Genomic DNA, 54,725 nt, shown 5'->3' on the forward strand with positions numbered 1-54,725 from the left:
CACGCGCCGTCTTTCCACTGAACGTAAACGTTTCCGGCCCGCGATTCCAAACCGCCTCATAATTTCCCATGTTGTTCAGGGCTCTGACCCAAAGGTCATGCACGGGCTTATCGAAAGTGATCGTCAACCATGCGCCATCCCAATCGGCGCCGACAATTTTAGGAGGCGTATGTGCGAGGTCGTCATCTATTTCGCCGACCTTGACCACTTCCTTAGTGATCGCGCTGAGCTTCTGGCGCGAAATCTCAGCTGATTGCGATCGCTGAAGTAAATCCTTCACCGCATCAATGGACGCGGGCCGCTCGCTGGGATTCTGACGCAACATTTGCGCCACGACCGCATCTAGGTATCCAAAGTCAGGATGTGACCGAGCGATCAAATCAAATTCTGTTCCGTGCGGAATTTGCTTTGTGAACATCTCATTCAACATCAATCCTAGCGCGTAGACATCGGCAGCTTTAGTGATGACCCGTCCCGCCAAACGCTGCTCAGGCGCAGCATACTGAAAATTAGCGAGTCGTTGCGTTGGACCTGTTTGAGCGGCCGTTACCAGCAAGCTCTCCGTAAAACTCGCAATCCCGAAATCAGCGACGGCTAGAACACCGCCAGTCGGATCGCTAAGCACGTTTTCCGGCTTGAGATCACGGTGGACGACTCCTTGCAGATGCGCGGCTTCAACGCCGTCCAATACCTTCCCGAAGACAGATAGGACAGATCCAGGAGAAATGCCTGTCGTCATCAAGGTGCGAAGGTTCGAAGCGAACCGTGACATAACGTAGAATGGACCTGAGATACTTCCCTCGTCCGCGAGCCCATAATCGAATACGGTAACGATGTTTGGATGCCGATTGCGAGAAAGAAAGGCGATCTCGTTCTTAAACCTCGCCCGTTTGTCTCTGGACGTGTTGGTAAGAACCTTGACAGCTACAGCTGCGCCTTCGGCGCTTTTACCACCGTAAACCCGCCCCGCGCCTCCTTCGCCCAAAATTTCATCCAGAGTATAAACCGCGAAAGCTGTCTCCAGCGCTACTGGCGATTTCAACTTAGCCACCACTCTGGCCCCCATTGACGTTGCGAAGTGATCACAGCGATTCGCTCGGTTTTACCCATGCCGCCTTTTGGCACGACTCCGGCGCCGCCCGGAAAGCTACAATCCCAGGTCGAATGTATACTTGCTGCGCCGTCGCGAATCTACTTACTGAAGCTAGGGGGAAGACATGGCCATCCGCAAGCGCGGCAATCGGCTGGAAAGATGGGAAATCGCTTTGATTAAGGCGATGCTCATTAAAGCCGGATCGAACGATCAAGACATACTGGCATACTTCACGCGCCCAACGCGTTCGATCAACCACCGCGCCATCGGCGAGATCAGAACTGAGAAGAAGCACAAGCTGGTAAAGGCAGCGAGCGAAGCCGAGCTAGAGGAGTTCATAGCAACATGGCCAGACATCGATCCGCAAACGGGATTGAGTCTGAGAGGCGACGAGTTGTTGATCAAGGCCCGCGAAGCAATGGTTGCTGCCGTCCATATCTTCAACGGCGCTGGGCTTACTTTTCGCGCAGAACTCTTCATCGTAACCAGCATCATCGCATGGACTTATCTTTTGCATGCGTGGTTTCGCCGGGAGAGGATTGACTACCGCTACGTCGAAGCGGACGGCACAGTAAAGAAGACAAAGCAGGGAGAGGATTGCTATTGGGAATTGGGGAAGTGTCTGCGCCACGCGCGGTGTCCCGTGCCTAAAGGAGCGATCACTAATCTTGAGTTTCTATTGTCGCTTCGTCACGAGATCGAGCATCGGTCTACCAATCGCATAGACGATGCTGTCAGCGCGAAGCTTCAAGCCTGCTGCATTAACTTCAACGACTCCATGAAATCGCTATTCGGAGCTCAATTTGGATTAGAGCGACGACTACCTATAGCGCTTCAGTTTGTCACCTTTAGCGCGGACCAGCGCTCTATCCTCAAGAAGGCGAGCGATCTACCGCAGCATGTAGCGACCATGATGGATGCGTTTCATGAGACCCTAACGGAAGAAGAACAGGCCGACCCGCAATTTGCATACCGTGTTGCCTTCATCCCGAAGACCGGCAATCGCGCATCAAACGCTGATCTGGCAGTCGAATTCGTTAAACCGGACTCCGTCGAAGGCCGCGAGATTAACAGCGTGCTCCTGAAAGAGGTGGATAAGCGCCGCTTTACCGCATCGCAAATCGTCAAAATGATGCGTGACGAAGGTTTTCAAAAGTTTGGACAGCACGCCCATACAGTCCTTTGGCAGGAGTTAGACGCCAAAAGTCCCGCGAAAGGATTTGGGAGAACTGATCTTCCCCCGAAAAAGTGGACGGGTTTAAGCGGCTTTTAGCTCCATCTCGATCGGGGCGATATACCCGATGGCGGAATGGAGCCGGGTTCGGTTGTAGAAGCCCTCGATGAAGGTGAAGATATCGCGCTGGGCCTCGGCGCGAGTCTTGTAGTTGCGATGATGAACGAGCTCGGTCTTCAGGGTATGGAAGAAGCTCTCCATCGGGGCATTGTCGTAGCAATCGGCCTTGCGGCTCATCGATGCGGTGATGCCGGCGGCCGTGAGAGTGTTGCGATAGGCGTGTGAGGCATACTGCACGCCGCGATCGGAGTGGTGGATCAATCCGGCCTGCGGGCGTTGCTGCTGGATGGCCATCGTCAGCGCCGCGGAAGCGAGTTCGACCTGCATATGATCCCGCATGGCCCAGCCGACGATCTTTCGGCTGAAGAGATCCATGACGGCCGCCAGGTACAGCCACCCCTCCGCGGTCGGGATATAGGTGATATCGGCGAGCCAGACCCGGTTCGGGGCTGGGGCCGTGAAGTCGCGCGCGATCAGGTTCGGTGCGATCGGCAGGTCGTGACGGCTGTCGGTGGTGCGCACACGGCGCGGCGGTGCCATGATGGCGCGGATACCGTGCCGACGCATCATCCGCTCGATCCGGCCGCGGCTGGCGCCACGGCCCTGCCTCCGCAGGACGGTATGGACGCGGGGACTGCCGTAGCGCCCGCTGCTGTCTTGATGGACTTGCCGGATTGCAGCCAGGAGCGTGGCATTGGATTTTGTTCGCTCACTCACCGGGCGATCACGCCAGGCGTAATAGCCGGCTGGCGAGACCTCGAGCACGGCACACATCAACCGCACCGGATAGGTGTCGCGGTGGTCCTCGATGAAACGGAAGCTCATGTCCGGGTTCCGGCAAAGATCGCGATCGACTTTTTTAAAATGTCGCGCTCCATACGCAGCCGTTCGTTCTCCTGGCGCAACCGGGCGATCTCCGAGGCCTGGTCCGCCGACATCGGCGTCGCCTGCGTGGTGGGGCGCCACGCCGCCGATGTCGGCCCCTGCCGGAACTTGTCCACCCAGCGCCGCAGCACCGAGTCGCGCAGACCGAGTTCCTTGGCCACCGACGTGACCGAGCGACGGCTCGACGCCACCAGCTCGACCGCTTGGCGCTTGTACTCTTCGGTAAATGACCGACGTTGACGTTCCATTCGACACCTCCGGGCTCAACGAGCCTACTACAGGTGTCCACTCATTCGGAGGAGGTTCAAACCGGCGACTACCCCAACACATGGGTTTGGTATGATTCCTGGCTCACCCGCGTTAGAGCTCATTGTCAGGAGCATAAGGACCGCTACGTGTAATATCTTTGCACTCCTAATCTCCTTGGCCGTTCGGGGCGAACGTGCTGGGCCCCTCTACGGACAAGCGATTTGAGATTTACGATTTTGACAATCTCGACCACCTCAAGAAATCGGTGCTCGCCTTCCTGCCTTCTTTATCCGCATAGCGTGCCCGCCCCCGATCGTGGCCGGTTCTGATTTCATTCACGATGAGCAAGAAACGCCATAGGCCGCCTCAGGCTCGCCCTCGCATCGTCGACAGAATACTGGCGATGTCCGTTGATCGGTACCTTGATGGAATCTGGATCGGAAGCTGGCGCGGTCGGCCAGAAGACTTGACGCGCGTGGAAGGCGCGTTGCGGCCCGGATTCCGCTTGAAAAATGCGCCGTCCAATAATAGTTATTGGCCCGAAGGACAGGAGAGGTGAGAGATCCGCATGGCAGTGAGCGCAGATTTGGGAGACGTGCTGGAAAGCTTCGTGACCAGGCTCGTGGCATCCGGCCGCTACCATTCCAAGAGCGAGGTGCTGCGCGAAGGCGTGCGGCTCATTCAGGAACGCGAAGCAAGGTTGGCTGCGCTGGACGCCTCGATCGCGCGTGGCCTTGCTGATGCTGATGCCGGCCGGGTGAAGCCAAGCTCCGAAGTGTTTGACCGCCTGGAAGCGAAATTGGCGGCCAAGACGGATCATACGTGATCGTCGTCGTCACGGCCGAGGCCGAGGCGGATCTGGGGCAAATCGCTGCGTATGTCGCGGAGCAAAGCCCGCGGAGCGCGCTCACTCTGGTCCGCGAGTTGCGCGAGAGATGCGAGGCATTGCTGGACGCCCCGCGTAGCTACCCGCTGGTGCCGCGCTACGAGCATCTCGGCATTCGCCGGCGCCCGTTCGGCCGGTTTCTGATTTTCTACCGCGTCGATGAGGATGCGATTGAAGTCATCCATATCCTTCACGGCGCCCGAGACTACGAGTCCCTGCTATTCCCTGAGGAATAATCCGGCAAGACCGCTTCTTGATCCCGGCCGAGCATATGTGGGCATGGGCAAAGTGGTGCCCAGGAAAGGACTCGAACCTTCACGGCCGTGAAGCCACTGGCACCTGAAGCCAGCGCGTCTACCAATTCCGCCACCTGGGCCCGGGCGGGTTAGTACGGATCGGTTGCGCGCTTGTCAAATCGCTTCGGCGCCGCCCAAATACGCTGTACAGCGCCGGCATGATGGCGTATCGCGAATCCGCTAAAACCCCTCGCGATCTCTCGAATTTGACCCTGGGAAATGGACGCTATGGCATCGAATCTGGACACGCTGGTCACGGTTTTCGGAGGATCGGGCTTTCTGGGGCGAAGCGTGGTCCGGGCGCTGGCCAAGCGCGATTACCGGATCCGGGTCGCGGTGCGGCGGCCGGAGCTGGCCGGGCATCTGCAGCCGCTCGGCAGGGTCGGCCAGATCCATGCCGTCCAGGCCAATCTGCGCTACCCGGCGTCGGTCGAGGCCGCCATGCGCGATTCCCATGTCGCCATCAATCTGGTCGGCATCCTGACCGAGGGCGGCGCCCAGACCTTCGACGCGGTGCAGGGCTCGGGCGCCAGTGCGGTCGCCAGGGCGGCAGGCGCGGCTGGTGCGCGCATGGTGCATGTCTCGGCGATCGGCGCCGACGAGAATTCGCCGTCGGGTTACGGCCGATCCAAGGCCGCAGGCGAAAAGGCGGTGCTGTCGGCCGTCCCCTCGGCTACCATCCTGCGGCCGTCGATCATGTTTGGCCCTGAGGATCAGTTCACCAACCGATTCGCCGCGCTGGCAACGATCTCGCCGGTGCTGCCGCTGATCGGCGGCGGCCTGACCAGGCTGCAGCCGGTCTATGTCGGCGACGTCGCCACCGCTATCGCGGATGCCGTCGACGGCAAGACCAAAGCTGGCGCGACCTACGAGCTCGGCGGCCCGGAAGTGCTGACCATGCGCGAAATCATCGAATTCATCCTGGCGACCATCGAGCGCAAGCGCATGCTGGTGTCGCTGCCGTTCGGCCTCGCCAAATTGCAGGCGCTATTCCTGCAATTCGCCCCGGGGGCGCTGAAGCTGACGCCGGATCAGGTGGAGCTGCTGCGCTCGGACAATGTGGTGTCGGACGCAGCGAAGGCCGCCGGCCTGACGCTGGAGGGCCTCGGGATCACAGCCGATTCGCTCGAAGCGATCGCGCCACAATACCTCTGGCGCTTCCGCAGGACCGGACAGTTCGCGCACCGGGGCGCGTGATTTCGGTCACTCGCGTCGTCCCCGCGAACGCGGGGACCCATACGCCGTGCCATCTCGTTTCGACAACGGTGGCAGAGACCTTCTGCTTCAATTAACGCCGGTGGTTATGGGTCCCTGCGTTCGCAGGGACGACGATAACTGCGAGTGCATTTACCTTCCCATCGCCAGCGCCATCAGCCCGAGCGTGCCGACGATGACGCGCCACCAGGCAAACAGCGTGAAGCCGTGGCGGGTGACGTAGGTGAGGAATGTCTTGACCACGATCATCGCGGTGATGAACGACACCACGAAGCCGATCGCGACGATCCCGGCGTGATCCATCGTCATCTCGCCGCGGCTCTTGTAGAGGTCGTAGACGAAGGCGCCGACCATGGTCGGGATCGCGAGGAAGAAGGAAAACTCCGCCGCCGCGCGCTTGTCGGCCCCGAGCAGCATCGCGCCGACGATGGTGGCGCCGGAGCGCGACACGCCGGGAATCATCGCCATACATTGCGCGATCCCGATCCAGAGATACATCGGCAGCGGAAACGTGGTGGCGTCATGTTGGTGCGGCTCGAATTCCAGTTGATCGATCCACAACAGGATCGCACCGCCGACGATCAGCGAGAAACACACCACCCACGGATTGAACAGGAAGGCCTTGATGTAACTGCCGGCCGCAGCCCCGATCACGGCTGCGGGCAGGAACGCCACCAGCACCCCGATCACGAATCGCCGAGCATAGGGGTCCGTGAACATGCCGAGCGCGATCCGCCACAATTTGAAAAAATAGAGCGCGACGATCGCCAGAATCGCGCCAAGCTGAATCAGGATCGCGAAACTCTTCCAGAACGGGCCTTCGCCGAGATCGAAGAACCGTTCCGCCAGCAGGAGATGTCCCGTCGAGGACACCGGAATGAATTCGGTGACGCCCTCGACGATGCCGAGAATGATCGCCCTCACTGCATCAGACATCATGCTATGGGTCCGTTATGATCGAAATGAGCCGAAAAGCCGGGTTCTTCTCGCTTATTCGCCCCCGTGCTGCAATCGCAAAAAACGCCAAAACACGGGTTGCCTCATTCCTGTGCTTAGGTAGTTTGACGATGCCGCCGCGGTTGATGGTTTCTTAAGCGCCGCGAAATTATCAAGGCCACTATGTTCACGCTGTTTCATCATCCGTTCTGTCCGCAGTCGCGCTTCGTTCGCCTGGCGCTGGGCGAATACGGCCTCGATCTGCGGCTAATCGAAGAGCGCACCTGGGAGCGCCGCGAGGCGTTTCTCGCCCTCAACCCGGCGGGAACCACGCCGGTCTTGATCGCCGAGGGCCGGCCCGCGATTCCCGGCGCCGGAATCATCGCCGAATATCTCGACGAGACTCACGGCGCCGGCATGGGCGAACGCCGGCTGATGCCGACGTCGATCGGCGAACGGATCGAAGTGCGCCGGCTGATGGCCTGGTTCAACGACAAGTTTTTCGAGGAGGCCTCCAATCCGCTGGTCACCGAGCGCATCTACAAGCGCTTCATGGACGAGCAGGACGGCGGCGGCGCGCCGGCCGCGGATGTGATCCGCGCGGCGAAGGCGAATGTACGCTATCATCTGGCCTATATCGGCTGGCTGGCGAAGACGCGGAACTACCTCGCCGGCGACCGCTTGACCTACGCGGACCTCGCCGCCGCGGCGCATCTTTCGGCGATCGATTATCTGGGCGACGTGCCATGGGTCGAGGACGACGCGGCAAAGGCGTGGTACGCGCGGGTGAAATCCAGGCCCTCGTTTCGCCCGCTGTTGAGCGAATGGCTGGCCGGCGTGCCGGCGTCACGAACCTATGTGGACCTCGACTTCTGAACACGCGCCAGAAGCTCTCTCCTTCCGACCTGAGCATTGCCCTCGCCGATGAGGCGCGCGCGCTCGGATTCGATTGCGCCGGCATCGCCGGTCCGGATGCGATCGCGCAAGCCGCGAAGCATTTCCGCGATTTCCTCGACGCCGGCGCGCATGGCGACATGGACTGGCTCGCCGCCCACCCCGAACGCCGCGCCGATCCGCGCGGGCTGTGGGCGGAGGTGCGCTCGGTGATCATGCTCGGCGTCAATTACGGGCCCGAGCAAAATCCGCTGGCGATCCTGGAACAGCGCACGCGCGGCGCGATCTCGGTCTATGCGCAGGGCGACGATTATCATGACCTGATCAAGAAACGGCTGAAGGCGCTGGCGCGATGGCTGGTTGCGACCGAGGCCTGTGAGGTCAAGGTATTCGTCGATACCGCCGCCGTGATGGAAAAGCCGCTGGCGCAGGCGGCCGGACTGGGCTGGCAGGGCAAGCACACCAACCTCGTCTCGCGCGAATTCGGCTCCTGGCTGTTCCTCGGCGCGATCTTCACCACGCTGGAGCTGCCGCGCGACGATGCCGACACCGACCATTGCGGCTCATGCCGGGCCTGTCTCGATGTCTGCCCGACGTCGGCGTTTCCCGCGCCCTACAAGCTCGATGCGCGGCGCTGCATCTCCTACCTCACCATCGAGAATAAGGACCCGATTCCACACGAATTCCGCAAAGCCATCGGCAACCGCATCTATGGCTGCGACGATTGCCTCGCCGTCTGCCCCTGGAACAAGTTCGCGCAATCCGGGCGCGAGGCCAAACTCGCCGCGCGCGAGGCGCTGCGCGCACCCGCGCTCGCCGATCTGGTGCGGCTCGACGATGCGGCGTTTCGGGCGCTATTCACGAAATCCCCGGTCAAGCGCATCGGCCGCGACCGCTTCATCCGCAATGTGCTGATCGCGATCGGCAATTCAAACGATGCGTCTCTGGCTGATGCGGCGCAAAGGCTGCTCGTCGATGCAAGCCCGCTGGTTCGGGGTGCTGCGGTATGGGCGCTGTCGCAGTTGAAGACCCGGCAGGAGTTCGATGCGCTGGCGGCGAGGGCGTTGAACGCCGAAGCGGATGAGTCCGTGCGCGAGGAGTGGCAGCGCGCCTAGAAATGTTCAGCCGCCGTGCCCCGCGAAAGCGGGGCATCCAGTATTCCAGAGCCGTCCGAAATAGATCGATATGTCACGGCGTACTGGATCGCCCGCTTTCGCGGGCGATGACACCGGGAGCAAATTCCTTCATGGTCCCGCGCCATGACAAACCAGCCCTTCTTTACCAGAGACCGCGACGCCTTCATTCCGACCCAGGCGGCCAATGGCCCATGGGATCCCAACTCGATGCACGGCCGCGTCGTAATCGGCCTGCTCGGCTTGGTGATCGAACAGCGCCACGGCTCCAACGATTTCGTGCCGGCGCGGCTGACGGTCGACATGTTCCGGCTGCCGAACATCCAGACCCCGGTCGAGGTCACGACCAGGGTGATCCGCGACGGCTTGCGCATCAGGGTGGTCGAAGCCGAGTTCATCTCCGGCGGCACCAGCATGGCGCGCGCCTCCTGCCAATTGCTGCGGCGAACCGAAAACGCGCCGGGCAATGTCTGGTCGCCGCCGAACTGGGACGCGCCGCCGCCTGCGGAGATTCCCGCGCCGATCGATCCGCGGCTCGGCATGAATGGCAAATGGACCACCCGGCCGATCGCAGGCCGCATGGGCTCGCTCGGGCCGCGCCGGCTGTGGATGAGCGAGGTGCGCGAACTCGTCGAGGGCGTGCCGATGACGCCGTTCGTTCATGTCGCCACGGGTGCCGATTTCGCCAGCCCCTTTGCCAATGCCGGCGATGAGGGCCTCGGCTACATCAACAGCGACGTCACGATCTACCTGCACCGGCTGCCGGTGACGCGATGGATCGGCTTCGAGGTGGTAAACCACCACGCCACCGACGGCGTCGCGATCGGCGAGTGCTGGCTGTACGACGAGCAGGGCCGGATCGGAACCTCGACGGTCGCCGCGCTGGCGCAGAAGAAGCCGATCGCGAAGCCGCCGCCGCGGTAATTGCCTTCGTCATTCCGGGATGGTCCGAAGGACCAGACCCGGAATCTCGAGATTCCGGGTTCGCGCTTCGCGCGCCCCGGAATGACGGCTTGCTACCCCAGATGCCGCGCCATCTCCGGCCGCGCCTTCAGCGCCGCGCCCTGCCTGGCGAATATCCGGGCGATCCGTTCCGGCGCGAAGTTGAGGTCGACGAAGGCCGGCGCGGTGTTGGCGACCTCGTGGTACTCCGCGATCTTGCCGTCGCGCAGCGTCATGATCGCCACGCCTTCGAACATCACGCGCGCGCCGTTGGCCTCCGGCAGCGTCGAGCGGTAGCTGAAGGTGTAGCGCGCATAGAGCGCGCGACCGTCACTGACCGGCGCATGCATGTCCCAGCGGAAATCGGTCGCGGTGCGGTAGAACCAGTCGTCGATCATTTCGGCGATTTTGGCGCGGCCTTTGAACGCGCCGTAAAACACATCGTGATAGACGCCGTCTTCGGTGAACAACTCCGCGAATGCCTTGCCGTTGCGCTGTTCGACGGCGTCGCAGAACGATTTGAGCATCGCTGACGTGTTCATGGCGTTTCTCCCTGGAGAAGCAGCCTACCCGATCTCCGCCACCGCCGCGAGCATCCGCGCGATGTCCTGCGGCCGCGACAGCCGGTGATCGCCGTCCTGGATCATCGTCAGCACCACGTCGTCGGCTGGCAGCCGGTGCGCCAGCGCGAAGGCATGCTGCCACGGCACGTCCGGATCCTGCGCGCCCTGCAGGATGCGAACCGGGCAGCCGACGTCGATGGCGCCGCCGAGCAAGAGATGATTGCGGCCCTCCTCGATCAGCGCACGGGCGATCGGATAGGGCTCGCCATATTCCGAAGGCCGCAGCCACACGCCCTTGCTTTCGATCTCCTGCTTCACCTCGGGCGAAAAGTTGTTCCACATCAGCGCTTCCGTGAAATCGGGCGCCGGCGCGATCAGCACCAGCCCGGCCAGCGAGGCGCGGCTTGACGGGCGCTTCGCGATCTCGCGCGCCAGCAACAGCGCCATCCAGCCGCCCATCGAGGAGCCGATCACGACCTGGGGGCCTCTGCAGAACTGCTCGAATACCGCGACGCTTTCCTCCAGCCAGCGCCCGATGGTACCGTCGACGAAGGCGCCGCCGGATTCGCCGTGACCGGAATAGTCGAACCGGACGCAGGCGCGGCCGTGCGCGGCGGCCCACGCATCCAGCGCCAGGGCCTTGGTGCCCCGCATGTCGGAGTTGAAGCCGCCGAGCCAGAACAGCCCCGGCGCCGAGCCTTCGCGGGCCCGCACCGCGATTCGGCGGCGGCCGTTACCCTCGCCGACCTCGATGAAGACCGGTTCCTGATCGGATGCGGTGGAATTGGCCATGGAATCCTACCCTCGTTGGCAATTGTTTGGGTGAGCAGACGGAATCCGTCAACAACGGACGCCAATACCGGTCTCCGGCCGCTCACGGCGCTTGCGGAACACATCCGCGCCCTCTATCTCGACCGGCGTGACCAAAATACCTCGCATTTGACGGTTTTTGCGGTCGCCGGCGCGAGTTCGCTTGCCCGCTGAGCCTTATTCCTTCAAACTATCGCCTTCGTTCACAACCTTGGAGAGATACCCATTCGCCGTCCCAACAGAGCCCCGCCCGCCGCAACCAAAGACGGGCCGCGCACCAATGATGAAATCCGCAATGCACAGGTTCAGCTGATCGATCAGAACGGCACGAACCACGGCACCGTCGAGACAGTGGCCGCCATCAAGATGGCGCTCGAAGCAGGCATGGACCTCGTCGAGATTTCGCCGAACACCAATCCTCCCGTTTGCAAGATCATGGATTACGGGAAGTTCAAATATTCCGCCCAGAAGAAGGCCGCCGAAGCCCGCAAGAAGCAGAAGATCGTCGAGATCAAGGAGATCAAGCTCCGGCCGATGATCGACGACCACGACTACGACGTGAAGATGCGCGCGATGCAGCGGTTCTTCGAGGAAGGCGACAAGGTCAAGATTACTTTGCGCTATCGCGGCCGCGAAATGGCGCACCAGGAAATCGGCACCAAGCTGCTGGACAAGGTCAAGGCCGACGTCGCCGAATTCGCCAAGGTCGAGCAGGACGCGCGCTTCGAGGGACGCCAGGTCGTGATGGTTCTGGCACCGCGCTGATCTAGCACCGTCGTCCCCGCGCAAGCGGGGACCCATAACCACCGAAGTTCCTTGACGGAAAAGGCGTCTCCCATCCTACCCGGATGAGAGGCCGCAGAGTATGGGCCCCCTGCTTTCGCAGGGACGACGTCAGTGAGAGTTAGCTCCGCATCGCCTGCCAGACGCCGCTGCAACGGTCGCCGGTAATCAGCCCGCTCCAGCGGCCGGCGCCCGCATTGCCGGCGAGCCGGCCGCGGCCGTTCGCCCATGAGGCGCCGACCTGGATTCGGACGGCAACGCTGCCATTGCGGCTGATACCGCCGGTGACTTTGCCGCCGCCGGCCGACGAAACCTGCGTGCCGTAGACGTTGAACGGCACGGTGTTGGTGGCATGGCAGTTGCCGGCCTGGGGGGTGAACGTGACATTCCAGGTGCCATCGAAGGTTCCCGGCCTGGCAACCCTGGCCCGAGCGGCGGCGTCGGCAGTGTCAGGCGCAGCGGCCGCGGCGACAACGGCAGCGGCAAATATCCATCGGAGGGCACGGGAGGGGTTGAAATGGGCGAAAAGGGCAACGGCGCGGGCTGAAATCGTCATTTTTTCCCTGTTTTTTGGCTGCGGCGGCAATGGCGTCAGGTCATACGTCGGGAATCCCGGTTTTCGCGGTTCATCGTTGCCAATCTCGCTTGGCTCTGCCATAAGCGCAACCTTCATCGCCCGGCTGATCAAGGGCTGCCGTGTCGATGTCCGTGCGGGTTATTTCATTTCAGAAATAACCAAGCACTTTCAACGCTCTAACGAGCATTTTTAGCCGCGAAAGCGCCCCTCTGGGCGCGTTTTTCCTGCGGCAACAGGAGAGCCAAATGCCCAAGCTGAAGACCAAGTCAGGCGCCAAAAAGCGCTTCAAGGTGACTGCCACCGGCAAAGTGATGCACGCCCAGCGCGGCAAGCGCCACGGCATGATCAAGCGGACGAAGAAACAGATTCGTCAGCTCCGCGGCACCCGCGTGCTGTTCAAGACCGACGGCGACAACATCAAGAAATATTTCTTGCCGAACGCCTGATCGCGTTCCCCGCCGCCATCACAGCCGAGCCGCGTCCGCGCGGCGACCCGTCACCCATTTCCATATGAAGGAGACCCGTCATGTCTCGCGTCAAACGCGGTGTGACCTCTCACGCCAAGCACAAGAAAGTCTACAAGGCCGCCAAGGGTTTTTACGGCCGCCGCAAGAACACCATCCGCGCCGCCAAGGCCGCGGTCGAGAAGGCCGGGCAATATGCCTTCCGCGACCGCAAGCGCAAGAAGCGCACCTTCCGCGCGCTGTGGATCCAGCGTCTCAATGCCGCGGTGCGTCCGTTCGGCATGACCTACAGCGTCTTCATCAACGGCCTTTCGAAGTCGGGCATTACGGTGGACCGCAAGGTGCTGTCGGATCTCGCCATCAACGAGCCGGCGGCGTTCCAGGCGATCGCCGAAAAGGCCAAGGCCGCGCTGGCGGCGTAAGCCGCCGCTCTCTCGGTTCTTTTGCGAAGCTTTTGAGGTCGTCATGGCCGGGTTAAAGGTGCGAAGCACGTCTTCGCACTGGATGTCCCGGCCATCCACGCCTTCCTTCTCGCGAACGCTGTAACACGTAGATGCCCGGGACAAGCCCGGGCATGACGGGCTAGGAGCATCGGCTTAGCATCCTAGTCAAAAGGGATCGCTATGACCGACCTTGCTCACCTCGAATCTCAAATCCTCAGCCAGATCGCCGCCGCCGGCGACGAAGCAGCGCTCGAGGCCGTGCGCGTCGCGGCGCTCGGCAAGAAGGGCTCGATCTCGGCGCTGTTGTCGACGCTCGGCAAGATGTCGCCGGACGAACGCAAGACGCAAGGTGCGGCGATCAACCTCGCCAAGGACACCGTCACGCAGGCGCTCGCGGCGCGGCGCGACATTCTGAAATCCGCCGCGCTCGACGCGAGGCTGGCGTCCGAGACCATCGACGTCACGCTGCCGCTGCGCGACGCGCCGGCCGAGCAAGGCCGGATTCATCCGCTCAGCCAAGTCTTCGAGGAGGTCAACACGATCTTCGCCGACATGGGTTTTGCCGTTGCCGAAGGCCCCGACATCGAGACCGACGACTACAATTTCACAAGACTGAATTTCCCCGAAGGCCATCCGGCGCGGGAAATGCACGACACCTTCTTCTTCAATCCGAAAGAAGACCCCGGGTCGGCGCCCGGGGCAGGCGGCTCGCGCATGCTGTTGCGCACCCACACCTCGCCGGCGCAGGTGCGCACCATGCTGAGCCAGAAGCCGCCGATCCGCGTCATCTGTCCGGGCCGCACCTATCGCATCGACTCCGACGCCACCCACACGCCGCAGTTCCACCAGGTCGAGGGCCTCGTCATCGACAAGGGTTCGCATCTCGGCCACCTCAAATGGATCCTGCACGAATTCTGCCGGGCGTTCTTCGAGGTCGATCACATCAACATGCGGTTCCGGCCCTCGTTCTTTCCCTTCACCGAACCGTCGCTCGAAGTCGATATCCAGTGCCGCCGCGACAAGGGTGAAATCCGCTTCGGCGAGGGCGAGGACTGGCTGGAGATCCTGGGCTGCGGCATGGTGCATCCGAACGTGCTGCGCGCCTGCGGCATCGATCCCGACGTCTATCAGGGCTTCGCCTGGGGCATGGGCATCGACCGTATCGCGATGCTGAAATACGGCATGTCCGACCTGCGGCAATTGTTCGAGAGCGATGTGCGCTGGCTCTCTCATTACGGCTTCAAGCCGCTCGATGTCCCGACCCTGGCGGGAGGATTGAGTTCGTGAGCCTGAGCGCCGTCCCCGAAAAATATCGGGCCTTGCGTTCCTTCGCGTTCGGCGACAGCCCGCGGCTGGCCGACGAGCTGCTCGAGCTCGTGATCAAGGGGGTCAGGACTGCGACCTGCAGCACCGAGGATGAGCCCAACACTTCGACGCCGGGCGAACGCTGGATCGTGCTTGACGGCCAGGGCACGCCGCGATGCGTGATCGAATCGACCGAGGTCACCTACCGCCGCTTTGGCGAAGTGGATGCGGCTTTTGCCCATGACGAGGGCGAAGGCGACCGCAGCCTCGCCTACTGGCGGCAGGCACACCGCAATTACTTCGGACGCCAGGGAAAGTTCAGCGAAGACATGATGCTGATGTGCGAGCGTTTTCGCCTGGTTGAGATTTACGACGAGGTCAGTCCGTCATCTGCACGGCAAGCACTCTCCGTTCCCTCCCCCCTTGTGGGGGAGGGTCAGGGAGGGGGGTAGCCGCGAATGCCGCACGCAGTCGTCAGCGAGCGCCAGCGTGGCCGGGCGAAGCAGCTCCGCCAGACGATGACGCGTGCCGAGACTCTGCTGTGGCGTTACGTGAAAGCCAATCGAATCGATGGTCTCGGCTTTCGCCGGCAGGTCCCGATCCGAAACTACATCGCCGACTTCGTCTGTCTTTCGGTCAAATTGATCGTCGAACTCGACGGGGAACCGCACGATTTCGAAGAGCGGCAGAAGGCTGATCAAACTCGCGACGCCTTTTTCGTGTCGGAAGGGTTTCAGGTTCTGCGCTTCACCAACGAAGAGGTGATGTCGAATCTGGAGGGCGTTGTGGAAACTATCCGGCAAACGGCGGCTTCCCGCGCAGGCGGCTCACCCCCCTCCCCGACCCTCCCCCACAAGGGGGGAGGGAGCGGTAAGGACGCCGCAAGCATCACAAAGAACACCAGCAAGATCCGAGGCTCACGGCCATGAAATTCACGCTCTCCTGGCTGAAGGAACATCTCGACACCGACGAGCCGATGGAAAAGCTCGCCGACAAGCTCACCATGATCGGGCTCGAGGTCGAGAACATCGAGGACAAGGCGAAGGCGCTGGCGCCGTTCACCATCGCGCGGGTGATTTCCGCCGAGCAGCATCCCAATGCCGACCGCTTGAGGGTGTGCATGGTCGACACCGGCAATGGGGCGGCCCCGGTGCAGGTGGTCTGCGGCGCGCCGAACGCGCGCGCCGGTCTCGTCAGCGTGTTCTCGGCGCCCGGCACCTTCATTCCCGGCAAGAACATCACGCTCGGCGTCGGCACCATCAGAGGCGTCGAGAGCCGCGGCATGCTGTGCTCGGCGGCGGAGCTGCAGATCTCCGAGGATCACGACGGCATCATGGAGCTGCCGGCCGATGCGCCCATCGGTGCCGGTTACGCGCAATGGGCCGGGCTCGGCGATCCCGTGCTGGAAATCAACCTGACGCCGAACCGGCAGGATTGCGCCGGGGTGCACGGCATCGCCCGCGATCTCTCGGCCGCCGACATGGGCCGATTCAAGGATCCCGCCATCAAACCGATCAAGGGCGAGTTCCCCTGCCCGGTGAAGGTGACGGTCGAGGACGCCGGCCTTTGTCCGGGGTTCGCGCTGCGGCTGGTGCGTGGTGTCAAGAATGGGCCATCGCCGGAATGGCTGCAAAAGCGCCTGACCTCGATCGGCTTGCGGCCGATCAACGCGCTGGTCGACATCACCAATTTCATGACCTACGACCGCGCCCGTCCCTTGCACGTGTTCGACGCCGCCAAGGTGAAGGGCAATCTCGTCGTGCGCCGCGCCCGCGACGGCGAGACGCTGCTGGCGCTGGACGGCCGCACCTACACGCTCGACAGCGGCATCTGCGTCATCTCCGACGATCACGGCGTCGAATCGCTCGCCGGCATCATGGGCGGCGAAGCCTCGGGCTGTGACGCGAACACCACCGACGTGCTGATCGAATCTGCGCTGTGGAACGAGATCAACATCGCCCAGACCGGCCGCAAGCTCGGCATCAATTCGGATGCGCGCTATCGCTTCGAGCGCGGCGTCGATCCGGCCTTCATGGTGCCGGGGCTCGAACTCGCGACCAAACTGGTGATGGAGATGTGCGGCGGCACGCCGTCGGAGAACGTCATCATCGGCAAAGCCTTCGGCGACGACCGCGTGATCGATTTTCCGCTCACCGAAGTGAAGCGGCTTGCCGGGATCGACGTGCCGCTGCCGGAGATGAAACGCATCCTCGGCCATCTCGGCTTCATGATGGCCGGGTCCGGCCCGGTGGTGAAGGTCGCGGTGCCGTCCTGGCGCTCCGACGTGCACGGCAAGGCCGACATCGTCGAGGAAATCGTGCGCATCGTCGGCGTCGACAAGGTGCCAATGACGCCGTTCGAGCGCGGCGACGCGGCCCGCAAGCCGATCCTCACCGCGATTCAAACCCGCACCCGCCGCGCCAAGCGCGCGCTCGCCGCGCGCGGCATGGTGGAAGCGGTAACGTGGTCGTTCATCTCGAAGCCGCATGCCGAATTGTTCGGCGGCGGCGGAGCCGATCTCGCGCTCGCCAACCCCATTGCGTCAGATCTGTCCGACATGCGGCCGAGCCTGCTGCCGGGCCTGGTTGCGGCGGCGCAGGCCAATGCGGATCGCGGCTTTCCCGACGTGGCATTGTTCGAGGTCGGACAGGTATTCCGGAGCGACAGGCCCGAAGGCCAACTGGTCGCAGCATCCGGCGTGCGCCACGGCTTTGCGTCGTCGAAAGGCATGGGACGGCACTGGTCCGGCTCGGCAACGGCCGACGCGTTAGATGCCAAGGCCGATGCCTTTGCCGTGCTGGCGGCGGCCGGCGCGCCGATGCAGGCGCTGCAAATCGTGCCCGGCGGCGCGAGCTGGCTGCATCCCGGACGTTCCGGCACCATCCAGATCGGCCCGCAAAACGTGCTCGGCTATTTCGGCGAATTGCATCCGCGCACGCTGGAAGCACTCGGCGCCGACGGCCCCATGATTGCATTCGAGGTGATCCTCGACCGCATTCCGGATGCCAAGCAGCGGCCGACCCGCGCCAAGCCGGTGCTCGAGCTCTCGGCGTTCCAGCCGGTATCGCGCGACTTCGCCTTCATCGTCGATCGCAGCGTCAAATCGGGCGATATGATTCGTGCGGCGCAGGGCGTCGACAAGAAGCTGATCACGGGCGTTACCGTGTTCGACGTCTACGAGGGCAAGGGCATCGACGACGGCAAGAAGTCCGTCGCAATCGCGGTGACCATCCAGCCGCGCGAAAAGACCCTGACCGACCAGGAGATCGACGCGGTGGCTGCGAAGATCGTGGCCGAGGTGACCAGGAAGACCGGCGGCACGTTGCGCGGATGAGCCTCATCGGCCTCATCCCGTCCGACGTCAGCCTCAATGCCGCGATCGCGATCTGCGCGATCGCCTTCGTATCGGGAACCGCGCGCGGCTTTTCCGGGTTCGGCTCGGCACTGATCTTCATGCCGCTGGCGAGCAGCATGGCGGCGCCGCAGCTGGTCGCGGCGGTGCTGCTCATCATCGATTTCATCGCGGCGTTACCCTTGATCCCGAATGCGTGGAAGCAGGCCGACCGCAAGGCAACCGCGGTCATGGTATCCGGCGCGCTGATCGGCGTGCCGGTCGGGACTTACTTCCTCACCCGGCTCGATCCGGAGACGACGCGCTGGATCATCTCCGCCTTCGTATTCGCGCTGCTGTTGCTGTTATTGTCGGGCTGGCGCTATCGGGGCGAGGACCACCCCACGCTTTCCATCGGCATCGGCGGATTGTCGGGCTTTTGCAGCGGGCTGGCCCAGACCGGCGGGCCGCCGATCGTGGGCTACTGGCTCGGCCGGCCGATCGCTTCGGTGATCGCGCGCGCCAACATCCTGTTGTTTTTCGGCGCGTCCGATTTCTTTTCCGCGGTGAGCTATGCCGCGACCGGGCTTATCTCATCCGACGCGATCCGGTTTTCGCTGCTGGTCGGCCCGGTCTACGCCGTCGGCGTCCTGATCGGCGCCCAGCTGTTCGGCCGCGCCAGCGAAACCCTGTTCCGCGCCATCTGCTACGCGTTGATCGCCGCCGCCGTCATCCTCGGCCTGCCGGCACTGGATGGCGTGCTGCGGTAGAGTCCCCTCTATCGTCGTCCCCCGCGAACGCGGGGGACCCATACTCCGCGGCGGTGATGATTTCGAAAGGTATCCAACGCCGCATTTTCATCGATAAGTCACGGCGTATGGGTCACGGCTCAGCGCTCGCGGAGCCTGTCATCGGGCCGGCCGAAGGCCGGACCCGTTGGCTCGCTTGGCCGGGACGACGGCGTTTTACTCCATCACCAGATCGCAATAGGCATAGCCATCGCGCTCGACGCGCTCGCCGGTCGTAACCGCGAGCCGCTGCGAAAACATCGGCCCCGCCACCACGCAGGTATGAAACTCGCCGTTCTCGCCGCAGGGGTCGACACCGTCAGGCAAGCCCGCCAGCAATTGCGCATCGAATTTGCGTCCGGCAAATTCGGCCGGCAGCTTCTTCAGATCGACGGTGGCGAGATAGGCTTCCAGCCCGCTCGCGATCATCGCCTGCGCCAGCGCTGGTGTCGGCCTTTGCCACAGCGGAAACACCGGCGTGATGCCGGTGCCGGCAAGCTTCTGCTCGCGATAGGCCTTGATGTCTTCCAGAAAAAGATCGCCGAAGATCATGTGAGTGACGCCGTCCGCGACCGCTTTGGCGACGGCCTCGCCCATGCGCGCTTCGTAGACTTCGTTCGGGCAAGGATAGGGGATCGGCACGATGGTTTGCGGCAGGCCCGCCGCCTCACACTGCGCGCGCAGGATTTCCTGCCGCACGCCGTGGATCGACACCCGGGCGAACGTCTCGGTCACCGTGGTCAATGCGCCGACGACGTCGAATTCGCCCGAGCGCCTGATTTCATGCAGCGCGAACGCGCTGTCCTTGCCGCTCGACCACGAGATCAGCGCCTTCGGCCGCGATTGCGTCAACGGACCGGCGTTCCCGGGAGCGCCTTCGGTGTTCATGGCCAATTTCAACGGACTGGCGCTCCCGGTACCGGCGCGGCACGCCGCCGCTGTTTCGGCGCTCGCGTTGCCGCCGTCGGCTCATCCTTGAGCGCGCCGATCCGGCGGAGCGCTGCTTCCGCCGCGCGCTCGCCGCTTTCCCAGGCGCCGTCGACCGTTCCCCATTGGGTTTCATGGGTCGCCTCGCCCGCCAGAAACATGCAGCCGATCGGCTCGGTCAAAATCTTTCGCGATCCCTGTGCGCCCGGCGCGGCGACCGACATCGCGCCGAGCGCGAACGGCGCGGCGTTCCAGCGGGTTGCGCTCGACTTTTTGACTGCAGAAGCGATCTCGCTGCCGAACAGTTTGGTGAGCCATTCCACCGCGAAGGCCTCCATGGCCGGCGCGCCCTGGGCCGAAAGATCGCGGCCGAAGGAGCCGGCGACATCGATGGAGCACAGCGACGATCCGCCCATATTGGCAAACAGCAGCGCCGTCCGCGTCGAATTGCTCTGCTCGATGACGATGTCGTCGCGCGCCAGCCCGAGCGGATTGCCGGAAAGCTGCAGCGCGATGTGATCGAAGCTGCCGAGGCTCAGCCTGACCGCAGCATCGAGATGACGCTTCGGAAGTTCCGGCGTGAACTTGATACCGCCCGCCGTGAGCACGTTGCTCGACACCGTGATGACAGCGGCGCGGGCGACAATCTTGCCTGACGGCATCTCCACCGTGACATCGCGGTTGCTCCAGCTGACGCGGCTTGCGGGCGTCGACAGCGAAACCGGCACCTGCTCGCCAAGCTTCGCGATCAAGGCCCCCAGCCCCTGGCGGCAGGCGATCGGCGCGTTGTTGCGGTCCGGCGCCCGGGCCTTGTCGAGCGCCGAGACGTCCTTGAGGTCCTTGCCCGTGGCATTGGCGCCGAGCACGAATTCCGTCGTCCCCGCCCAGTCGCCGAGTTCCCTGGGCAGCACCGACGCACAGGACACATCGGCCTTGCCGCGCGAGGCGTCGTCGATGGCGCGGTTGGCGCGCACCAGCGCCGCGAGAAGTTCCTCCGTCTCTCCGGCCCGGGCGTTGCGGCGGCCGATCCGGATTTTCTGGCCGATCGGCGCATTAGCGATGTCGAGCCCCGCGGCGCGCGCGAGCTTGACGATCGGGTTGGTCTCGGGATTGTGCAGCCACCGCGCGCCGCGATCGAACGGCACGCCGAATGTCGCGGTATCGGTCAGACAGCGGCCACCGATCTGGCCGGACGCCTCCACCACGACTACTTTGCGGTTCGCAGCCTGGATGCGCCGCGCCGCGGATATGCCGGCAGCGCCCGCCCCGATCACCACAATGTCGGCATCGCGCGGCATCGGCGCGGCCCGGGCGGGCGCGCCGAGAGCCGGCGCCGCCGCAAGGGCTGCGGACGCCGACAGGAAATCCCGGCGCGTCATTGTCATGTCATGGTTTCCGGAACTTTGAAGAACGAGAGAACATCCGGCGAACCTTGCCGTATCTCTCCGGGGTCAGCAACTGTCATGGTGAATCAATCATGATTGATCACGCCAATCCATGAACTAAATTGCAACGGCTTTCGACCATGATAAGGAAACACAAAAAGCGGTCAGAAAGGCCGCTGGGGGGAACTAGCATGGGTGTCGTGCTCGATACCGTCGGCAAGCTGATCGCGAGTTACCTCCAGAAGGAGGTGCCGGGCTATGAGCCGTTCACGCCGAGCGACCCGGAACATCTGCGCGGCATCATGGAGCCCGGCGACGTCATGCTGGTCGAGGGCAACAACCGCGTTTCCGGCATCATCAAATACCTGACGCAGTCCACCTGGTCCCATGCCGCGCTCTTTGTCGGTCCGGTCGACGGCGCCTCCGAGCCCGACGGCGAGCCGCATGTGTTGATCGAGGCCAATATCGGCGAGGGCGTGACCTCGGCGCCGCTGTCGAAATATTTTCCGTATCATACGCGGCTGTGCCGGCCGGTCGGACTGTCCTACGAAGACCGCACCACCGTGTGCCGCTACGCCATCAACCGGATCGGCTTCGGCTACGACACCAAGAACATCCTCGATCTGATGCGCTATCTGATCCCGCTGCCGATACCGCAGCGCTGGCGGCGGCGCATGATCGCGTTCGGCTCGGGCGATCCCACCAAGATCATCTGCTCGGCGCTGATCGCGCAGGCGTTCGACGCCGTGCGCTATCCGATCCTGCCCAAGATCACGCGCGCCGGCTCGAGGCAGGCGCGGCGCGAAATCCTGCACATCCGCGATTCATCGCTCTACATGCCCCGCGATTTCGACATCTCGCCCTATTTCGAAGTCGTCAAGCCCACCATCGTGCAGGGCTTCGACTACACCGCCCTGCACTGGGCCGACAAGCAGAAGCCGCTCCAGGAGGTAGCGGGCGAATTCGGGGTGTTTCCAGAAACGATCCAATCGCCGCCGCTTGTTCCTGAAGCGATTGACCAGGAGGCGCCGCTTCCGGTTGCGAATACGGAAGTAATGCCGACTGCCGGCGAAACCACACTGGTCGAGCGTGTCACCGTCGCCGAGCATTACATGGTCGTCGAATACGTCGCCGAACGCCGCGCCCGGCCGCGCGAGCGGGTGCTCGCCGCCTAGGACGACGCTCTATTTCGACGCCGAGGGCTGCGCAAGCGAGAGCGGCGAGTTGGCCGTCGGTATCTCGTCGCCCCATCCGTGCTCCTTCGCCGAAGACCAGTCACGTCCAACCAGGTTGTGGATGTTGCCGTGGTCGGGAAGGCGGACGCTCGTCGATGAGCCGAAGGCCTGATCGGTGTTGCGCTGCACCATCCGATCGAGAACCAGCATCGAACCGATGGCGAGAACGATCGCCGACACTGCTGACACGAGGAAAACGCGCATGGCAATTCCTCCCCTCAACATTTCATTTGGTTGATCAAACTATGCCGGCCTCCAATGCGAGGCTTGATCTGGGTCAAGACAGCCATACCTGAGCGAACGAACTGCCGCTCGCCCATGCAATGGTCGGCCGAAGCCGCAAGGTTCATCCTTTGGCGCGGAACGTTGACGTGGGTCAAATCCCGGTTGTCGTCCTGAGCCATATTTTTTGGTTACGCTTTCGCCATGAAAGGCAGGAGATAGACCATGAAGCGCTTGATGATGGCGACCGCAGTCGCGGCACTTACGGTTCCGGCCTGGGCGCAAGCCCCTGCCCCAGCCGAACACGATTCACATCACCCGTCGGACAGCGCTAAATCTGCGCCTGCTCCGGCAAACCCGCCGCCGGCAGCCAGCCAGCCGAGCCCGAGCGCGCCACAAGGCGGCATGGGCGGAATGGGTGGAATGGGCGGGATGCCGATGATGGACATGATGAAGGGCATGATGGGCAATATGCCCATGATGAACATGATGAACATGATGGAAACGATGCAGGCGGCGAAGATGATGGGCCCCGGCATGGGCGGCATGGCCACCATCGATCGCATTGAAGGTCGCATCGCTTTTCTGCGCGCCGAACTCAAGATCACCGATGCGCAAGTTGGCGCCTGGAACACCTTTGCGGAAGCGCTGCGCGCAAATGCAAAGAAGCTCGGCGAGCTTCGCGCATCGATGATGGGCCAGCCGGGTGATGCGCAACAGCAGGCTCCGACCATGGCAGACCGTCTTGACCGCCAGGAGCAATGGCTTCTCGCGCGGCTCGAAGGTACCCGGGCGATGAAAGCTGCCTTCAGCCAACTGAACGAAGCGCTGTCGGATGATCAAAGGAAAGCCGCCAATGATCTCCTCGCCCCCCATATGGGCATGGGAATGATGGCGATGATGGGCTCGCAGATGCAACCGGGCCAGATGGGGCCAGGGAGAATGCAGCCGGGGAAGATGGGACCGGGAAAAATGCAGCCAGGTCAGATGCAACCACCCGGCACAGGAAACCAATAGGCGCGCGGCACAATCCGTGGACAACAGGAGCTATCGATGTCGGTGCACGAACATTCGGATAGCCAAAATGAAAGGCCACAAGGCAACTTTCTGACCTCGCGCGCAGCGCTGGTGTTCATCGGATTTTCCATCATCGCCGGCGCGCTGCTGTTCACCGAACATCGCGCCCATGTTCTCGGTGTGCTCCTCTGGCTCCCGCTGCTCGCTTGTCCTCTCATGCATCTGTTCATGCATCACGGGCATGGCGGCCACGGAAGTCACGGTCGTCGAACTGACGAAAGGAAGGCGCCATGAGCGAGTCATCGGCCTATGGCCTCTGGGGCCTCGTGCTCGTCAATTCGGTCGTTTTCATCCTGTTCGCCTACAGCTTCTTCAAGCCGCAGACGACCCGCGACTGGCGATCGTTCGGCGCGTTCAGCGCGTTTCTGGTTGCGCTGTTTGCGGAAATGTACGGATTTCCGCTGACGATCTATTTTCTCTCCGGGTGGCTGCAAAGCAACTATCCCAACGTCGACTGGTTTTCCCACGACGCCGGCCATCTCCTTGAGATGATGTTCGGCTGGAAGACCAATCCGCATGCCGGGCCGTTCCATATTCTCAGCTTCGTGTTCATCGCCGCGGGTTTCCTCCTGATTTCCATCGCCTGGAAGACCCTCTACGATGCCCAGCAACGCGGCAGCTTGGCGACCACAGGGGCCTACGCCTACGTGCGCCATCCGCAATATGTCGGCTTCATTCTCGTGATGTTCGGCTTTCTTCTGCAGTGGCCCACGCTCCTTACGCTCGTGATGTTTCCCGTGCTCGCCGTGATGTACGTCAAGCTGGCGCGGAATGAGGAGCGCGAGGCGCTCGCAACCTTCGGCGACGATTACCGGAGATACATGGCCGATGTGCCGGGATTTATTCCGCGCCTGTCGCGCCTGTTCGGCGGCGCGACACAGAAGAAGTATGGCAATGGCTAAGGTGATGGCGCTCGCCAATCCGGCCATTCAGCGAGTGTGAAAAGGAAACGGGTCAGCGACGATCTCACGCTTGTTTGACGCCCGATCTGGGTCGAGCAACGCCGATCGGATCGTAGAGGGTCAGATTTTAGCTGTTTGAAATTTGGAACCCAGCCGTCCGCAAAGATGGACTTTCAATTGGGGAGACAAGCGATGCGTAATTCCCAGCTATCAAAGCGACTTCGTGCCGTTGCCTTCGCAACACTGTGTGCATTTGTCATTCCGTGGAATGGTTTCGCATCTGCCGAGGATTCGTTGTCCAAGACAGCTGAAGGATTATCCGTTTACATCGGCATAATCCCTGCCGAGATCGTGAAGGGACATTTGCCGGGACACCCGGAGAAGACGATGCATGGCGGCGCGCCAACGAGTGGTCGCGCGTCCCATCTGGTAGCCGCGATTTTCGACGCCGCCTCCGGCGCAAGGGTATCGGATGCGACCGTGACCGCCCAGATTTCCGGGCTCGGATTATCCGGAACCAGGAAGACGCTCGACGCCATGGAGATTGCGAACACCGTCAGTTACGGCGGCTATTTCAACCTGCCGGGCCGCGACCTCTATACGGTCAGATTGACGATCCAGCGTCCTGGCCAACCGAAGCCGGCGAGTCTGGAGTTCAAATATGACCGTCGCCGATAGCCCATCGAATTGGAGTTTTCCACGCTGTCATCTTGACCAACCCTAGCCCGCCGATGCGGACGGACAATTCCCTATGTCGGAGACGGTCTTTACAGCGCGTGCTCTCACCAAAACCTACACCTCGGGAGAAGTGCAGGTTCATGCGTTGCGCGGCCTCGACCTCGACGTTTCGGCCGGGGAAGTCGTGGTCCTGCTGGGGCCATCCGGCAGCGGCAAGTCCACGCTTCTGAACATCATGGGCGGGCTGGACCACGCCACCAGCGGCCGGCTTTTTTTCAGGGAAACTGAACTGACGGCCCTGAACGATCGAGAGCTGACAGCCTATCGCAGGCGGCACGTTGGATTCGTCTTCCAGTTCTACAATCTGATCCCCAGCCTGACGGCCTACGAGAATGTGGCTGTCGTCACCGAGATTGCCGAGCGGCCGATGAAACCCGACGAGGCGCTGGCGCTGGTCGGGCTCGAAGGGCGCATGGATCATTTTCCCGCCCAGCTTTCGGGCGGCGAGCAGCAGCGGGTCGCCATCGCCCGCGCCATCGCAAAGCGGCCTGAAGTCCTGCTCTGCGATGAGCCGACCGGCGCGCTGGATTCCAAGACCGGCATTCGCGTGATCGAGGCGCTCCTGAGCATCAATGCACAACTCGGCACGACCACGATGATCATTACGCATAACGCCAGCATCCAGGATGTTGCGGACCGCGTCCTGTTCTTCGCCGATGGCCGGATTTCAGGAGTGCACAAGAATGAAACACGCCGAGCTTCCGCCGAGTTGACCTGGTGACCTGATGCCCGTTCTCGACATCAAGTTGTTGCGCGACCTCAGAAGGCTCTGGGCCCAGGCCCTGGCCATATCGCTGGTGATTGCCGGCGCCGTCGCCACCCTCGTGCTTGCCGTGGGATCTCACCGGTCTCTCGATCAGACCCGTGCCGCCTACTACGAACGCTTTGGATTTGCCGACGTCTTTGCTGTGGTGCGGCGCGCGCCGAAGACGATGGTCAGCCAGATCGCCGGGATTCCCGGTGTCGCCGCGGTCGACGCCCGGATCGCCAGGCTTGCCATGCTCGACATTCCGAATTTTCGCGAGCCGGCAACCGGCCAGTTTATTTCATTGCCCGACATTGGCGAGCCCGCGCTCGACCGGCTCTATCTGCGGGTCGGCCGAATGCCTGAGCCCGGGTCTTCCGCGGAGGTCGTGGTCAATGAAAACTTCGCCAATGCCCATGGGTTCGTGCCTGGCGCGCGATTTTCAGCGCTGTTGAACGGCCGCAAGCGCGAGCTTGTCATCGTTGGAATCGTACTCTCGCCGGAGTTCATCTACACGATAGGCCCCGGCGACATCATGCCGGACGATCGCCGCTTCGGCGTCATCTGGATGTCCGAAAAGACGCTCGCCAGCGCCTACGATCTGGATGGCGCCTTTTCCTCGGTCAATCTCAAATTGCTGCGGGACGCCTCGGAACGCGACGTAATCCAGCGACTTGATGCCTTGCTCGACCGCTACGGCGGGCGGGCGGCGTACGGCCGGAAGGATCAGACGTCGCATGCGTGGCTCGACCACGAACTCGATATGCTCAACAACATGAGCCGTACGCTGCCGCCGATCTTTCTCCTGGTCGCCGCCTTCCTGATCAATCTGACGCTGAGCCGCATGGTTGCGCTCGAGCGTGAACAGATCGGTCTTCTAAAAGCGCTGGGATATGGCAATCCCACAATCGCCCTCCACTACGTCAAATTCGTAATCGTATTGGCCACAATCGGCATCGGCATCGGCAGTGCCGCAGGGACTTGGCTGGGCATCTATATCACCCGGCTGTTTGGCGACTTCTTCCACTTTCCGTTTCTTATCTTCATCAAGAGCCCCGATCTCTATGCCGTCGCGGCAGCGCTGAGCCTGGCTGCTGCCGTCATCGGAGCACTTCATGCGCTGCGGGATGTTGTGGCCCTGCCGCCCGCGGTCGCGATGCAGCCGCCTTCCCCTCCGGGTTATCGCCGCCTTCTTCCGGCCTGGCTTTCCACGCGCGGCGTTGTTTCGCAGCCCACGGTGATGATGCTGCGCAACATCACGCATCACCCGGTTCGGGCCGGGTTCACGACGCTCGGGATGGCTCTCGCCACAGGCATTCTCATTGTTTCGCTCTTCACCCGGGACACGATGGAGCAGTTGATCGAGGTGACCTACTTCATGGCGGACCGGCAGGATGCGACTGTCAGTTTTATCGAGAAGCGATCCCGGGACGTCGCCATGCAAATGGCCCGCCTTCCCGGCGTCCTGGCGGTTGAACCTTACCGGGAAGTAGCCGCCCGTATTCGGCATGGGAACATCGAGCGGCGGGTGATGATTGCCGGCCGGCCGCCCGATGCCGACCTCAGCCGGGTCATTGACGCCAGCCTGCGCCCCGTCGCCATGCCGGAAGCGGGCTTGGCGATATCGACCATGCTCGGACAGATTCTCGGGGTAAAGGCGGGGGATTTCGTCGAAGTGGACCTGCTGGAGGGGCAACGCCGGACCGTCACGCTGCCTGTTGCAGCAGAGATCGAGGACTATTTCGGTCTGCGGGCCATGATGGATGCCAACGCCCTATCCCGAGTGATGCGTGAAGGGGCAACTATCAACGGCGTCAATCTGAGCGTTGACGCAAGCCGGCTCGACGAGCTGTACGACGCGATCAAGGGCATGCCCACCGTCAGCGGCATGGCACTGCAGCGCGTTTCCCTGATCAATTTCCGGAAGGACGTGGCTTTGCTCATCACCACGATGGCCAGCATTTACACCAGCCTTGCCGCCATCATCGCCTTCGGGATGGTTTACAACAGCGCGCGTATTTCGCTCTCCGAGCGGGCCCGGGAATTGGCAAGCCTGCGGGTGTTCGGCTTCAGCGAGGGCGAGGTGCTGCGGATCCTGCTGCTCGAACTTGCGGTCCTCTGCCTGGCGGCACAGCCGCTCGGATGGATCATCGGCTACAACCTTGCCTGGGTTATGAAGACAAACCTCGCCGGCGAGCTGATGCGCGTTCGCCTGGTCGTCGAACCCTCCACCTACGTTTTTGCCAGTGCGATCGTTCTCACGGCGGCAGTTCTTTCCGCACTTGTCGTACGCGAGCGCGTCAACAGGCTGGATCTCGTCGCCGTCCTCAAAACCAGAGACTGACAATGCGCGTAAACTGGCTGAAACGAACAGCGTGGATTCTCGGTCTGGCCCTGATGCTGGGCGGCCTTGTTTGGTTCGGATGGCCGCGGCCCGTTGCCGTTGATCTCGCCGCGGTGACCAGAGGCAGACTGGCAGTCACAGTCGATGACGAGGGCAAGACCCGCGTGCGGCACATCTACACCGTTTCGGCGCCCATCGCCGGAAAGGTCTTGAGAATTTCCCTTCCCTCTGGGGATCGCGGCATCTCCCGGCATGTTGGCGATGTCGTCATGGCCGATGAGACCGTGGTCGCAGTCATGCAACCGATGACGCCGGGCTTTATCGACGTCCGCTCTCGCGAAGAGCTCGAAGCCGCGGTGGCGTCCGCCGATGCAGCAGCGAAGCAGGCGGAGGCCGACGTGCGCAGGCTCCAGGCGGCGCTCGACTTCTCGCGCACGGAGCTCCAGAGAGCTCAGGCCCTCGCGCGCACGCAAACGATCTCGACACAGGCGTTGGACAAGGCGAAGTTCGAGGTCGAAACCAGTGAAGCGGCGTTAGTAAGCGCGAAGGCGCAACTTGAAGTTCGTCAATTCACGCGAACCAGCCTCGCCGCCCGCTTGATCGATCCGATGAACCTTACCGCCCCGGCAAACCCGGCCTGTTGCGTGCAAATCAAGGCACCCGTGACCGGCCGAATCCTCAGAATCATCCAGGACAGCGAAGCGGTGGTCCAGGCCGGCACGCCGCTCATCGACATCGGCGACCCCGCGGATCTCGAAGTGGTGGCGGACCTGCTTTCAACCGACGCCGTCCAGATCAAGGTGGGCGCGCCGGTGCGGATCGACGGCTGGGGTGGAGCGCCAATGCAGGGGCGCGTGGTCCGCGTCGATCCGGCGGGCTTCGTCAAGGTCTCGGCACTGGGGATCGAAGAACAACGTGTCCGCACGACAATCGATTTCACCGACCCTCCGGACACATGGTCGCGACTTGGGCATGACTACCGGGTCATCGTGCATGTCACCGTCTGGAACGCTGAAGACGTCCTGAGGGTGCCGGTCGGCGCACTATTTCGTCAGGGCGACGACTGGGCAGTCTTTGCAGTGAAGGATGGACGCGCGAGTCCGACCGTCGTCTCAATCGGCCACCGAAACGGCCGGATAGCGGAGATCTTGTCAGGTCTCTCGGCAGGCGACCGCGTCATTCTTCACCCAAGCGACAGGATCAGGAAGGGCGTCCCGGTCTCGGAGCGGGAAGGCGGATGAGGGATCGCCCGGCATTCAGCACCAGCTCGCCTGGTCGGCGCCGGGTGCCCGGAGCAATTCCTGGATGTTGGCTTCGATGATCCGGAAGCCGACATTGCCGTAGAGTTTCTGCCGTCCCTCGTTCAGGACGAAGCTCGGGCTGCCTTCGATTCGCATCTTGTCGGCGTCCTGGTAGTCGGACGCCAGCTTTGCATAGGCGGTGCCGTCGTGAATGCGCTTTTCGATGGCGCCGATGTCGACGCCCAGCGCCTCGGCCAGTTCGCATTGAACATCCCAGCGCGCAATGTCGCGGCAGTCCCGGAAGAACGCGCAACGGAAGGCCCACAGCAGCTCGTCGAAGGTTGACGCCGCCGACTGGTCCCCGCCTTCGCCGTCTCGCTCGTGCTGCCATTGCTGGACGGCCGTCATGAACAGATGCGCGCTGGTCGAGGTCGGCGGACGCGTCGTCAGCCAGATGTCCGGATGAAGCTCGACATGCGGGAACTGCAGCGCCACGTTCCGCAGGTGCGCGTTGAACCCGGCGTATTCGCCCTTGTCCCGCCACGTCGTCGGGATCTTGACGGGCGTATTGCCGAACACCGAACAAAACCGATGGTCCAGCCGGACCGCGTCGCCGAACTTCTCCTTGACCGCATCGATGCGCGCCTGGGCGATATAGGCCCAGATGCATAATGCATCCGAGAAATAGGCAACCTTGACGACACTCATCGATCACACCGCCGCGAACCGTCTCCTTGAGCATCTAGCCTGCGCTGCTGCCGGTCGCCGTTGAGCTGGATCAAACTGGCGCTTCAACGGTCGACATTGGCGTGTCGGACGCGATCACTTGACGAGGATCGTTCCGACCATTCCCGCCTCGCGATGACCGGGGATCAGGCAGGCGTATTCGAACTCGCCGGCCTTGGTGAATTTCCAGACCATCTCGCTGGTCTTCTTCGGAGCGAGCCACCTCGAGTTGGCATCTTCATGCGCCATCCCCGGGTTCTTTTGCATGACTTCGGCGTGCTTGAGATTCTCCGCGGTGTTCGCCAGGACGAATTCGTGATCGAGCTCGCCGTTGTTACGCAGCACGAATTTGATCTGCTCGCCCTTCTTGATCTCGACCCGCACCGGGACGAACAGCATTTTGCCGTCCGACTCTCCCATCGTCACCTGGACGATTTTTGCCGGCTTCTTCGGATTGCCCGGCTCGCCGGCCGAGAATGATTCGCCATGGTCATGGTCATGGCCGTGGCCGTGGCCGTGGCTGTGCCCGGCCGGGCCTTCGCCGGCCCAGGCGCTTGCCGAAAGCAGTGCTGCGGCGACCAGTGCGATCCCGCTTCTATTCCAATTCATCATCTCTCAGCTCCTTCGCATCCGATATCTGGTGCATTGCTGCCGGTTTCGGCCGCTTCATCTCAGTCGAACTTCGCTTGAACGGTCTTGCCGTCGGGAGCCGTCAGTTGCACGACCCCTTTGGGCTGGCTTGGCAACGCGACCGTTGCGCTGCCGGAAAGGCGCTTGCCATCGACGGGCGCCAGCACCACCCGCTGGGATTTGCCGCCCGCGACGAGGATCGCGGTTCCCTTGAATCCCGAAGTCAGAATGGGCTTTTCGCCGGCGTCGCTGATGAACACGTCGACGACCTCGGATTTCACGACCATTTCGACATGGTATGATCCCGCGTCGGCGATCCGCCCGCCATTCGTTCCCTTGGCTTCATGCGCCCCGGCCGAACCGGACCATGCGAGCAAGGCTCCGATCAATAGACATCTTGCGTACATTTCTTTTCTCCGTTGCTGCGATCAAAAGGCTTCGGCTGATGACGTTCCGCGAGCCGGATCCACGGACGCGGCGGCGTCCCGCCGCAATCGTTCGAGATGCTTTTCGCCGTACCGCAGGAACAGGACGGGCGTGAGCAGCATGTCGAGTAACGTCGCGCTGATGAGCCCGCCGAATATCGTGACGGCCACGGGATGAAGGATTTCCTTGCCGGGCGTCGCCGCGTCGATCAGCAGCGGAACCAGCGCGACGCCTGCCGCCAGCGCCGTCATCAGCACCGGCGTCAACCGCTCGAGACTGCCGCGGAGCACCAGATTGCGCCCGAACGGCATTCCCTCCTGCAGGGCCAGGTTGATGTAATGGCTGATCTTCAGGATGCCGTTGCGCGCCGCGATCCCGGTCAAGGTGATGAAACCGATCATCGATGCGACAGAGAGCGGCTGGCCTGTCAACCAGAGCGCCAAGACCGCCCCGATCAGGGCGAGAGGCACGTTGCCCATCACGATCACGGCAAACAGCACCGAGCGATAGCGGCTATAGAGAATGGCGAAAATGAGCGACAGCGACAGCAGCGAGAGAATTCCGATGGTCCGGCTGGCTTCTTCCTGCGCCTGAAAGGTGCCCTCGAGGCGGGTATAGAATCCCTCCGGCAGCCTGGTCGACGCCAGCACTTCCCTGATCGATTCGACGATCCGCGCCATGTCGGCGGTGCCGTTGGTGTTGGCCAATACCACCACGCGACGGCGCCCGTTCTCGCGCAGAATCTGGTTCGGACCCTCGGTCTCCTTGATGTCGGCAAGCTGCCTTGCGGGAATCCATCCGGTCGGGGTTTCGATCAGGAGGTCGCCCAGTCGTTGCGTGGTACGAAGCCGGTCGGGCAGCCGCATGGTGACGTCGAACCTGCGGTAGCCGTCGACGACGCGCGACACGATCCGCCCGTTCGAGAGCCGGCTGAGCTGCTCGACGACGGCCGCCGGCTGCACGCCATAAAGGGCGGCGCGGCCGTAATCGACGCGGATTTCGAGCTGCGGGATCAGAACCTGCTTTTCGACCTGCAGATCGACAAGTCCGGGGATGCCTATTAGCCGCGTCCGCATCATCTCGGCGGCGGCGCGCAGCGCATCCAGATCATCGCCGAAGATCTTCAGTGCAACCTCGGCACGGACCCCCGACAGCAGATGATCGAGCCGGTGGGAGATCGGCTGACCGACATTGATCGAGGCCGGGAGAACCGCGAGCCTCGCGCGAATGTCCGCGATCACATCGATCTTGGTTCGCGATGATTTGGCGAGATCGACATCGAATTCCGAGGAATGCACGCCTTCGGCGTGCTCATCCAGTTCCGCCCGCCCGGTCCGCCGCCCGACGGTCTTGACCTCGGGCACCTCCATGATGAGACGCTCGGCAATCAGGCCGACGCGATTGGATTCGGTGAGCGAGATGCCCGGATTGAACAGCATGTTGATGGTGAGCGTGCCCTCGTTGAAGGGCGGCAGGAACGAGCGCGGAAGAAGGAACGCGGCGATCCCTGCAATCATCACCGCGAGCAACGTCATGGCCATCAAGGCGGGCTGATGGCGGAAGGCGCGTTCGAGCAGCGCGCCGTAACCGCGCTTGAGCAGGCGCACCAGAGCGCTGTCGCCGTGATCGAGGCGTTTCAGGTGCGGCAGCATATAGTAGGCCATGACAGGCGTCAGCGTGACCGAGACCGCGAGGCTGGCGAGGATCGAAATGATGTAGGCTTCGCCCAGCGGGGCGAACAGCCGGCCCTCGATTCCCGACAGCGCGAACAGCGGCACGAATACCAGCACGATGATCGTTGTCGCATAGACGATGCCGGACCGGACCTCCTGCGAGGCCGATACGACCACGTCGAATGCCGGTCTGGGACGTTCCAGAGCGCGATTCTCGCGCAGCCGCCTGAAGATGTTCTCCACATCGACGACGGCGTCATCGACCAGCTCGCCGAGCGCGATGGCGAGTCCGCCCAGCGTCATGGTGTTGATGGACAACCCGGCGAAATAGAAGACCGAGGCCGTGGTCAGGATCGAGACCGGGATCGCGGTCAGCGAAATCATCGTGGTTCGCCAGTTCAGGAGGAATGCGAACAGAACGAGGGCGACGGCAACGCCGGCTTCCATCAGGACCTGTTCGACGTTGCGGATCGACGTCTCGATGAAGTTGGCCTGGCGGAAGACGATCTGGTCGGCCCTCATGCCTTCCGGAAGCGACGCCGTGATTTCCTTCAGGACCCGCTCGACCTCGCGGGTCAATCCGATCGTGTCGACGTTGGGCTGCTTCTCGATCGAGACGATGACGGCCGGTCTGCCCATGTAACCGGCTTCGCCGCGCTTGACCCTGGGCGCGAACTCGACGGTTGCGACCTGACGCAGGAACACCGGCCCGCCATTCACCTGCGCCACCACCACGCTGCGAAGGTCGTCCAGGTTGGTGGTTCGGCCGATATTCCGGATCAGGTATTCGCGAGCGTGCTGGTCGGTGAACCCGCCGCCGGTATTGACGCCGAACTGGGTCAGAGCCTGTTCGACCTGCTCGTAGGTGACGCCGAGGCTGCGCAGCGCCGGCGGGTTCGGCGCAATGCGATACTGGCGGACCTCGCCCCCGATCGGGATGACCTGGGCGACGCCGGGGATCGCGAGCAGGCGCGGGCGAACGATGAAGTCGGCGGCCTCGCGGACTTCCATCGCGGACGCCTTCTCGCTCGTCATCGCGACGAGCACGATCTGCCCCATGATCGAGCTGATCGGCCCGATTTGCGGCACGGTGTTCGGCGGCAACTGGGCCCTGACCAGGGAAAGCCGCTCGGCGATCTGCTGCCGGTTGCGGTAGATGTCCGTCCCCCAGTCGAACTCGACATAGACGATCGAGAGCCCTATTCCGGAAACCGAGCGCACCCGCGTGACCCCGGGAACACCGTTCATCTGGGTTTCGATCGGGAAGCTGACGAGCTGCTCGACTTCCGGAGGCGCCAAGCCTTCCGATTCGGTCAGGATGGTGACGGTCGGCTTGTTGAGGTCCGGGAAGACGTCGACCGGGAGCCGGCCGGCGCTGAAGATGCCGAGCAGCACGAGCACCGATGCGGCGGCAATCACCAGCAGGCGGTTGCGCAATGACTGGGTGACGAGAAAGCGGAACATCTGGCGTTCTCCTCAGCGTACCTGGCCAAGCAACTCGGCGCCCTGAACGACGAGGCGCTTACCTGCGGCGAGCCCGGTGGCAATGAAGACGCGGTCGCCGTCGAGCGGTTCGACCCGCACCGGGCGCGGTTCGAAGCGCTCCGCCGCAACATGCTCGTAGACGACATCCTGGCCGTTGGCATTGCGCACCAGCGCTGCCCGGGGAATGGCGAAGCCGGTCTTTTCCTCATCCGTGGTGGCGAGCACCGTGATGAACTGCCCGGCCCGCAGGCCCGCGACATCGCCCTGAATGGCGAATTGAACCGGGATCGATTGATTGCGGCCGGCGAAACCGGCGCCCCGGAACGAGAGCGGATAGGTCCGGTCGTTGTTCAGCCGGGCCACCGCGCTTTGGACTCCGGGAAGGGAATCGAAGCTGAGCGCCTCCACCCACAGCCGGGCCGGGTCGACGATGTGAAAGATCACGGCATTCGATTGGGCGATCTGCCCTGCGACGGCGGCGCCTTCGGCAACGATGCCGTCCACCGGCGCGATCAATTCCTCCGGCTCGCGGCGCGATTTGTCGAGCGAGCCGCGCCGGTCCTTCAGGCCTTGCAGCTCGGTCCGCGTATCCTCGAGCTGGGTGCGTGCGATCGCTCCGCCCGGCACCAGCGTTTCGTACCGGGCCAGCCGGCGCTCGACGATGGAAATCTGCTGGTCGAGTTCGCCTTGCCGCTGGCGCATGTCGGAAGCATCGATCGCCTGCAGCGGCGGCGTCACATAGGCGAGAACATCGCCCTTCCTGACCGGCGCCCCCAGCCGCGGAAAGCCGCCCGGCGGAGGCGAGAGACGGCCGCCGACCGACGACTGAACGAATCCGCTGGCGTTCGGATCGGGAATGATGCGGCCCGGCAATTCGAGGGCGGAGCGATGCGCCGCCGATTCGATTCTGATGGTGCGGATCGCGAGAATTCGCTGCGTGCTCTTGGGCACGAATACCCCGCCATCGGGCAGCCGCTGCGCCAGGTCGCGCACCGCCGGCATCGACGTAGCCGGCGTACCGTGATCCTCACCCTCGTGGGCGCGCGCCGCACCGTCCGATATCGCGAGCATCCCGGCGACGATCAGGACCATCGCGGGCCGGCTCCGTCGCCGCATCAGGGTCATGACGACGGCTCCCGCAGCAAAACCTCCGAGTCCGGCGATGAGCAGCAACGGGACATTGCCAGACGATCGCTCGCCGATTCCGCTTGCGGTGGCCGACTGGGAGGACGTCCCGGCCGTTCCGCTCGGATCGTCCGGCGGAATGACGAGCGTGGCGGGCAGCACATCGGCATTGCCGTCCTTGGCAACAGTGAAGATCAGGTCATAGGACCCTGGCTTGCTGGACCATGGAGCGCTGAGCCGGTAGGGCTCGATCGTGCCGGCGCGCGCGGATTCGGGGCCCGCAGGGGTCTCGACTTCGATCGTGGCGCCGTCCACCGGAGCGTTGGTCGTAAACCGGTCGAGATAGATGGCGAGTTCGCCGGCCCGGGCGATCGCGACCAGCTCATAGAGGTCCGAGACCGCTTCGGCCCGCGGAGCGAGATTCGAGATCGCTGCCGGAGGTGGCGCGTCATGATCGTGACCCTCATGGGCCAATAACGATCCACCCCCCAGAAAGGGAGCAAGAGCTGCCGCGCAGAGCGCGGCTCGAAACAAGGACAACATTGAAAATTCCTCACCTGGCAAGAAGCTTCATCGCACGGCCGGCCTGCGAGGCCAGAACCGCGGCGATGTCGTTACTCAGGCGAGGGATCGAGGGGGTTTGCGCAGACCTCGAGGGTCCGCTCCGCGAATGGAAATAACGCGTGCAAGGCCGATGCGCGGCGAGCAGGCCCTGGGTGGAAGGTCGGGCGAAGCAGCCACCAGAGCGGCTCCGCAGCAACCCGTGCCGCCGCAGCAGCCCATCACGCAGGCATTGGAGCCGGAAGGCGAGACGCCCCCTGCGCTTCGAACGGCGGCCTCGGCTTGTGCGGCGGGCAGAACCTGAGCGCCAGGCTGGACTTGAGTGTCACGCTGGGCTTGTGCATCACGCTGAGCTTGTGCGACCGGGTGCGCGGACCCGGCCTCAACAGCGGAAATCAACCCGGCTTCAGCGGTGGAAATCAAATGTGCAATGCCGACCGCAGCGCCATGCGCCCGAGCACCGTGCCCGTCATGCCCGTGCGAATGACCGGCATGGGCCTCGGCCGCAACCGATGCGAATTGAACGGCGATCAAAAGAATCGCCGCCCCAAAGATCCGCAAAAGCGTTCCGGTCGAATTCATGAGCGATTTCTACCATACGGTCCGGGCCGGGGGAACCAGGAATGAAATTGCGGTAAATGCATGATTGTGCCTCGATCAGCGATCGGATCGACCGATGACGGCCATCAGTTCCGCGATCTTCTCGCGCTGATCGGCCTTGTTGCCGCTGGTGATCGCGTGTTCGACGCAATGCGACACGTGATCCCTCAGCACCTCTTCCTCGACGCGCCGGAGCGCGGCCCGCACCGCCGAGATCTGCGTGACGATATCGATGCAATAGCGGTCCTCGTCGACCATTTTCGACAGGCCGCGAACCTGGCCCTCGATCCGGCTCAACCGCTTTTGACAGGACGCCTTGATGTCTTTCCGCATTTCCCCCTATATACCCCTACTGGGTATAGGTTGCAAGGGGCGATGGAGAGCGCGATGACCGAAGCTGACAACACGGGCGCTGGCGGCGCCGCAAGAGATTCCGGCTGCGGCTGCGCCGCCAAAACGGCGGCCGCTCTCCCTGCGGAAACGGCGAAGACCGGCTGCTGCGGCGGAGGTCACGATCACGCCGCGGCTGGCCACGACCATCATGCCGGCGGCCCCGCAACCGTGCGCGACCCCGTCTGCGGCATGTCGGTGAACCCCGCGACCAGCAAGCACCGGTTCGATTGCAACGGCGAGACCTGGCATTTCTGCTCGGCCGGCTGCCGCAGCAAATTTGCCGCCGATCCGAAAGCCTATCTCGGCGGCAGCGAGCCGAAGGCCGACGTGCCGGAAGGCGCGATCTATACCTGCCCGATGCATCCGCAGATCCGCCAGGTCGGCCCCGGAAGCTGCCCGATCTGCGGCATGGCGCTGGAGCCCGAGGTGGCAAGCCTCGATACGCCGCCCAACCCCGAACTTGCCGACATGACGCGGCGCTTCTGGATCGGCCTCGTGCTCTCCATTCCGCCTGTCGTCCTCGAGATGGGAGGTCATTTCGCCGGCGGGCATGGCTGGGTCGACCAGACCCTGTCGAACTGGATTCAGCTGGTGTTCGCCACCCCGGTGGTGCTCTGGGCGGGCTGGCCCTTCTTCGTGCGCGGCTGGCAATCGCTCAAGACGCGCAACCTCAACATGTTCACCTTGATCGCGATGGGCACGGGTGTGGCCCAGATTTACAGCGTTGTCGGCACCATCGCCCCCGGGGCCTTCCCGGCAACCTTCCGCGGCCATGGCGGCGCGGTTGCGATTTATTTCGAAGCCGCCGCCGTCATCACCGTGCTCGTCCTGCTCGGCCAGGTGCTGGAACTGCGGGCCCGCGAGGCGACATCGGGCGCCATCAAGGCGCTGCTTCAGCTGGCGCCGAAAACCGCCCGCCGCATCGGCGACGATGGCGCCGACCACGAGGTCGAGATCGACAGCCTGCAGGTCGGCGATCGTCTGCGGGTGCGGCCGGGAGAGAAAGTGCCGGTCGACGGTGTCATTCTCGAGGGCCGCTCCGCGCTCGACGAATCCCTGGTGACCGGCGAATCGATGCCCGTCACCAAGGAGGTCGGCGGCAGGGTGATCGCGGGCACGCTCAACCAGTCCGGCGGCTTCGTGATGCGCGCCGACAAGGTCGGGCGCGACACGCTGCTGTCCCAGATCGTCAGGATGGTGGCGGAGGCGCAGCGCTCGCGCGCGCCGATTCAGCGGCTGGCCGATCAGGTTTCCGGCTGGTTCGTGCCGGTCGTGATCGTCACGGCCCTGATCGCTTTCGCCGCCTGGGCCTGGTTCGGGCCGGAACCGCGGATGGCGTACGGCTTGGTGGCGGCCGTCAGCGTGCTGATCATCGCCTGCCCCTGCGCGCTCGGCCTCGCCACGCCGATGTCGATCATGGTCGGCGTCGGGCGCGGCGCCCAGGCCGGCGTGCTGATCAAGAATGCCGAGGCGCTGGAGCGCATGGAAAAGGTCGACACCCTGGTGGTCGACAAGACCGGCACGCTGACCGAGGGCAAGCCGAAGGTCGTCGCGATCGTCGCAGCCCCCGAATTTCAGGCGTCCGAGATCCTGCGGCTCGCCGCCAGCGTCGAGCGCGCCAGCGAACATCCACTCGCCGACGCCATCGTGCGGTCCGCAAAGGAGCAAAATCTCGATCTCGGCAAGGTCGAGGAGTTCGATTCGCCGACCGGCAAGGGCGCGACCGGCAAGGTCGACGGCAAGACCGTTCTGCTCGGCAATGCCAATTTCCTGTCGTCGCTCGGTGTCGATACCCGGGCGCTGAACGAACAGGGCGAACGTCTGCGCGGCGACGGCGCCACCGTCATCAATATCGCGGTCGACCGCCGTCTGGCGGGGCTATTTGCCATCGCCGATCCGGTCAAGGCGTCGACGCCGGACGCCCTGAAGGCGCTGGCCGCCGAAGGCATAAAGGTCATCATGCTCACCGGAGACAACCGGACCACGGCGAACGCCGTCGCGCGGACGCTCGGGATCACCGATGTCGAGGCCGAAGTCCTGCCGGACCAGAAGAGCGCGGTCGTCGCAAAACTGCAGAAGGCCGGGCGGATCGTCGCCATGGCCGGCGACGGCGTCAACGACGCCCCGGCGCTGGCCGCGGCCGAAGTCGGCATCGCCATGGGCACCGGCACCGACGTGGCGATGGAGAGCGCCGGCGTCACCCTGCTGAAGGGCGACCTCGGCGGCATCGTTCGCGCCCGGAGGCTTTCGCAGGCCACCATGAGCAACATCCGGCAGAACCTGTTCTTCGCGTTCGTCTACAACGCCGCCGGTATCCCGATCGCCGCGGGCATCCTCTATCCCAGCCTCGGTATCCTGCTGTCGCCGATCATCGCCGCCGCCGCCATGGCGCTGTCGTCGGTCAGCGTGGTCGGCAATGCATTGCGATTGCGCGTGACGCGTTTGTGATCTAGCCACGGACAACAGGAGATTCGTCTCCGTGGTCTGTGGAGCAATGCGATGGTTCATTTTACGCCGCTATCGGCGGCAATCGGCGGCGGGCTGATCGGCCTTTCCTCCGTCCTGCTGATGCTGTTGACCGGCCGGATCGCCGGTATCAGCGGCATATTCGGCGGCTTGCTCAATCCCAGAAGCGGCGAAATCGGCTGGCGCATCGCCTTCATTGCAGGGCTCATTCTGGCGCCGCTGATCGCGGGCCTGATGGGCCATGGGATGCTTCCCCCGCGGATGCCGGCAAACTGGACCGTGATCGTCGGGGCGGGCCTGCTGGTCGGCTTCGGCACCAGGCTTGCCGGCGGCTGCACCTCCGGTCACGGCATCTGCGGGATGGCGCGCTTCTCCGCCCGCTCCATCGCCGCGACCGTCATCTTCATGGCCGTGGCCATCGCGACCGTCGCGCTCACTCATCACGTATTCGGAGGCTGAACCATGCCGATGATCGCATCCTTGTTGTGCGGATTGGTGTTCGGCGCCGGCCTGCTGATTTCGGGAATGGTCCAGCCGACGAAAGTCATCGGCTTTCTCGATATCTTCGGGGCCTGGGACCCGAGCCTTGCCGTCGTGATGATCGCAGCCCTCGCGGTCTCGGTTCCGGGTTTCATGCTGGCGAAGGGCCGCTCGTGGCCGCTGCTTGCTGCTCGGAACTTCTGGCCAACCAGGGACGATATCGACCGGCCGCTGGTCGTTGGATCGACCCTGTTCGGGATCGGCTGGGGGCTCGTTGGATTGTGCCCGGGACCGGCGCTGGAAAGCCTCGCGACGCTATCGCCTGATGTGTTGGTGTTTGTCGCAGCGATGGCCGCGGGCATGGTTCTTCGCGACCTCTGGCAGAGGTCACGGCCCGCGACGCCGCGAGAACAGGCGCTGACCAGCGCCGACGGTTAGGTTCGCCGTCATCGCCATTCCGTTGGTCTAGGCCGGTACATTGGCCGCCGTGCGGCCCGGGAGCCCGGCGCGGGCCAGCCCACCGTAAAGCGTCTCGTTTGGCATTTCCGAGCGCAGGATCGAGCGCACCGCGATCAGCTTCTCGATATCGATGCCGGTGGCAAATCCTTTGCTCTCGCACAGGAACGCGAGATCCTCGAACACCACATTGCCGGTGGCGCCGGGTGCGAACGGGCAGCCGCCGAGGCCGCCGAGCGAGCCGTCGAGAATCCGCGCACCGGCATCGAGGGCTGCCGACGCATTCGCAATGCCCATGCCGCGGGTATCGTGCAGGTGAACGCAGACCGGCTTGGCGCCGGATAGTTTTACGGCCGCTTTGGTCAGTTCGCCGACCTGCTTTGGCCCGGCATAACCGACGGTATCGGCGATGGCGACGAAATCGACGCCGGCCTCGAGGCATTTGTCGACCAGCTTCAACACTTCCTTTGGATCCACCGCACCGGTGATCGAACAGCCCAGCGCCATCGAGATCGCGGCGTTGACGATCGGCTTGTGCGCACTGGCGTCACGCAGATCGCAGAGCCGCTTGACGTTGGCGATGGCGGACTCGCGCGAGCGGTTGGCGTTGGCCTGGCTGTGCTCTTCGGTGGCCGAGACCACCGTGGCGATTTCAGCCACCCCTGACGCCAGCGCCTCGTTGACGCCGCGCTCGTTCAGCGCCAGCGCCACGCCATGCGCGCCCGGCAGTGCGGCAATGGTCGCTATGATCTCGCGCACGTCGGCGAATTGCGGAAAGGTCTTGGCGGGCAGGAACGAGCCGACTTCAAAGTGCCGCACGCCCGCGCCGTATTCGTCGCGGATCCAGCGCTGCTTTGCCGCGGTCGAGGGAAAGGTCTTCACCAGCTGCAGGCCGTCGCGCAGGCCGACTTCGCGCAGGCTTACTCGATTGTCGGGATAAACGTCCTGAACGCGGGTCATGCGAGCCTCTTTGCGGTTTTGGCGGTTGCGGAAACGTCCTGTCCTTCGAGCTCGGCGCGAACGGCTGCCGTGTCGGCGCCGAGCCCGGGCACTTTCAAGCCTTCGCCGATGTTCGCCCCGTTCCACTCGATCGGCAGCGCCGGAACGCGGAACGGCTCGCCATTGGCGTTGATGTTATTGACCAGGCCGCCCGGCCGCAACACATGCGGATCATCGAACAGGTCCTCCGGGCGGTTGATCGGCGAGAAGCAGATGTTGAGCCGGTCGAGCGTTGCCGAAAGCTTTTCGGCGTCCCGGTCCCGGATCACCCCGGCCACGCGGGGGATGATTCGCGATCGCGCCAGGATCCGGTCGGTGGTGGTGCGCAAAGTGGGATCGTCCAAAAATTCCTGCAGGCCGAACTCGCGGCAAAAGCTCTGCCAGTGGCCCTCGGTGACGACGCCGATGAAGATGCGCCCGCCGCCCGCGGTCTCGAAAATATCGTAGATCGGCCAGGCGTGTTCGCGCTCCGGCATCGAGCGCGGCTTGTTGCCGGTCATCTCGTATTCGACCATGTGCTGCGCCACCAGGAACAGGCAGTTCTCGAACAGGCCGATCCGGATATCGGCGCCGCCCTTGCCGCCGCCGCGCTTCTGGTAGAGCGCGGCGAGGATCGCGATCGCGCCGAACATGCCGCCCATGATGTCGTTGGCGGACGAGCCGACCCGCTGCGGTCTGTCGCGGGTCCCAGTCATGGCGGCGAGCCCCGACATCATCTGTACGACCTCGTCGAGCGCCGGGCGATGCTCGTAGGGACCGGACAAGAAGCCCTTGTGGCCGGCGACGATCAGGTCAGGATATTTCCGGCGCAGCTCCTCGGCGCCGAGCCCCTGTTTTTCCAATTGCCCGTCGCGAAAATTCTCCAGGAACACGTCGGCGGAGGCCAATAGCCGGTGCATGGTCTCGCGGTCTTCAGGGTGAGCGAAATCGAGCACGACGCTGCGCTTGCCGCGGTTGAACAGCGGGAAGAACGAGGTTCCCATGCCGCCGAGGCTGCGGGTCTTGTCGCCGGCCGGCGGCTCGACCTTGATGACCTCGGCCCCCAGCTGCGCCAGGATCATGCCGCAGGTCGGCCCCATCACCATGTGGGTCATCTCAATGATCCTCACGCCTGCAAGGGGCAGTTCCGTCCCGGTCATCGTCGTCTCCCGCACTCGTTCGCTCTTTTGTGGCGCCTCAGACTAGGCTTCCTAGCGCCATCTGAAAAATATAATCTGGCGAATAGTTCATTCTCTCTTCTAGAACGATAATTCCATGGATTCGCGCCAGCTTCGCTATTTCATCGCGGTTTACGAGCAGCGCAACCTGTCGCGGGCGGCGGACCAGGCCAGCGTCGCGCAATCCGCGCTCAGCCATCACATTTCCAACCTCGAGGCGGAATTCGCAACGCCCCTGTTCGAGCGCAAGCCGCGCGGCATGGAACCGACCGCCGCCGGCGAGCGGCTGTACGAGCACGCCCGCATCATCCTGCGCGCGATGGCAGCGGCCGAGCGCGAGATCAAGGAAGGCAGCAGCGTGATCGCCGGCGACATCTCGATCGGGATGGCAAATTCCGGGGTCAAGGCGATCGGCGTCCCCCTGATGCGCGCCGTGCTCTCGAAATATCCCAATCTGAAGCTGTCGCTGACCGAGAGCCTGTCGGGCGCAACGTTGTTGCACCTGATGGCCTCCGAGGTCGATCTCGCGCTGGTCTACAATCCGCAGTCGGAAAAGGATCTGGTCGCCGAGCCGGTGCTGGAAGAGCAGATGTTCTGCGTCGGAACCGCCGAGCTGATCGGCAAGAGCAAGAAGCCGATCACCTTCGAGGAGGTGACCCGGCTGCCGCTGATGTTGCTGCGGCACGGGCTGTCGTCGCGAGCTCTGCTCGACGACCCCGTGCTGCTGAAGCGGCTGGAGGCCAACGCCATCCTGCATCTCAACTCGATCTCAGGCACGACAGGCGCGCTACTGGCGGGCTTGGGCTGCGCGGTCGCGACCAAATTGTTCGTGCAGGAGCAGCTCAAGGCCGGGACGCTGATCGCTCGCGAAGTGATCGAACCCACGCTGGCGCGGACGCTCTATCTGTGCCGGCTGCGCAACCGGCCGATGACCTATGCGATGGAGGAAATGCGACGGCTGATGCTCAGCCTGATCGCGGAACAGGTCGGACGCGGCGCCTGGGAGGCCAAGCTCTTGATCTAAAGGGAGGCGGGTTCAGGTCAAGCGGCGCTTCTTCACTCTCTCCCGCTTGCGGAGAGAGGTGAGCCAAACGCCCGCGCCGATTCCACTCGGCCTAAACAAGGGACCCGGATATCCGCCATCGATATTATCGAACGCATCAATCGATATGTTCGTCTGGATTTCTGGCTCGTAACCACCAACCATGGTCCGGCCGGTACGCCTTCGCAAGAAAGGCGGCCTGAAAACCTTCTGGGGAGAATGCCATGAGCGCAGTCGGAATCGATCCCGCGACCAATCTTGCCACCGCTTCCGATGGATCGGATGAAATTTCCCGGCGGCTCGAAAGCCTGCCCGCCTCGTCCTATCTGTGGCGGCTGGTGATCCTGCTGTCGCTCGGCGGCTGGTTCGAGGTCTACGACCTGTTCTTCACCGGCTATATCGCGCCCGGCCTCAACCGCTCGGGCTTGCTGACCACCACTACGCAGGCCTTTTTCGGCTTTTCCGGGATCGGCGCCTTCGTCGCTGCGACCTTTGCCGGGCTGTTCGTCGGCACTTTCGCGCTGGGCTTCCTCGCCGACCGGTTCGGACGGCGGGCGATCTTCACTTACGCGCTGCTCGGCTACACCGCAGCCACGGTGGCGATGGCGTGCCAGACCAGCTCCGACGGCGTGCTGCTGTGGCGGTTCATCGCCGGCATCGGCATCGGCGTCGAGATCATCACCATCGACGCCTATATCACCGAACTGGTGCCGAGCCGGATGCGCGGCCGCGCCTTCGCGGTCAACCAGGCCGTGATGTTCACCGCGGTCCCCGTGGTGGCGGCGCTGTCATGGTGGCTGGTGCCGCTGTCGCCCTCCGGCATCGACGGCTGGCGCTGGGTGGTTCTTATCGGCGCCGCCGGCAGCATGGTGATCTGGATCCTGCGGCTCTACGTGCCGGAAAGCCCGCTGTGGCTGGCGCGGCATGGCCGCACCGCCGAGGCGGTCAAGATCCTGGCGACACTCGAAGCCTCCGCCGGGACCGCATCCGCGCGGCCGCCGGCAAGCGCCGCCGCAGCGCCGGCACGCCCGGCCGCGAAAGCGGGCTATGCGGAGCTGTTCAGGCCGCCTTATCTGTCGCTGGTCGCCTTGTTCATGGTCTTCAATCTCTGCCAGGCCTTCGGCGTCTACGGTTTCGCCAACTGGGTGCCGGCGTTGCTGGTCCAGAAGGGCATCACGGTGACGAAGAGCCTGCAATATTCCTTCATCATCGCCTTCGCCTATCCGATCGCACCGCTGCTGGCGGCAAGTTTCGCCGACAAGTTCGAACGCAAATGGATCATCTGCGGCGCGGCAGCCGCAATCGGCGCGTTCGGGATGGCGTTTTCGCAATTCACCGAGCCCGCGCTGCTGATCCTGTGCGGAGTCCTGATCACGGCTTCCAACATGACCCTGTCCTACGCCTATCACGCCTATCAGGCCGAGGTGTTTCCGACCTCGATCCGCGCCCGCGCGGCGGGTCTGGTCTATTCGATGAGCCGGGTCAGTGCGACGTTTTCGGGCTTCATCGTCGCTTTCACGCTACGCGAGGCCGGCGTCGGCGGCGTGTTCGGCCTGATCACCACGGCGATGGTGATCGTGATCGTTGCGATGGCGGCGTTCGGCCCCAATGTGCGCGGCAAGCCGCTCGACGCTTAGGAGCCGTTGCCGGCTCTTGCCGAAGGCTGCCTGCATGTCTACCTCTCGCGAGGGCTTTTTCGTGAGAGGACCAGACCACCATGCTCGACGCCGCCGTCAAGGCGCTATCGCAAATCCTGTCGCCGCCGATGCGCTCCATCCTGTGGCGCTCGATCGGGCTGGCGCTGGTGCTGATCACGGTGCTGGCGATCGGCCTGCAGCGGCTATTGAGCTGGTTCGCGACCTCGGGCGAAGCCTGGCTCGAGGCGATGCTGGGGCCCGGCTTCGAAACCTCGATCAACGTGCTGGCCTGGATCGTCTCGATCGCCGCCGGCCTCGGCGTGGTGTTCGGCGCGGTGTTCCTGATGCCGGCGATCACCTCGCTGGTGGCGAGCGTGTTCGTCGACGAGGTCGCCGACCATGTCGAGCTGGCGCATTACCCGGCGGAGCGGCCCGGCACCGCGCTGCCGCTAGGCCTCGCCATGACCGAGGGCGTCAAGACCGCGCTGCTGACGATTCTGGTCTACCTGATCGCGCTGCCCTTCGTGTTCATCGCAGGTGCCGGCCTCATCGCGTTCTTCATCGCCACCGCATGGCTATTAGGCCGCGAATATTTCGAACTCGCGGCGATGCGGTTTCGCTCGCCTGCGGAGGCCAAGGCGATGCGCAAGCAGAACGCCGCGGTCGTGTTCACCGCGGGACTGGTGATTGCCGCCTTCGTGTCGATCCCGATCGTCAACCTGGCGACGCCACTGTTCGGCATGGCCTTCATGGTCCACATGCACAAGCGCCTCTCCGGTCCCCGGCCGGAGCTGATCGAGCCGGTGCGGAAGACGGGAATGCCGGTGGTTTGAGGCGCCCCAACCTCGTCATTGCGAGCCAACGGGTCGCGCGGATGCGCGCCCGATGACAGGCTCCGCGAAGCAATCCATCTCTCCGCATGGGGATAGATGGATTGCTTCGTCGCTTCGCTCCTCGCAATGACGAGCTTGGCGCTACACCGTCTTTTCCGGCCATCTGCACAAATCGTTGATCACGCACACCTCGCAGCGCGGCTTGCGCGCGAGGCAGGTGTAGCGGCCGTGCAGGATCAGCCAGTGATGCGCGTGCCGCATGAACTCAGGCGGAATCGCTTTCTCCAGCCCCAACTCCACTTCAAGCGGCGTGTTGCCGGGCGCCAGCCCGGTGCGGTTGCCGACGCGGAACACGTGGGTATCGACCGCCATGGTATGTTCACCAAAGGCCATGTTGAGCACGACGTTGGCGGTCTTGCGGCCGGCGCCCGGTAGCGTCTCGATCTCAGGCCGCGTGCGCGGCACCTCGCCGCCGAATTCGGCGATCAGCTTTTCCGAAAGTGCGATGACGTTCCGCGCCTTGTTGCGGTACAGCCCGATGGTCTTGATGTAGTCGCGCACCTTTTCCTCGCCGAGTTCGAGCATCTTTTGCGGCGTGTCGGCCACCGCAAACAGCGCGCGCGTCGCCTTGTTGACGCCGGCGTCTGTCGCCTGCGCCGACAGCACCACGGCGACCAGCAGGGTGTAGGGGTTGAGGTGTTCGAGCTCGCCCTTCGGCTCGGGATTGACTTTGCGAAAGCGGCTGAAGGCCTCGTGCACCTCGGCGGCGGTCCAAGGTTTGATTTTGGGAGTCTTGATCTTGGAAGTCTTGATCTTGGCCGTCTTCCCGGCGGCGCGCGCGGGCTTCGCTTTGGTTGCCGCTTTCTTGATGGGCTTTGGAACCGGAGATTTGGATTTGGGCCGGGGTCCGCGGGTGATTTTCGCCATGATCCGGGTATACTGACACGCAATGACCGCAGGCAACGATTTTGATGCGCAGCCCGAATTGTTTTCAGCGCTGCTGACGCCGCACCGCTCGTTGAGTCGCACCGGCTTTCTGGTGTTGATGATATTCCTCAGCGTGGTGAGCTTTGCGACCGGGCTGGCGTTTCTCCTGATGGGCGCGTGGCCGGTGTTCGGTTTCTTCGGCCTCGACGTGCTGGTGATCTGGTGGGCGTTCCGGATCAATTTCCGCCGCGCGCAGGCGAGCGAGGAAATCCGGATCACGCCATCGGAGCTGCGGGTGCGCCGGGTCAGCCACCGCGGTCACGTGGTCGAATGGGTGTTCAATCCCTTGTGGGTGCAGCTCGACCAGAAGACCCATGCCGAATTCGGCATCGAACGGCTCTATTTGGTCTCGAAAGGCCGTCGGGTGTCGATCGCGAGCTTCCTCGGGCCCGACGAAAAAGCCAGTTTTACCAAGGCCTTAGTGGCTGCGCTGCAGGCCGCCAAGCGCGGCCCGACCTATAATCCGGTCTGATGCGGGGAGATCGGAAATCGGGTGGTTTGGCCGCCGCGACCATCCTACATCAGGCCCATGATAAACCTCGCCATGAATGAGCACCGCCTCGCCAAACCGGGCCCCCAGAACGCCGCGCTGCGCGACTATGATTCGGTGCGGCGCGCCATCGCCTTCATCTCCGAACACTGGCGCACGCAGCCGACCATCGAAGCGATGGCGGATGCCGCCAGCGTGACGCCGGATGAGCTGCACCATCTGTTCCGCCGCTGGGCCGGACTGACGCCCAAGGCCTTCATGCAGGCGCTGACGCTCGATCACGCCAAGGGCCTGTTGCGCGATTCCGCCAGCGTGCTCGACGCCGCGCTCGAATCCGGGCTGTCGGGCCCGGGACGGCTGCACGATCTATTCGTCACCCATGAGGCGATGTCGCCGGGCGAATGGAAGAACGGCGGCGCCGGCATGACGCTGCGCTACGGCTTCCATCCCTCGCCGTTCGGCACCGCGATCGTGATCGCCAGCGGCCGCGGCCTGGCCGGGCTTGCGTTCGCCGATCCGGGCGAGGAACCGGCCGCGCTCGCCGACATGCAGCGGCGCTGGCCACGCGCGACCTATCTCGAAGACCGCGACGGCACCTCGGCGCTGGCGCAGCGCGTGTTCGACACGCGGCTGTGGCGCGCCGACCAGCCGCTGCGCGTGGTCCTGATCGGCACCGACTTCGAGGTCCGGGTCTGGGAGACGCTGTTGAAAATCCCGATGGGCCGCGCGGTCTGCTATTCGGACATCGCCAATAAGATCAACAGCCCGAAGGCGTCACGCGCCGTTGGTGCGGCGGTCGGGCGAAACCCGGTGTCGTTCGTGGTGCCCTGCCATCGCGCGCTCGGCAAGAGCGGCGCGCTGACCGGCTATCACTGGGGCATCACCCGCAAGCAGGCGATGCTGGGCTGGGAAGCCGGACAGGTCGGCGTGCATTAACGGTCGTCGCCGTTAGGGTGGGCGAAGGCGCTCGCCGCGCGAGCAGGACGCCACTCGGCAGCGGTGCATCACCCGCGAGCAGGCGTTGCCTGCCCGGGAAGCAAGCAGGCAGCCCAAGTCAACGCCTTTGGCTGGCAATTCCAGCAAGCCGGGGCCGTTGCCATTCCCGGAATACCCGAGAGTGGCGATTGACGATCGCAAACCGATCGCTCACAACCACCTTGTCTAAACAGCGAAAGGTGGATTTATGCAAAAACGTCGTCCGGTGATGCTGGCTGTATTGGACGGCTGGGGCTGGCGCGAAGATCCGGCCGACAATGCTGTTCGTCAGGCTGACACACCGAATTTCAATCGTCTGTGGGCCGCTGGTCCGCACGCATTCTTGAATACGTCGGGACGGGATGTGGGCCTGCCCGATGGTCAGATGGGCAATTCCGAGGTCGGACATTTCAACATCGGCGCAGGCCGCATCGTGATGCAGGACTTGCCGCGGATCAACGACGCGATTGCCTCCGGCAATATCAAATCCACCGAGGCGCTCCGCACCCTGATCCAAACGCTAAAACAGAGCGGCGGCACTTGCCATCTTATCGGCCTGACCTCCCCGGGCGGAGTGCATTCGCATCAGGACCACGTCGCGGCACTGGCCGTCATCCTCACCGACAATGGCGTGCCTGCAGTCGTACACGCTCTCACGGATGGACGCGATACGCCGCCGAAATCGGCGGCCGATGATTTGAAGCGGCTGGAGGCCGCGCTGCCGTCGTCGGTTCCCGTCGCCACAGTGATTGGGCGATACTACGCGATGGATCGCGACAAACGCTGGGATCGCGTAGCCAGGGCCTATAACGCCATCGTTGAAGCCGAAGCCCCGCGATTCACCGACGCGCATTCAGCGATCACTGCAGCGTATGCACACGACCTCACTGACGAGTTCGTTGAACCCTCGGTGATCGGCAATTACGCCGGCATCAGGGACGGCGACGGCGTGCTGTGCTTCAACTTTCGCGCCGATCGCGTGCGCGAGATTCTTGGCGCAATGCTCGATCCGTCATTTGCTGCTTTCCCGCGCAGGCGCAACGTCCGCTTCGCCGCCGCAGTCGGAATGACGCAATACAGCGAAGATCTGGACAAACTGATGCAGACGATCTTTCCGGCGCAGACGTTTCCGAACATTTTGGGGGAGGTCACTTCTGCCGCGAACCGCACACAATTGCGCATGGCCGAAACGGAGAAATATCCCCACGTCACCTATTTTCTCAACGGTGGGCGGGAGGAACCTTTTCCCGGCGAAGACCGCATTATGGTGCCGTCGCCCAAGGTCGCAACCTATGACCTGCAACCGGAAATGTCGGCGCCTGAGTTGACGGCGAAAGCGGTGGAGGCGATCGACTCGGGCAAATACGACCTGATCGTCCTGAATTATGCCAATCCAGACATGGTGGGCCACTCGGGAAACCTGGCGGCCGCGATCAAAGCGGTCGAAGCAGTCGATGCCGGGCTCGGAAAGATCGCAGATGCGATTCAAAGAGCTGGTGGCGCGCTGCTGGTTACGGCCGACCACGGCAACTGCGAAATGATGCGCGACTCCAGGACTGGCGGCCCGCATACTTCCCACACAACGGGCCCGGTGCCGCTGTTGCTCCAGGGCGGCGGCGACGTGTCATTGGCGGATGGCCGACTGGCAGATATCGCCCCGACATTGCTCGACCTGATGCAATTGCCGAAACCGGCGGAGATGACCGGCGCATCATTGCTGCGCCCATAGAAGAGAAACGATGCTCTAGCAGTCTGCTGAAAAACCTTGAAATGGAGAGTTTTCGTATTGTCGCCGGTCGTTGTTGGGGCGGCGCGGTGGAGTTGGATGTAATTTTCTAGTCTGGTGTTGGGTGTACCCTGACGCCGGGTGGCTAAGCGGCAAGCAGTTTGGGAATGCGGATCAGGTTATAGGCGATCAGATTGAGCAGGAAGTCGGCGGCGACGCGGCCGATGCCACGATGTTTGGTCTTGCGCATGGTGCCATGCTGCTTGCCCCATCCGAAAATGCACTCGACCATCGCCCGGCGCGATTGCGACATGCCGTACCCCGAATGCCGCGTGGTTCGTTCGTCGATGGCGCTGTTGCGGTTCTTGCCGGTTTTGGTGACGGCCTGGTTCTGTGTCACATGCGGCGTCACGCCGATGGCGCGAAGATTGGCGACGTGATCGGCCGTATCGTACGCCTTGTCCTCACCGACCGTGATGCGGCGGCCTGCGGCTTTGCGTCTCGCCTTCAGCATAGTCTCCGAAGCCCGGCGTTCGGCGGTGCCATTGGCATGCGTGACCCTGCCGGCCACCGCCAGCCCATGCCGGTTCTCCATGGTGGCGTGGCCCATATAGCAAAGCTTGGCCTCCCGTCCGGCCGCCTTGCGATAAAGCCTGCTGTCCGGGTCGCTGGTACTCGCATGGGTGTCGTTCTTGCGCTTCTGGCCGTGGAAGTTGGCGCCGTCATCATCGTCACCGCTGCCGTCCTTGGGGCGAAAGCTCTTCTGTGACGCCCAGGCTTCGATCAGCGTTCCATCCACCGAGAAGTGCTCGTCCGACAGCAGCGGCTTGACCTGCGGATGGTTCAGAAGCCTGGTCATGAACTTCGTGAACACATCGCCGTTCTGCAGCCGCTCCCGGTTCTTGGTGAAAGTGGTCGGGTCCCAGACCGGATCGTCCGGCGACAGCCCCACGAACCAGCGATACAAAAGATTGTAGTCCAGTTGCTCCATCAACTGGCGTTCCGAGCGGATGCCGTAGAACACCTGCAGCAGCAAGGCGCTCAGCAATTGCTCTGGAGGGATCGAAGGACGTCCCTCGCTGGCGTACAACCTCCCAAGGCTGCGGTTCAAATCACTCAAAACATCCCGGACAAGTTCCCGGACCTTCCGCAGCGGGTGGTTCGCTGGCACACGCCTGTCCGGCGCAATGTACGAAAACAGGCCGCCCTGATCCGTAAACCTGCCGCGCATGATCGCCTCCGCCGATTCGAGATGATAAAGTGAATCATCAAGCACCCTCCGTGGCGAGGGGGTTCTTCAGCAGACTGCTAGAAGTCACCAAGCCCGAGCACGTCGGCCATCGAATACAGGCCGGGCTTCTTTTCGCGCGCCCACAGCGCGGCCTTGATGGCGCCTTGCGCGAACATGGTCCGGTCCTCGGCCCGGTGCGTCAGCTCGATGCGTTCCATCTTGCCTGCGAAAATCACGCTATGATCGCCGGTGACGGTGCCGCCGCGCAACGAGGCAAAGCCGATATCGCCCGGGCGCCGCGCGCCGGTGATGCCGTCGCGGCCCCGGGCCGAGTGGGCCTGGAGCGTGATGTTGCGGCCGGCGGCCGCCGCCTCGCCCAGCATCAAGGCGGTGCCCGACGGCGCGTCGATCTTGGCCCGGTGATGCATTTCCAGGATTTCGATGTCGAAGCTGTCATCCAGCGACTGCGCCACGCGCTTGACCAGCGCCGCCAGCAGATTGACCCCGAGGCTCATATTGCCCGACTTGACCACGGTCGCGCGCGAGGTGACGCTCTTGATGACGGCGTCATCCGATGCCGAAAGACCTGTCGTGCCGATGACGTGGACCAGGCCGCGCTGGGCGGCGATCGCAACATTGGCGATGGTGGCGCCGGGCACGGTGAAATCCAGGATGCCGTCGGCGTTGGCCGACAGCGACCACAGGTCGGCCGAGAGCTTCACGCCGTTCTCGGGCAGGCCGGCGAGCACGCCGGCATCCTTGTCCAATAGCGCCGAGCCGGGCGCCTCCAGCGCCCCGGTGAGCACCGCGCCCGGAGTCTCCGAGATGACGCGCGTCAGCGTGCGGCCCATGCGGCCGCCGGCCCCCGCAACGATCAGACGCATGTCGGCCATGGCTCCACCTCTCTACGCCCTATAGCGGGCGCAGGCCGTTCCGGCAACCAATCAGGCCCGAGAGATCAGGGCTGCGGGCCGTCATAACCTTCGATCACGATGAGATCGGCGATCGAATGCGGCTGCCGCACCTTGATGTTTTGCTGATATTCCGGTGACCGATAGCAGGCCAGCGCCGTCTCGTAATCGGCAAATTCAATCACGACGTTGCGCGAGCGGCTCTCACCTTCCACACCGGTGAACCTGCCGCCGCGCACGACATAGCGCCCGCCGAATTTATTGAAGATCGCCGGATTGGCCGCCGCGTAGGCCTTGTAGCCTTCCTCATTATGAACGTCGACGCGCCCGATCCAGTAGCCCTTTGCCATCTGCGTTTTTCCCTCTTTGTTGTTAGAAGAAGCAAGTTCGATCACCTCACCCAAAGGGAGAGGGAGCGCACTTCCGATGCCGGGACACCGGCCAAGACCTTTCAGCCCAGCGCCTGCTTGATCTCGGCCTGGATGGACTCTGCCGCGGCCCTGGGGTCACCGGCTTCGACGACCGGCCGTCCGACCACGAGATAATCCGCTCCCGCCGCGACGGCGCGGGCCGGCGTCATGATGCGCTTCTGGTCGCCGGCCGCGCTGCCGGCGGGCCGGATGCCGGGGGTGACCAAGTTCATCCGGTGGCCGACGATCTTGCGCAGGGCGGCCGCCTCCTCGGGCGAACAGACGAGGCCGTCGACGCCGAGCACCTGGGCCTGCTGGGCGCGGGCCTCGACCAGGTCGGAGACACTGAGCCGGTAGCCGGCGGCGTGCAGATCGCCGTCGTCATAGGAGGTCAGCACGGTGACGGCCAGAATCTTCAGCCCCGAACCGCCGCGCGCCTCGACCGCCGCCTTCATGGTCTGCGGATAGGCGTGCACGGTGAGGAACGTCGCGCCCAGTTTGGCGATGCTCTCGACGCCGCGCGCCACGGTGTTGCCGATGTCGTGCAGCTTGAGATCGATGAAGACTTTCTTGCCCTGGTCCGCGAGCTGGCGGACCAGCGGCAGTCCGCCGGCATAAGCGAGCTGATAGCCGATCTTGTAGAAGGTCACGCTGTCGCCGAGCCGGGCAACCATCGCCTCCGCCGCCGTGACGCTCGCCAGGTCGAGCGCCACGATCAGGCGGTCGCGGGGGATGATTTCGGAAGGCTGCATGTCACCTCACATCATGCGCTGGGAAATGTCGATCAGCTGCCGCGCCAGCGCGCCCATCGCCTCGATATCGGCCGGATGCTTCAGCCTGTCCATATCATCATAGGCAGCAGAGGCGAACGGCAGCGCGAGCTGGTTGGGAATGACCAGGGCATGGCAGGCGGTCAGGATCAGCCGCAGCGCCGCCAGGCATCGCACGCCGCCGAGCCGGTTTTCGGAAGCAGCCGCAATCGCAAAGGCGCGGCCGCGAAACACCTCGCCGCGGGTTTCGTGGCTGTCCTGCACCCGGCTCACCCAGTCGATGGCATTCTTGACCAGCGGCGGCACCGACGAATTGTATTCCGGCGACACGATGAGAACGCCGTGATGCGCCGACATCATGCGCTTGAGATTGACCGCGTTCTTCGGCACGCCGGATCTGGTCTGCAGGTCGCCGTCGTAGATCGGCAGCGGAAAATCCGACAGCGATATGCGCGTGACTTCGGCGCCCGCTTGCGCCAGTTCATGGGCCGCCGCCGCCGCAAGCTTCGCGTTGAGCGAGCCGGTGCGAAGCGAGCCGGGGATCACGAGGATTTTCAGCGCGGACATCGGCCAATCGCAAAAAGGGCGAACCGGCGCTCCAAACGCGCCAGAGAAGGATCAGCCCTTGCGATACACCCAGACACGGGCCGGCGGAAGGTTCATCCAGATGCGCTCGGACGCCTCTGTGGACACGCCCGGCAGCGATTTCGGAATCGGCGGCACCACCGAATAGGTGAACTGCACGAACGGCGCGCCCGGCGCCAGCGCCGCAAAGGCGTCGCGAATCAGCTTCAGCCGCGTCAGCATCGGCTTGGTCACCAGCGGAAGACCGG

At 63.5% G+C, this 54,725-nt stretch carries 57 protein-coding genes and 1 tRNA gene (2 of these 58 running past the window's edge); 33 read left to right on the forward strand and 25 right to left on the reverse strand.

Annotation, left to right across the window (positions count from 1 at the left end; all coding sequences use genetic code 11):
• On the reverse strand, window positions 1–1,051 hold the 5' portion of the coding sequence (locus KMZ29_RS00545) for a serine/threonine-protein kinase (protein WP_215622014.1). The gene continues 194 nt to the left of window position 1, outside the view; the window shows 1,051 of its 1,245 coding nt (coding positions 1–1,051); the start codon lies at window positions 1,049–1,051; the stop codon falls past the left edge of the window.
• Window positions 1,052–1,217: 166 nt separating this feature from the next.
• Between KMZ29_RS00545 and KMZ29_RS00550 the strand changes: the two genes are divergently transcribed.
• The gene (locus KMZ29_RS00550) at window positions 1,218–2,366 is read left to right on the forward strand and encodes a DUF3644 domain-containing protein (RefSeq protein WP_215622015.1); all 1,149 of its coding nucleotides are present in this window, start codon (window positions 1,218–1,220) and stop codon (window positions 2,364–2,366) included.
• Here the strand turns inward: KMZ29_RS00550 and KMZ29_RS00555 are convergent.
• Window positions 2,352–3,520, reverse strand: a protein-coding gene (locus KMZ29_RS00555; protein WP_215620298.1) for an IS3 family transposase whose coding sequence is annotated in 2 segments (ribosomal slippage) — window positions 2,352–3,232 and window positions 3,232–3,520 — 1,170 coding nt in all. Because the reading frame shifts where the segments join, the coding sequence is not laid out codon by codon here. The two genes, KMZ29_RS00550 and KMZ29_RS00555, sit on opposite strands and share 15 nt — an antisense overlap.
• A 569-nt stretch (window positions 3,521–4,089) precedes the next feature.
• Between KMZ29_RS00555 and KMZ29_RS00560 the strand changes: the two genes are divergently transcribed.
• Both KMZ29_RS00560 and KMZ29_RS00565 read left to right on the forward strand, forming a co-directional pair.
• Window positions 4,090–4,347, forward strand: a complete 258-nt coding sequence (locus KMZ29_RS00560; protein WP_215622016.1) for a type II toxin-antitoxin system ParD family antitoxin — start codon at window positions 4,090–4,092, stop codon at window positions 4,345–4,347.
• A complete protein-coding gene (locus KMZ29_RS00565; RefSeq protein ID WP_215622017.1) occupies window positions 4,344–4,643 on the forward strand; it encodes a type II toxin-antitoxin system RelE/ParE family toxin in 300 nt (99 codons plus the stop codon). The genes KMZ29_RS00560 and KMZ29_RS00565 overlap by 4 nt, the downstream gene beginning before the upstream one ends.
• Window positions 4,644–4,696: 53 nt before the next feature.
• Here the strand turns inward: KMZ29_RS00565 and KMZ29_RS00570 are convergent.
• Window positions 4,697–4,783 (reverse strand) — tRNA-Leu (locus tag KMZ29_RS00570).
• Between the two features lie 148 nt (window positions 4,784–4,931).
• Here KMZ29_RS00570 and KMZ29_RS00575 point away from each other — a divergent pair.
• Window positions 4,932–5,900: a complex I NDUFA9 subunit family protein gene (locus tag KMZ29_RS00575; protein WP_215622018.1), complete on the forward strand. Its 969-nt coding sequence runs from the start codon at window positions 4,932–4,934 to the stop codon at window positions 5,898–5,900.
• Window positions 5,901–6,050: 150 nt separating this feature from the next.
• Here KMZ29_RS00575 and KMZ29_RS00580 read toward each other — a convergent pair whose 3' ends face one another.
• Entirely contained in the window at window positions 6,051–6,857 is an 807-nt protein-coding gene (locus KMZ29_RS00580; RefSeq protein ID WP_215622019.1) for an undecaprenyl-diphosphate phosphatase, read from the reverse strand.
• Window positions 6,858–7,037: 180 nt separating this feature from the next.
• Here KMZ29_RS00580 and KMZ29_RS00585 point away from each other — a divergent pair, with 180 nt between their 5' ends.
• The 3 genes from KMZ29_RS00585 (at window position 7,038) to KMZ29_RS00595 (ending at window position 9,805) form a co-directional block, all read left to right on the forward strand.
• Window positions 7,038–7,730: a glutathione S-transferase family protein gene (locus KMZ29_RS00585; RefSeq protein ID WP_215622020.1), complete on the forward strand. Its 693-nt coding sequence runs from the start codon at window positions 7,038–7,040 to the stop codon at window positions 7,728–7,730.
• Window positions 7,679–8,863 carry a tRNA epoxyqueuosine(34) reductase QueG gene (queG, locus tag KMZ29_RS00590; protein ID WP_215622021.1) on the forward strand — a complete coding sequence of 395 codons (1,185 nt, stop codon included), beginning with the start codon at window positions 7,679–7,681 and terminating at the stop codon, window positions 8,861–8,863. Before KMZ29_RS00585 ends, queG begins: the two co-directional genes overlap by 52 nt.
• A gap of 144 nt (window positions 8,864–9,007) precedes the next feature.
• Entirely contained in the window at window positions 9,008–9,805 is a 798-nt protein-coding gene (locus KMZ29_RS00595) for an acyl-CoA thioesterase domain-containing protein (RefSeq protein WP_215622022.1), read from the forward strand.
• Window positions 9,806–9,897: 92 nt separating this feature from the next.
• Here KMZ29_RS00595 and KMZ29_RS00600 read toward each other — a convergent pair whose 3' ends face one another.
• Window positions 9,898–10,365 (reverse strand): nuclear transport factor 2 family protein, encoded by a 468-nt coding sequence (locus KMZ29_RS00600; RefSeq protein WP_215622023.1) that lies wholly within the window; start codon window positions 10,363–10,365, stop codon window positions 9,898–9,900.
• Between the two features lie 24 nt (window positions 10,366–10,389).
• Window positions 10,390–11,178 carry an alpha/beta hydrolase gene (locus KMZ29_RS00605; protein ID WP_215622024.1) on the reverse strand — a complete coding sequence of 263 codons (789 nt, stop codon included), beginning with the start codon at window positions 11,176–11,178 and terminating at the stop codon, window positions 10,390–10,392.
• Window positions 11,179–11,421: 243 nt separating this feature from the next.
• On the opposite strand from KMZ29_RS00605, the gene infC reads away from it, so the two are divergent.
• The gene (infC, locus tag KMZ29_RS00610) at window positions 11,422–11,961 is read left to right on the forward strand and encodes a translation initiation factor IF-3 (RefSeq protein WP_215624082.1); all 540 of its coding nucleotides are present in this window, start codon (window positions 11,422–11,424) and stop codon (window positions 11,959–11,961) included.
• Between the two features lie 139 nt (window positions 11,962–12,100).
• Here the strand turns inward: infC and KMZ29_RS00615 are convergent, their stop codons facing one another.
• On the reverse strand, window positions 12,101–12,667 hold the full coding sequence (locus KMZ29_RS00615; protein ID WP_369810060.1) for a hypothetical protein: 567 nt from the start codon (window positions 12,665–12,667) through the stop codon (window positions 12,101–12,103).
• 134 nt (window positions 12,668–12,801) lie between these two features.
• On the opposite strand from KMZ29_RS00615, the gene rpmI reads away from it, so the two are divergent.
• From rpmI to KMZ29_RS00650, 7 genes are all read left to right on the forward strand, one after another.
• Window positions 12,802–13,002: a 50S ribosomal protein L35 gene (gene rpmI / locus KMZ29_RS00620; RefSeq protein ID WP_029585522.1), complete on the forward strand. Its 201-nt coding sequence runs from the start codon at window positions 12,802–12,804 to the stop codon at window positions 13,000–13,002.
• Window positions 13,003–13,082: 80 nt separating this feature from the next.
• Window positions 13,083–13,442 carry a 50S ribosomal protein L20 gene (gene rplT / locus KMZ29_RS00625; RefSeq protein ID WP_029585523.1) on the forward strand — a complete coding sequence of 120 codons (360 nt, stop codon included), beginning with the start codon at window positions 13,083–13,085 and terminating at the stop codon, window positions 13,440–13,442.
• A gap of 201 nt (window positions 13,443–13,643) precedes the next feature.
• Window positions 13,644–14,750, forward strand: a complete 1,107-nt coding sequence (gene pheS / locus KMZ29_RS00630; RefSeq protein WP_215622025.1) for a phenylalanine--tRNA ligase subunit alpha — start codon at window positions 13,644–13,646, stop codon at window positions 14,748–14,750.
• Window positions 14,747–15,220: an ASCH domain-containing protein gene (locus KMZ29_RS00635; protein WP_369810061.1), complete on the forward strand. Its 474-nt coding sequence runs from the start codon at window positions 14,747–14,749 to the stop codon at window positions 15,218–15,220. Before pheS ends, KMZ29_RS00635 begins: the two co-directional genes overlap by 4 nt.
• Before the next feature lie 6 nt (window positions 15,221–15,226).
• Window positions 15,227–15,697 (forward strand): endonuclease domain-containing protein, encoded by a 471-nt coding sequence (locus KMZ29_RS00640; RefSeq protein WP_215622026.1) that lies wholly within the window; start codon window positions 15,227–15,229, stop codon window positions 15,695–15,697.
• Complete coding sequence (gene pheT / locus KMZ29_RS00645; RefSeq protein WP_215622027.1) at window positions 15,694–18,102, forward strand: phenylalanine--tRNA ligase subunit beta; 2,409 nt, start codon at window positions 15,694–15,696, stop codon at window positions 18,100–18,102. Before KMZ29_RS00640 ends, pheT begins: the two co-directional genes overlap by 4 nt.
• A complete protein-coding gene (locus tag KMZ29_RS00650; RefSeq protein WP_215622028.1) occupies window positions 18,099–18,869 on the forward strand; it encodes a sulfite exporter TauE/SafE family protein in 771 nt (256 codons plus the stop codon). Before pheT ends, KMZ29_RS00650 begins: the two co-directional genes overlap by 4 nt.
• A 195-nt stretch (window positions 18,870–19,064) precedes the next feature.
• Here the strand turns inward: KMZ29_RS00650 and KMZ29_RS00655 are convergent, their stop codons facing one another.
• Complete coding sequence (locus KMZ29_RS00655; RefSeq protein WP_215622029.1) at window positions 19,065–19,775, reverse strand: Dph6-related ATP pyrophosphatase; 711 nt, start codon at window positions 19,773–19,775, stop codon at window positions 19,065–19,067.
• 8 nt (window positions 19,776–19,783) lie between these two features.
• On the reverse strand, window positions 19,784–21,199 hold the full coding sequence (locus KMZ29_RS00660; RefSeq protein ID WP_215622030.1) for a flavin monoamine oxidase family protein: 1,416 nt from the start codon (window positions 21,197–21,199) through the stop codon (window positions 19,784–19,786).
• 191 nt (window positions 21,200–21,390) lie between these two features.
• Here KMZ29_RS00660 and KMZ29_RS00665 point away from each other — a divergent pair, with 191 nt between their 5' ends.
• The gene (locus KMZ29_RS00665; protein ID WP_215622031.1) at window positions 21,391–22,374 is read left to right on the forward strand and encodes a C40 family peptidase; all 984 of its coding nucleotides are present in this window, start codon (window positions 21,391–21,393) and stop codon (window positions 22,372–22,374) included.
• Between the two features lie 9 nt (window positions 22,375–22,383).
• Here the strand turns inward: KMZ29_RS00665 and KMZ29_RS00670 are convergent, their stop codons facing one another.
• Window positions 22,384–22,638: a hypothetical protein gene (locus KMZ29_RS00670; protein WP_215622032.1), complete on the reverse strand. Its 255-nt coding sequence runs from the start codon at window positions 22,636–22,638 to the stop codon at window positions 22,384–22,386.
• Window positions 22,639–22,881: 243 nt separating this feature from the next.
• Between KMZ29_RS00670 and KMZ29_RS00675 the strand changes: the two genes are divergently transcribed.
• From KMZ29_RS00675 to KMZ29_RS00705, 7 genes are all read left to right on the forward strand, one after another.
• Window positions 22,882–23,673 (forward strand): Spy/CpxP family protein refolding chaperone, encoded by a 792-nt coding sequence (locus tag KMZ29_RS00675; protein WP_215622033.1) that lies wholly within the window; start codon window positions 22,882–22,884, stop codon window positions 23,671–23,673.
• 36 nt (window positions 23,674–23,709) lie between these two features.
• Complete coding sequence (locus tag KMZ29_RS00680) at window positions 23,710–23,967, forward strand: DUF2933 domain-containing protein (protein WP_215622034.1); 258 nt, start codon at window positions 23,710–23,712, stop codon at window positions 23,965–23,967.
• Complete coding sequence (locus tag KMZ29_RS00685) at window positions 23,964–24,635, forward strand: methyltransferase family protein (protein WP_215622035.1); 672 nt, start codon at window positions 23,964–23,966, stop codon at window positions 24,633–24,635. The genes KMZ29_RS00680 and KMZ29_RS00685 overlap by 4 nt, the downstream gene beginning before the upstream one ends.
• A gap of 192 nt (window positions 24,636–24,827) precedes the next feature.
• A complete protein-coding gene (locus KMZ29_RS00690) occupies window positions 24,828–25,313 on the forward strand; it encodes a hypothetical protein (protein WP_249779801.1) in 486 nt (161 codons plus the stop codon).
• Window positions 25,314–25,386: 73 nt separating this feature from the next.
• Complete coding sequence (locus KMZ29_RS00695; RefSeq protein ID WP_215622036.1) at window positions 25,387–26,094, forward strand: ABC transporter ATP-binding protein; 708 nt, start codon at window positions 25,387–25,389, stop codon at window positions 26,092–26,094.
• A gap of 4 nt (window positions 26,095–26,098) precedes the next feature.
• Window positions 26,099–28,462, forward strand: a complete 2,364-nt coding sequence (locus tag KMZ29_RS00700; protein WP_215622037.1) for an ABC transporter permease — start codon at window positions 26,099–26,101, stop codon at window positions 28,460–28,462.
• Between the two features lie 2 nt (window positions 28,463–28,464).
• Window positions 28,465–29,703 (forward strand): efflux RND transporter periplasmic adaptor subunit, encoded by a 1,239-nt coding sequence (locus KMZ29_RS00705; RefSeq protein ID WP_215622038.1) that lies wholly within the window; start codon window positions 28,465–28,467, stop codon window positions 29,701–29,703.
• 15 nt (window positions 29,704–29,718) lie between these two features.
• On the opposite strand, the gene KMZ29_RS00710 is transcribed toward KMZ29_RS00705, so the two are convergent.
• From KMZ29_RS00710 to KMZ29_RS00730, 5 genes are all read right to left on the reverse strand, one after another.
• Window positions 29,719–30,411 (reverse strand): DsbA family oxidoreductase, encoded by a 693-nt coding sequence (locus tag KMZ29_RS00710; protein WP_215622039.1) that lies wholly within the window; start codon window positions 30,409–30,411, stop codon window positions 29,719–29,721.
• A gap of 114 nt (window positions 30,412–30,525) precedes the next feature.
• Window positions 30,526–31,041 carry a cupredoxin domain-containing protein gene (locus tag KMZ29_RS00715; protein WP_215622040.1) on the reverse strand — a complete coding sequence of 172 codons (516 nt, stop codon included), beginning with the start codon at window positions 31,039–31,041 and terminating at the stop codon, window positions 30,526–30,528.
• A 59-nt stretch (window positions 31,042–31,100) separates the two neighbouring features.
• Window positions 31,101–31,340: a hypothetical protein gene (locus tag KMZ29_RS00720; RefSeq protein ID WP_249779802.1), complete on the reverse strand. Its 240-nt coding sequence runs from the start codon at window positions 31,338–31,340 to the stop codon at window positions 31,101–31,103.
• A gap of 147 nt (window positions 31,341–31,487) precedes the next feature.
• Window positions 31,488–34,622, reverse strand: a complete 3,135-nt coding sequence (locus KMZ29_RS00725) for an efflux RND transporter permease subunit (RefSeq protein ID WP_215622042.1) — start codon at window positions 34,620–34,622, stop codon at window positions 31,488–31,490.
• A 12-nt stretch (window positions 34,623–34,634) separates the two neighbouring features.
• Window positions 34,635–36,311 (reverse strand): efflux RND transporter periplasmic adaptor subunit, encoded by a 1,677-nt coding sequence (locus KMZ29_RS00730; RefSeq protein WP_215622043.1) that lies wholly within the window; start codon window positions 36,309–36,311, stop codon window positions 34,635–34,637.
• Window positions 36,312–36,647: 336 nt separating this feature from the next.
• Here KMZ29_RS00730 and KMZ29_RS00735 point away from each other — a divergent pair, with 336 nt between their 5' ends.
• Window positions 36,648–36,956, forward strand: coding sequence for a hypothetical protein (locus tag KMZ29_RS00735; RefSeq protein ID WP_215622044.1), 309 nt, complete (start codon window positions 36,648–36,650; stop codon window positions 36,954–36,956).
• 30 nt (window positions 36,957–36,986) lie between these two features.
• Here the strand turns inward: KMZ29_RS00735 and KMZ29_RS00740 are convergent, their stop codons facing one another.
• On the reverse strand, window positions 36,987–37,262 hold the full coding sequence (locus tag KMZ29_RS00740) for a metal-sensitive transcriptional regulator (protein WP_027540012.1): 276 nt from the start codon (window positions 37,260–37,262) through the stop codon (window positions 36,987–36,989).
• A 54-nt stretch (window positions 37,263–37,316) separates the two neighbouring features.
• Between KMZ29_RS00740 and KMZ29_RS00745 the strand changes: the two genes are divergently transcribed.
• Genes KMZ29_RS00745 through KMZ29_RS00755 form a run of 3 tightly spaced genes read left to right on the forward strand, consistent with a single transcriptional unit; the run spans window position 37,317 to window position 40,706 of the window.
• Window positions 37,317–39,770, forward strand: a complete 2,454-nt coding sequence (locus tag KMZ29_RS00745) for a heavy metal translocating P-type ATPase (RefSeq protein WP_215622045.1) — start codon at window positions 37,317–37,319, stop codon at window positions 39,768–39,770.
• Window positions 39,771–39,821: 51 nt separating this feature from the next.
• Window positions 39,822–40,247, forward strand: coding sequence for a YeeE/YedE family protein (locus KMZ29_RS00750; RefSeq protein WP_215622046.1), 426 nt, complete (start codon window positions 39,822–39,824; stop codon window positions 40,245–40,247).
• Window positions 40,248–40,250: 3 nt separating this feature from the next.
• The gene (locus KMZ29_RS00755; RefSeq protein ID WP_215622047.1) at window positions 40,251–40,706 is read left to right on the forward strand and encodes a YeeE/YedE family protein; all 456 of its coding nucleotides are present in this window, start codon (window positions 40,251–40,253) and stop codon (window positions 40,704–40,706) included.
• A gap of 27 nt (window positions 40,707–40,733) precedes the next feature.
• On the opposite strand, the gene KMZ29_RS00760 is transcribed toward KMZ29_RS00755, so the two are convergent.
• Both KMZ29_RS00760 and KMZ29_RS00765 read right to left on the reverse strand, forming a co-directional pair.
• Complete coding sequence (locus KMZ29_RS00760) at window positions 40,734–41,684, reverse strand: hydroxymethylglutaryl-CoA lyase (protein WP_215622048.1); 951 nt, start codon at window positions 41,682–41,684, stop codon at window positions 40,734–40,736.
• Window positions 41,681–42,862 (reverse strand): CaiB/BaiF CoA transferase family protein, encoded by a 1,182-nt coding sequence (locus KMZ29_RS00765; protein ID WP_215622049.1) that lies wholly within the window; start codon window positions 42,860–42,862, stop codon window positions 41,681–41,683. The genes KMZ29_RS00760 and KMZ29_RS00765 overlap by 4 nt, the downstream gene beginning before the upstream one ends.
• A 115-nt stretch (window positions 42,863–42,977) precedes the next feature.
• Here KMZ29_RS00765 and KMZ29_RS00770 point away from each other — a divergent pair, with 115 nt between their 5' ends.
• The 3 genes from KMZ29_RS00770 to KMZ29_RS00780 all read left to right on the forward strand — a co-directional run bounded on the left by KMZ29_RS00770 (window position 42,978) and on the right by KMZ29_RS00780 (window position 46,392).
• Window positions 42,978–43,904, forward strand: coding sequence for a LysR family transcriptional regulator (locus KMZ29_RS00770; protein ID WP_215622050.1), 927 nt, complete (start codon window positions 42,978–42,980; stop codon window positions 43,902–43,904).
• Between the two features lie 242 nt (window positions 43,905–44,146).
• Window positions 44,147–45,559, forward strand: a complete 1,413-nt coding sequence (locus tag KMZ29_RS00775; protein ID WP_215622051.1) for an MFS transporter — start codon at window positions 44,147–44,149, stop codon at window positions 45,557–45,559.
• Window positions 45,560–45,639: 80 nt separating this feature from the next.
• Window positions 45,640–46,392 carry a sulfate transporter family protein gene (locus KMZ29_RS00780; protein ID WP_215622052.1) on the forward strand — a complete coding sequence of 251 codons (753 nt, stop codon included), beginning with the start codon at window positions 45,640–45,642 and terminating at the stop codon, window positions 46,390–46,392.
• 141 nt (window positions 46,393–46,533) lie between these two features.
• Here KMZ29_RS00780 and nth read toward each other — a convergent pair whose 3' ends face one another.
• Window positions 46,534–47,319 (reverse strand): endonuclease III, encoded by a 786-nt coding sequence (gene nth / locus KMZ29_RS00785; RefSeq protein WP_215622053.1) that lies wholly within the window; start codon window positions 47,317–47,319, stop codon window positions 46,534–46,536.
• A gap of 22 nt (window positions 47,320–47,341) precedes the next feature.
• Here nth and KMZ29_RS00790 point away from each other — a divergent pair, with 22 nt between their 5' ends.
• The 3 genes from KMZ29_RS00790 (at window position 47,342) to gpmI (ending at window position 50,573) form a co-directional block, all read left to right on the forward strand.
• On the forward strand, window positions 47,342–47,851 hold the full coding sequence (locus KMZ29_RS00790; protein ID WP_215622054.1) for a DUF2244 domain-containing protein: 510 nt from the start codon (window positions 47,342–47,344) through the stop codon (window positions 47,849–47,851).
• Between the two features lie 72 nt (window positions 47,852–47,923).
• Entirely contained in the window at window positions 47,924–48,805 is an 882-nt protein-coding gene (locus tag KMZ29_RS00795; protein WP_369810062.1) for a methylated-DNA--[protein]-cysteine S-methyltransferase, read from the forward strand.
• Window positions 48,806–49,052: 247 nt separating this feature from the next.
• The gene (gene gpmI / locus KMZ29_RS00800; RefSeq protein ID WP_215622056.1) at window positions 49,053–50,573 is read left to right on the forward strand and encodes a 2,3-bisphosphoglycerate-independent phosphoglycerate mutase; all 1,521 of its coding nucleotides are present in this window, start codon (window positions 49,053–49,055) and stop codon (window positions 50,571–50,573) included.
• Between the two features lie 142 nt (window positions 50,574–50,715).
• On the opposite strand, the gene KMZ29_RS00805 is transcribed toward gpmI, so the two are convergent.
• From KMZ29_RS00805 to KMZ29_RS00830, 6 genes are all read right to left on the reverse strand, one after another.
• Window positions 50,716–51,801 carry an IS5 family transposase gene (locus KMZ29_RS00805; RefSeq protein ID WP_215620267.1) on the reverse strand — a complete coding sequence of 362 codons (1,086 nt, stop codon included), beginning with the start codon at window positions 51,799–51,801 and terminating at the stop codon, window positions 50,716–50,718.
• A 77-nt stretch (window positions 51,802–51,878) separates the two neighbouring features.
• Entirely contained in the window at window positions 51,879–52,694 is an 816-nt protein-coding gene (gene dapB / locus KMZ29_RS00810; protein ID WP_215622057.1) for a 4-hydroxy-tetrahydrodipicolinate reductase, read from the reverse strand.
• A gap of 65 nt (window positions 52,695–52,759) precedes the next feature.
• Window positions 52,760–53,062: a DUF1330 domain-containing protein gene (locus KMZ29_RS00815; protein WP_215624086.1), complete on the reverse strand. Its 303-nt coding sequence runs from the start codon at window positions 53,060–53,062 to the stop codon at window positions 52,760–52,762.
• Between the two features lie 101 nt (window positions 53,063–53,163).
• Window positions 53,164–53,874 (reverse strand): orotidine-5'-phosphate decarboxylase, encoded by a 711-nt coding sequence (gene pyrF / locus KMZ29_RS00820; RefSeq protein WP_215622058.1) that lies wholly within the window; start codon window positions 53,872–53,874, stop codon window positions 53,164–53,166.
• Window positions 53,875–53,880: 6 nt separating this feature from the next.
• A complete protein-coding gene (locus tag KMZ29_RS00825; protein WP_215622059.1) occupies window positions 53,881–54,459 on the reverse strand; it encodes an NADPH-dependent FMN reductase in 579 nt (192 codons plus the stop codon).
• A gap of 51 nt (window positions 54,460–54,510) precedes the next feature.
• Window positions 54,511–54,725 carry the 3' end of a class I SAM-dependent methyltransferase gene (locus KMZ29_RS00830; RefSeq protein WP_215622060.1) on the reverse strand. It continues 385 nt past the right edge of the window, so 215 of the gene's 600 nt are visible here — the last part of the coding sequence; its start codon lies off the right edge, out of view — the gene reads right to left on this strand; its stop codon occupies window positions 54,511–54,513.

Origin of the sequence: Bradyrhizobium sediminis, from assembly GCF_018736085.1 — a bacterium.
Classification (GTDB): domain Bacteria; phylum Pseudomonadota; class Alphaproteobacteria; order Rhizobiales; family Xanthobacteraceae; genus Bradyrhizobium; species Bradyrhizobium sediminis.

What these genes read in the sequence shown, in the direction of transcription:
- KMZ29_RS00560 (WP_215622016.1), top strand. Translation starts at nt 4,090, where the DNA reads ATGGCAGTGAGCGCAGATTTGGGAGACGTGCTGGAAAGCTTCGTGACC.
- KMZ29_RS00745 (WP_215622045.1), top strand. Translation starts at nt 37,317, where the DNA reads ATGACCGAAGCTGACAACACGGGCGCTGGCGGCGCCGCAAGAGATTCC.
- rplT (WP_029585523.1), top strand. Translation starts at nt 13,083, where the DNA reads ATGTCTCGCGTCAAACGCGGTGTGACCTCTCACGCCAAGCACAAGAAA.
- KMZ29_RS00685 (WP_215622035.1), top strand. Translation starts at nt 23,964, where the DNA reads ATGAGCGAGTCATCGGCCTATGGCCTCTGGGGCCTCGTGCTCGTCAAT.
- KMZ29_RS00605 (WP_215622024.1), bottom strand. Translation starts at nt 11,178, where the DNA reads ATGGCCAATTCCACCGCATCCGATCAGGAACCGGTCTTCATCGAGGTC.
- KMZ29_RS00660 (WP_215622030.1), bottom strand. Translation starts at nt 21,199, where the DNA reads ATGACAATGACGCGCCGGGATTTCCTGTCGGCGTCCGCAGCCCTTGCG.
- KMZ29_RS00780 (WP_215622052.1), top strand. Translation starts at nt 45,640, where the DNA reads ATGCTCGACGCCGCCGTCAAGGCGCTATCGCAAATCCTGTCGCCGCCG.
- KMZ29_RS00730 (WP_215622043.1), bottom strand. Translation starts at nt 36,311, where the DNA reads ATGTTGTCCTTGTTTCGAGCCGCGCTCTGCGCGGCAGCTCTTGCTCCC.
- queG (WP_215622021.1), top strand. Translation starts at nt 7,679, where the DNA reads ATGGCTGGCCGGCGTGCCGGCGTCACGAACCTATGTGGACCTCGACTT.
- KMZ29_RS00600 (WP_215622023.1), bottom strand. Translation starts at nt 10,365, where the DNA reads ATGAACACGTCAGCGATGCTCAAATCGTTCTGCGACGCCGTCGAACAG.
- KMZ29_RS00740 (WP_027540012.1), bottom strand. Translation starts at nt 37,262, where the DNA reads ATGCGGAAAGACATCAAGGCGTCCTGTCAAAAGCGGTTGAGCCGGATC.
- KMZ29_RS00675 (WP_215622033.1), top strand. Translation starts at nt 22,882, where the DNA reads ATGAAGCGCTTGATGATGGCGACCGCAGTCGCGGCACTTACGGTTCCG.
- pyrF (WP_215622058.1), bottom strand. Translation starts at nt 53,874, where the DNA reads ATGCAGCCTTCCGAAATCATCCCCCGCGACCGCCTGATCGTGGCGCTC.
- KMZ29_RS00825 (WP_215622059.1), bottom strand. Translation starts at nt 54,459, where the DNA reads ATGTCCGCGCTGAAAATCCTCGTGATCCCCGGCTCGCTTCGCACCGGC.
- KMZ29_RS00795 (WP_369810062.1), top strand. Translation starts at nt 47,924, where the DNA reads ATGAATGAGCACCGCCTCGCCAAACCGGGCCCCCAGAACGCCGCGCTG.
- KMZ29_RS00705 (WP_215622038.1), top strand. Translation starts at nt 28,465, where the DNA reads ATGCGCGTAAACTGGCTGAAACGAACAGCGTGGATTCTCGGTCTGGCC.
- KMZ29_RS00640 (WP_215622026.1), top strand. Translation starts at nt 15,227, where the DNA reads ATGCCGCACGCAGTCGTCAGCGAGCGCCAGCGTGGCCGGGCGAAGCAG.
- KMZ29_RS00665 (WP_215622031.1), top strand. Translation starts at nt 21,391, where the DNA reads ATGGGTGTCGTGCTCGATACCGTCGGCAAGCTGATCGCGAGTTACCTC.
- KMZ29_RS00760 (WP_215622048.1), bottom strand. Translation starts at nt 41,684, where the DNA reads ATGACCCGCGTTCAGGACGTTTATCCCGACAATCGAGTAAGCCTGCGC.
- KMZ29_RS00765 (WP_215622049.1), bottom strand. Translation starts at nt 42,862, where the DNA reads ATGACCGGGACGGAACTGCCCCTTGCAGGCGTGAGGATCATTGAGATG.
- KMZ29_RS00650 (WP_215622028.1), top strand. Translation starts at nt 18,099, where the DNA reads ATGAGCCTCATCGGCCTCATCCCGTCCGACGTCAGCCTCAATGCCGCG.
- KMZ29_RS00690 (WP_249779801.1), top strand. Translation starts at nt 24,828, where the DNA reads ATGCGTAATTCCCAGCTATCAAAGCGACTTCGTGCCGTTGCCTTCGCA.
- nth (WP_215622053.1), bottom strand. Translation starts at nt 47,319, where the DNA reads ATGGCGAAAATCACCCGCGGACCCCGGCCCAAATCCAAATCTCCGGTT.
- KMZ29_RS00550 (WP_215622015.1), top strand. Translation starts at nt 1,218, where the DNA reads ATGGCCATCCGCAAGCGCGGCAATCGGCTGGAAAGATGGGAAATCGCT.
- pheS (WP_215622025.1), top strand. Translation starts at nt 13,644, where the DNA reads ATGACCGACCTTGCTCACCTCGAATCTCAAATCCTCAGCCAGATCGCC.
- KMZ29_RS00750 (WP_215622046.1), top strand. Translation starts at nt 39,822, where the DNA reads ATGGTTCATTTTACGCCGCTATCGGCGGCAATCGGCGGCGGGCTGATC.
- gpmI (WP_215622056.1), top strand. Translation starts at nt 49,053, where the DNA reads ATGCAAAAACGTCGTCCGGTGATGCTGGCTGTATTGGACGGCTGGGGC.
- KMZ29_RS00670 (WP_215622032.1), bottom strand. Translation starts at nt 22,638, where the DNA reads ATGCGCGTTTTCCTCGTGTCAGCAGTGTCGGCGATCGTTCTCGCCATC.
- KMZ29_RS00580 (WP_215622019.1), bottom strand. Translation starts at nt 6,857, where the DNA reads ATGATGTCTGATGCAGTGAGGGCGATCATTCTCGGCATCGTCGAGGGC.
- KMZ29_RS00575 (WP_215622018.1), top strand. Translation starts at nt 4,932, where the DNA reads ATGGCATCGAATCTGGACACGCTGGTCACGGTTTTCGGAGGATCGGGC.
- pheT (WP_215622027.1), top strand. Translation starts at nt 15,694, where the DNA reads ATGAAATTCACGCTCTCCTGGCTGAAGGAACATCTCGACACCGACGAG.
- KMZ29_RS00680 (WP_215622034.1), top strand. Translation starts at nt 23,710, where the DNA reads ATGTCGGTGCACGAACATTCGGATAGCCAAAATGAAAGGCCACAAGGC.
- KMZ29_RS00695 (WP_215622036.1), top strand. Translation starts at nt 25,387, where the DNA reads ATGTCGGAGACGGTCTTTACAGCGCGTGCTCTCACCAAAACCTACACC.
- KMZ29_RS00585 (WP_215622020.1), top strand. Translation starts at nt 7,038, where the DNA reads ATGTTCACGCTGTTTCATCATCCGTTCTGTCCGCAGTCGCGCTTCGTT.
- KMZ29_RS00805 (WP_215620267.1), bottom strand. Translation starts at nt 51,801, where the DNA reads ATGCGCGGCAGGTTTACGGATCAGGGCGGCCTGTTTTCGTACATTGCG.
- rpmI (WP_029585522.1), top strand. Translation starts at nt 12,802, where the DNA reads ATGCCCAAGCTGAAGACCAAGTCAGGCGCCAAAAAGCGCTTCAAGGTG.
- KMZ29_RS00770 (WP_215622050.1), top strand. Translation starts at nt 42,978, where the DNA reads ATGGATTCGCGCCAGCTTCGCTATTTCATCGCGGTTTACGAGCAGCGC.
- KMZ29_RS00655 (WP_215622029.1), bottom strand. Translation starts at nt 19,775, where the DNA reads ATGAACACCGAAGGCGCTCCCGGGAACGCCGGTCCGTTGACGCAATCG.
- KMZ29_RS00710 (WP_215622039.1), bottom strand. Translation starts at nt 30,411, where the DNA reads ATGAGTGTCGTCAAGGTTGCCTATTTCTCGGATGCATTATGCATCTGG.
- KMZ29_RS00595 (WP_215622022.1), top strand. Translation starts at nt 9,008, where the DNA reads ATGACAAACCAGCCCTTCTTTACCAGAGACCGCGACGCCTTCATTCCG.
- dapB (WP_215622057.1), bottom strand. Translation starts at nt 52,694, where the DNA reads ATGGCCGACATGCGTCTGATCGTTGCGGGGGCCGGCGGCCGCATGGGC.
- KMZ29_RS00790 (WP_215622054.1), top strand. Translation starts at nt 47,342, where the DNA reads ATGACCGCAGGCAACGATTTTGATGCGCAGCCCGAATTGTTTTCAGCG.
- KMZ29_RS00725 (WP_215622042.1), bottom strand. Translation starts at nt 34,622, where the DNA reads ATGTTCCGCTTTCTCGTCACCCAGTCATTGCGCAACCGCCTGCTGGTG.
- KMZ29_RS00700 (WP_215622037.1), top strand. Translation starts at nt 26,099, where the DNA reads ATGCCCGTTCTCGACATCAAGTTGTTGCGCGACCTCAGAAGGCTCTGG.
- KMZ29_RS00755 (WP_215622047.1), top strand. Translation starts at nt 40,251, where the DNA reads ATGCCGATGATCGCATCCTTGTTGTGCGGATTGGTGTTCGGCGCCGGC.
- KMZ29_RS00715 (WP_215622040.1), bottom strand. Translation starts at nt 31,041, where the DNA reads ATGATGAATTGGAATAGAAGCGGGATCGCACTGGTCGCCGCAGCACTG.
- KMZ29_RS00815 (WP_215624086.1), bottom strand. Translation starts at nt 53,062, where the DNA reads ATGGCAAAGGGCTACTGGATCGGGCGCGTCGACGTTCATAATGAGGAA.
- KMZ29_RS00775 (WP_215622051.1), top strand. Translation starts at nt 44,147, where the DNA reads ATGAGCGCAGTCGGAATCGATCCCGCGACCAATCTTGCCACCGCTTCC.